Source organism: Streptomyces sp. NPDC007863, assembly GCF_040633895.1.
GTDB lineage: Bacteria > Actinomycetota > Actinomycetes > Streptomycetales > Streptomycetaceae > Streptomyces.
In genome coordinates this window covers 340,499-397,050 of record NZ_JBEYEI010000001.1, presented here as the reverse complement: position 1 = coordinate 397,050, position 56,552 = coordinate 340,499, and the positions used below count along the sequence as shown (strand labels likewise).

The following is a 56,552-nucleotide window of genomic DNA, read 5'->3' as shown; positions in this document are numbered from 1 at the left end:
CCTGCACCGGGCCGGACGGGCGTGCGGCGAGTGCGTGGGGCCGAAGGTCCCGCTGGCCGCCGTCCGGCACGGCTGCTACCGGGACTCGCGCCTGGCGACGGTGCCGCTCGCGGTCGGTCTGGCGGTCAACCGGCGCCGCTGGTGGTCCGGTGTGGAGCGCTTCCTGTGCATCTCGGCGGCGCAGCGCGAGCTGCTGGTGCGGTCCGGCATGCCGGCCGGCCGCCTGGTGGTGAAGCACAACTTCGTGCCGGACCCGGGCGCGGTCCGCACGGGTCCCGGCCGGCATCTGCTCTTCCTCGGCCGGCTCACGGAGGCCAAGGGGGTACGGCTCCTGATGGCCGCGTGGGAGGAGGTGGCGGCGGGCGGCGGGGTGGGCGTGCCGCTGGTGATCGCCGGGGCGGGGCCGCTGGACCGGGAGGTGGCGGCCTGGGCGGAGGGCCGGGAGGACGTGCGGTTCGCCGGCCTGTACGACCCGGCGCGGGTCCGGGAGGCGGTGGCCGGGGCGGTGGCGGTGGTGGCGCCGTCGGAGGCCCGGGAGACCTTCGGTCTGGTGGTGGCGGAGGCGATGGCGGCCGGGGTGCCGGTGGTGGCCGCCGGCCACGGCGGGTTCTCCGAGCTCGTCGAGGACGGGGTGACCGGGCTGCTGCACCGCCCGGGCGACGCCGTCTCGCTGGCGACCCTGATGCGCCGGATCGCCGCCGACCCGGGGCGCAACGAGGAGATGGGCCGGGCGGCCCGGCACCGCTACGACCGGTTCTTCAGTCCGGCGGTCGGCCTGGAGCGCCTGGTGGAGGAGTACCGCGCCGCGATCGCGGGGCGGACGGAATCGATGGGGGGCAGTTGATGACACGATGCCGACTCTGCGGCTCGGCGGCGCTGGTGAGCGTCGTCGACCTGGGGGCGACCCCGCCGTGCGAGAGTTTTCTCGCGGCGGACCGGCTGGACCTGCCGGAGCCCGCGTACCCGCTGCACCTGCGGCTGTGCGCCGAGTGCCGGCTCGCGCAGCTCCCGCCGCTGATCACGCCGGAGGAGACGTTCACGGAGTACGCGTACTTCTCCTCGTACTCGACGTCCTGGGTGGAGCACGCGCGGACGTTCGTGGCGGGCGCGGTGGAGCGGCTGGGGCTCGGCCCGGACGCGTTCGTCGTCGAGGTGGCGAGCAACGACGGGTACCTGCTGAAGCACGTGGTGGAGCGGGGGATCCGCTGCCTCGGCATCGAGCCGTCGGTGAACGTGGGCGCGGCGGCGCGGGAGGCGGGCGTGCCGACGCTCACGGAGTTCCTGTCGCCGGGGACCGGTGCGGCGGTGCGCGCCGAGCACGGCCCGGCGGACCTGGTCGTGGCGAACAACGTGTACGCGCACATCCCGGACGTCGTCGGTTTCACCGAGGGGCTGCGGGCGCTGGTCGCCGACGACGGCTGGGTGTCGATCGAGGTGCAGCACCTGCTGACCCTGATCGAGGAGAACCAGTACGACACGATCTACCACGAGCACTTCCAGTACTACACGGTGGAGTCGGCGGCGCGGGCGCTCGCGAGCGGCGGGCTGACGCTGGTGGACGTCGAGCTGCTGCCGACGCACGGCGGCTCGATCCGGCTGTGGGCGCGCCCGTCGGAGGCGGCCGGCGAGCCCGGCCGCCGGGTGGCGGAGGTCCTGGACCGGGAGAAGGCCGCCGGGCTCCACGAGCTGTCCGGGTACGCCCGGTTCTCCGAGCGGGTGGCGAAGGTGCGCAGGGACCTGCTGCGGTTCCTGATCGAGGCGGCCGAGCGGGGCGAGACGGTCGTCGGCTACGGCGCGCCGGGCAAGGGCAACACCCTGCTGAACCACTGCGGCATCCGGCCCGACCTGCTCGCGTACACGGTCGACCGCAACCCCTACAAGCACGGCAGGTTCACCCCGGGCACCCGGATCCCGGTGCTGCCGCCCGAGCGGATCGCCGCCGACCGGCCGGACTACGTGCTCGTCCTCCCGTGGAACCTGCGGGACGAGCTGGTCGAGCAGCTGTCCTACGTGCACGAGTGGGGCGGCCGGCTGGTCTTCCCCATCCCGGAACTGAGCATCGTCGAGGTGACGCGATGAAGGTCGTCCTGTTCTGCGGCGGTTACGGGCTGCGCATGCGCGCCGGGGCCTTCGACGACGTGCCCAAGCCGATGGCGATGGTCGGGCCCCGGCCGCTGATCTGGCACGTGATGCGCTACTACGCGTACTACGGGCACACCGAGTTCATCCTGTGCCTCGGCTACGGCGCCCACCACATCAAGGAGTTCTTCCTCAGCTACGAGGAGACGACCTCCAACGACTTCGTGCTGCGGGGCGGGCGGACCGAGCTGCTCACCACCGACATCGCCGACTGGACGATCACCTTCGCGCAGACGGGCATCGAGTCGCCGATCGGCGAGCGGCTGCGCCGGGTCCGCCACCACCTGGACGGCGACGAGATGTTCCTCGCCAACTACGCGGACGTGCTCACCGACGCCCCGCTGCCGGAGATGATCGACCGCTTCGCGCGGCGGGACGCCGGCGCGTCGATGATGGTGGTGCCGCCGCAGTCCTCCTTCCACTGCGTGGACCTGGGCGAGGACGGCCTGGTCGGGGGCATCACCCCGGTGAGCGAGCTGCCGCTGTGGGAGAACGGCGGCTACTTCGTCCTCCGCCAGGAGGTCTTCGACCACATACCGGAGGGCGGGGACCTGGTCGCCGACGGCTGCGCGGGACTGGCCAAGGAGGGCCGGCTCGTCGCCCACCGGCACCGCGGTTTCTGGAAGCCGACGGACACCGTGAAGGAGCGGGCCGCGCTCGACGAGGCCTATGCCCGGGGCGAGCGGCCGTGGGCCGTGTGGGAGCGGGACCGGGTCGGAGCGCGGGCGTGATCCGGCTGGGGGCCGGGCGGCCCGTGGAGCGGGTCGTCGCGGTCGGCGCGCACTGCGACGACCTCGCGATCGGCGCCGGCGGCACGCTGCTGACGGTCTGCCGCGCCCGGCCGGGCGTCCGCGTCGACGCGCTGGTGCTGACCGGCGGGGGCGGCGAGCGGGAGCGGGAGGAGCGGGCCGCGCTCGCCGCCTTCTGCCCGGACGCCGACCTGCGGCTGACGGTGCTGAAGCTGCCGGACGGCCGGCTGCCCGCGTACTGGGACGAGGCCAAGGCGGCGGTGGAGGAGCTGCGGGCGGGGTCGGAGCCGGACGTCGTCCTCGCCCCGCGCACCGCCGACGCGCACCAGGACCACCGGGGCCTGGCCCGGCTGATGCCCACCGCGTTCCGCGACCATCTCGTGCTCGGCTACGAGATCGTCAAGTGGGACGCCGATCTCGGCCGTCCGACGGCCTACCAGCCGCTGACGGCGGAGGTCGCCGAGGAGAAGGTACGGCTGCTGCAGGAGCACTACCCCTCGCAGCGGCACCGGCCCTGGTACGACCGGGAGGCCTTCCTGGGCCTGGCCCGGATCCGCGGCATCGAATGTCACGCGCGCTACGCCGAGGCCTTCGACGTCACCAAACTCACTCTCGATCTGGGGGAATGAATCGTGCGCGTACTGCTGACCGGACACCAGGGGTACCTGGGCACCGTGATGGCCCCGGTCCTGGCCGCCGCCGGGCACGAGGTCGTCGGCCTGGACGCCGGGCTCTTCGCCGACTGCGTCCTCGGACCGGCGCCCTCGGACCCGGCCGGGCACCGGGTGGACCTGCGCGACGTCACGGCCGAGCACGTGGCCGGGGTGGACGCGGTGATCCACCTGGCCGCGCTCTCCAACGACCCGCTGGGCTCGCTGGCGCCCGAACTCACCTACGCCATCAACCACCGGGCGTCGGTGCGGCTCGCCCGGCTGGCCCGCGACGCCGGGGTGCGGCGCTTCCTGTACGCGTCGACGTGCTCGGTGTACGGCGCCGCCGGCGGCGACGAGCTGGTCGGCGAGGACGCCCCGCTGCGCCCGGTGACGCCGTACGCGGAGTCCAAGGTGCGCGTCGAGGACGATCTGCACGCGCTCGCGGACGGCGACTTCAGCCCCGTGTACCTGCGCAACGCCACGGCCTTCGGCTTCTCGCCCCGGCTGCGCGCCGACATCGTCCTGAACAACCTGGTGGGACACGCGCTGCTGTCCGGCGAGGTCCTGGTGCTCTCCGACGGCACGCCGTGGCGTCCGCTGGTGCACGCCGCCGACATCGCCCACGCCTTCACGGCGGCGCTGACGGCTCCTCGGGAGGCCGTGCACGACCGGGCGTTCAACATCGGCAGCGAGGTCAACAACGTCACGGTCGCCGAGATCGCCGAGCAGGTCGCCGAGGCGGTGGAGGGGTCGAAGGTGGTGATCACCGGGGAGACCGGCGCCGACCCGCGCTCGTACCGGGTGGACTTCTCCCGCTTCCGGGCGGCGGTCCCCGGCTTCGACTGCGCGTGGACGGTGAAGCGCGGCGCGCTGGAGCTCGCCGACGCCTACCGCGAACACGGTCTGGGCCGCGAGGACTTCGAGCGGCGCTTCACCCGCCTCGCGGTGCTGCGCGCCGCCGCCGGGGCCGGGGCCGTCGACGACACCCTGCGGCGGCGCCGGTGACGACGCCGGGCGAGGAGATGCACGCCCTGGTGGAGCGGCTGTACCCGCTGTGCCGGAGCATCACCGGCGACGGGGTGCGGGCCACCCTGGACGTCGTCGGCGAGTACCTGCCGCTCGACGTGCACGAGGTGCCGACCGGGACGCGGGTGCTCGACTGGACGGTGCCGCAGGAGTGGAACATCCGGGACGCGTACGTCGCCGACGCCACCGGCCGGCGGGTCGTCGACTTCGCCGCGTCCAGCCTCCACGTGCTCGGCTACAGCGTGCCGGTCGCGGCCACGATGCCGCTGTCCGAGCTCCGCGGCCATCTGCACACGCTGCCGGACCAGCCCGACCTGATCCCGTACCGCACCAGCTACTACGCGCCGGAGTGGGGGTTCTGTCTGACCCAGAACACCCTCGACGCGTTGCCGGACGGCCCGTACGAGGTGCGGATCGACTCCACGCTCGCCGACGGGCACCTCACCTACGCCGAGCACGTCGTCCCCGGGCAGGTCGCCGACGAGGTGATCGTCTCCAGCCACGTCTGCCACCCGGCGCTCGCCAACGACAACCTCGCCGGGATCGCCGTCGCGGTCTTCCTCGCCCGGGCGCTCGCGGAGGGGACGCCGTACCACACGTACCGGTTCGTCTTCGCGCCCGGCACCATCGGCGCCATCACCTGGCTGGCCCGCAACGCGGAGCGGATCGAGCGGGTCAGGCACGGGCTCGTGCTGGCCTGCGCGGGCGACCGGGGCCGGCTCACGTACAAGCGGAGCAGGCGCGGCGACGCGGGGATCGACCGGGTCCTGCGGCACGTGCTCGAAACCTCCGGACGACCGCACGAGATCGTCGAGTTCACTCCGTACGGCTACGACGAGCGGCAGTACTGCTCCCCCGGCTTCGACCTCGGGGTCGGCTCGCTCAGCCGGACGCCGTACGGCGGCTATCCCGAGTACCACACGTCGGCGGACGACCCGGACTTCGTCTCCCCGGAGGCCATGGAGGACACCCTCGCGGTCTGCCGCGAGGCGTTCTCGGTGCTCGACCGCGACCGGCGGTACGTCAACCTCAGCCCGTACGGCGAACCGCAGCTCGGCCGGCGCGGACTGTACGACTCGCTCGGCGGGCGCAGCGACGCGAAGCAGGCGCAGCTCGCGATGTTGTGGGTGCTCAGCCTCTCCGACGGCGACCACGGGCTCCTTGACGTCGCCGAGCGGTCCGGGCTGCCGTTCGACGCCGTCGCCGCCGCGGCCGAGGCGCTGCGCGACGCCGGGCTGATCAAGGCGTGAGGCCGGTGACCACCGGGGAGGAGAAGGAGGCGGCCCCGGCGGGGGGTTCCGGCCGGCGCGCGCTCGCGGGCCGGCTGTCCTGGGGCCTCGCCGACCAGGCGGCCTCCAGCATGACCAACTTCGCGGTGGGCATCTACGTGGCCCGCTCCCTGGGCCTCGCCGCCTTCGGCGTGTTCAGCCTGGCGTGGGTGACGTACGGCGTGGTGCTCAACGTCTCCCGGGGCGTCGCCACCGATCCGCTGGTGGTGCGCTTCAGCGCGGTGCCGGCGGCGTCCTGGCGGGCCGCGGTGGCCCGCTCGTCGGGCGCCGCGCTCGCCGTGGGCGTCGCCGTCGGCACAGTCTGCCTCGCGGCCGGAGTCGCCCTGGGCGGCGGCGTCGGCGCGGCGTTCGCGTGCCTGGGTATCGTGCTGCCCGCGCTGCTGCTCCAGGACGCCTGGCGGTTCGCGTTCTTCGCCGCCGGAGACGGCCGCAAGGCCTTCGTCAACGACGTGGTGTGGGGCGTCGCACTCGTCCCCGCCCTGGTGGTGGCGGCCCGGGTGGGCGGGGTGGCCGCCTTCCTGCTGGCCTGGGGCGGGTCCGCCGCCGTGGCCGCGGCGTACGGCTGTCTCCAGTCCGGCATCCGGCCGCGGCCGGGCGCGGCGCGCGGCTGGCTGCGCGAGCAGAGCGACCTCGGCGGCCGGTACCTCGTCGAGAACGTCAGCCTCAGCGGCGCGGGCCAGCTGCGGGCGTACGGGCTCGGCGCGCTCGCCGGGGTCGGCGCGGTGGGCGCGGTCCGGGGAGCCGAGCTGCTCCTCGGGCCGTTCCTCGCCGTGCTCATGGGCCTGTCGCTCGTCACCGTCGCGGAGGCCGCGCGGGTCCTGAAGCGGGCGCCGCACCGGCTCGGCACGTTCTGCCTGCTGCTCGGCGGCGGGCAGGCGGCCGCCGCGCTGCTGTGGGGCGCGGCGCTCCTCCTGGTGCCGGACCGGGCGGGCGCCCTGGTGCTCGGCGACGTCTGGCACTCCGCCGCGCTCCTCGTCGTCCCCGCCACCCTCGGCGTCGCGGGCGCCGGTCTCGGCACCGGCGCCGCGGCCGGGCTCCGCGCGCTCGGCGCGGCCCGGCGCAGCCTGCGCGCCCAGCTCTTCGCCTCCGCCTGCTACGCCGCCGGCGGCCTCGGCGGCGCGGCGGCGGGCGGCGCCGTCGGCTCGGCCTGGGGCGTCGCCGCGGCGACCCTGGGCAGCTCGGCCGTGTGGTGGCTCCAGCTGCGGTCCGCCCTGCGTGAGCACGACCAGAAACCGATCCGTGAAGTGAGGACCTCATGACCGCCGTCCCCCGGCTGAGCATCGGCCTGCCCGTCCACAACGGCGAGGAGTACCTCGCCGAATCCTTCGACGCCCTCCTCGGCCAGACGTACGGGGACTTCGAGCTGGTCGTCTCCGACAACGCGTCGACCGACGGGACCGAGGAGATCTGCCGCGACTACGCCGCGCGCGACCCGCGCGTCCGCTACCTGCGGCTGGCCCGCAACATCGGGGCGGCGCCGAACCACAACCACGTCTTCACCCAGTGCCGCGGCGAACTGTTCAAGTGGGCCTCGCACGACGACCTGTACGCCAGGGACCTGCTGCGGCGCTGCGTGGAGGCCCTCGACGAGCGGCCCGAGGTGATCCTCGCCCACGCCGACCAGGCCGTCATCGACGGCGACGGCCAGGTGAAGGTCCCGTACGCGTACGGTCTGGCCACCGCCTCCCCGCACGCCCCCGAGCGGTTCCGCAGCATGCTGTTCGAGCCCGGCGGCGACGACTTCTACGGCGTGATGCGGGCCGACGTGCTGCGCCGGGTGCGGCCGCACGACAGCTACCACCACGCGGACCGCACCTTCGTCGCCGAGATCGGCCTCAACGGCCCCTTCCACCAGGTGCCGGAGCTGCTGTACTTCCGCCGCGACCACCCCACCCGCGCCGAGCGGGCGAACCCCTCGAAGCGGTCCCGCTGCGTCAACCTGGACCCGCGCCGGGCGGGCCCGCTGCACCCGACGCCGCGGCTGCTCGCCGAGTACGTGTGGGGGTTCGTCGCGGCGATCCGGCGGGCGCCGCTCTCCTCCGCCGACCGGCGCGCCTGCTACCGGCACCTGGCGGAGTGGGCGGCGAGCCGGGCCCGGCCGGGCGCCGGCGAGCGGGTCGAGGACCGCGCCCCCGTCGACCCGGCGCACCTGACCGTCTCCGTCGACGCGTTGGTCGCCGGCCGCGAGGGAAGGCGGCGGTGACCCCCGTACGCGTCGGCGTGTTCGGTCTCCTCGGCTCCGGCAACCTCGGCAACGACGGCTCCCTCGAAGCCGTCCTGCGGTATCTGCGCGCCGAACACCCGGCGGCGGTCGTCGACGCGCTGTGCGGCGGCCCCGAGGCCGTCACGGCCCGCTTCGGGATCCCGGCGACCCGGCTGCACTGGTACCGGGGCGAGTACCGGACCGCGTCGCGGGCGGGCGCGGTCGCCGGGAAGGCGCTCGGCAAGCTCGTCGACGCGGTCCGCACCGCCGCCTGGGTGCGCCGGCACGATCTGGTGATCGTGCCGGGCATGGGCGTCCTGGAGGCCACGCTGCCGCTGCGGCCCTGGGGCTTCCCGTACTCCCTGTTCCTGCTGTGCGCGAGCGGCCGGCTGCTGCGCACCCCGGTCGCGCTGGTCGGTGTGGGCGCGGACGCGATCGCCGAGCGGCCGACCCGCGCCCTGGTCCGCTGGTCGGCGCGGCTCGCCGCGTACCGCTCCTACCGGGACGGGCCGTCCCGGGACGCGATGCGGGCGATGGGCGTGGACACCACGGGCGACGCGGTCCACCCCGACCTCGCGTTCGCCCTGCCGGCGCCGCCGCCGGGCGCCCCGCCGGGCCCGGTGTGCGTCGGCGTCATGGACTTCCACGGCGGCAACGACGACCGGGCCAGGGCCGGGGAGATCCACCGCCGCTACGTCGCGGAGACGACCCGCTTCGTCCGTGCCCTGGCGGCGGAGGGCCGCCGGGTGCGGCTGCTCACCGGCGACGCCGCCGACGCGACGGTGGTCGCCGCGATCCTCGACGCGGTCGACTCGCCGCTGGTCACCGCCGCAGGCGCGGACTCGCTCGCGGAGCTGATGGCGGAGACGGCGGCGGCCGAGGCGGTGGTCGCGACCCGCTACCACAACCTGGTGTGCGCGCTGCGGACCGGAACGCCGACGCTCGCGCTCAGCTACGCCGCGAAGAGCGACGCCCTGATGGAGGACATGGGCCTCGGGGCGTACCGCCATCCGGCGCGCGAGGTCGACGCCGACCGGCTGCTCGACCGGTTCCGCGCACTGGAGAAGCACGCGGCCGAGGTGCGCCGGACGCTCGCCGAGCGGAACGGCGCCGCCGCCCGCCGGCTCGACGCCCACTTCGCCGCGCTGTCCTCGTCCCTGTTCCCCGACCGTCCCGTCCCCACCTCCCGAGAGGCACGATGAAAGCGACCCACGTCCCGGAGATCGCCGGCGCCCGTCTCTTCGAGCCGACACCGCACACCGACGAACGCGGCTCCTTCTGCCGCACCTTCGACGCCGAGGTCGTCCGCTCGGCGGGGATCGACCCGGACGCCTTCGTCCAGGACAGCCTGTCCCGTTCGGTCCGGGGCGTGGTGCGCGGGATGCACCTGCGTGCGGGCGCCGGAGAGGCGAAGCTGGTGCGGTGCTCGTACGGCCGGATCTTCGACGTCGTCGTCGACCTGCGGCCGGACTCGCCGACGTACCTCGGCCGGATCTGCGTCGAGCTGTCCGGCGAGACGCAGGCGACCCTGTACGTCCCCGCCGGGTGCGCGCACGGCTTCCAGGCGCTGACCGGGCCCGCCGACGTCTCGTACCGGATCGACCGCCCGCACGACCCCGCCGAGGACGTCACGATCGCCTTCGACGACCCGGAGCTCGGCATCCCCTGGCCGCTGCCCGTCACGTCGGTGTCCCGGCGCGACCGCGAGGCCCCGGGCCTCGCCGACGTCCTGAAGCGGCTGGGGGGTTGAGGCGGGAGATGGACACCGAAGCGCGGGACACCGAGGAGTTCGCGCTGCCCCGGTCGCGGGCGGCGAACGAGCGCCTGCACGCCCTGATCCCGGGCGGCGCGCACACCTACGCCAAGGGCGACGACCAGTACCCGGAGCACCTGGCCCCGGTCATCAGCCACGGCCGCGGCGCCCACGTCTGGGACGTCGACGGGAACCGGTACGTCGAGTACGGCTCGGGCCTGCGGTCGGTCAGCCTCGGCCACGCCCACCCGCGCGTGGTCGAGGCGGTGCGGCGGGAGCTGGAGCGGGGCGGGAACTTCGTCCGGCCGTCCGTCGTGGAGATCGAGGCGGCGGAACGCTTCCTGGCCACCGTGCCGACGGCGGACATGGTGAAGTTCGCGAAGAACGGCTCCGACGCCACGACGGCCGCGGTCCGCCTCGCCCGTGCCGCCACCGGTCGCGCGCGGGTGGCCGTCTGCGCCGACCACCCCTTCTTCTCGGTCGACGACTGGTTCATCGGCACCACGCCCATGGCGGCGGGCATCCCCGCCACCACCACCGACCTCACCATGCGCTTCCCCTACGGCGACCTGCCCGCCACGGAGGAGCTGCTCGGCCGGTACGAGGGCGAGATCGCCTGTCTGATCCTGGAACCCGCCACCCAGACCGAACCGCCGCCCGGCTACCTCGCCGGTCTGCGCGCCCTGGCCGACCGGCACGGGTGCGTGCTGGTCTTCGACGAGATGATCACCGGTTTCCGCTGGTCGGAGGCGGGCGCGCAGGGCCTGTACGGCGTCGTCCCCGACCTCTCCACCTTCGGCAAGGCGCTCGGCAACGGCTTCGCGGTCTCCGCGCTCGCCGGCCGCCGGGAGCTGATGGAGCGGGGCGGTCTGCGCCACTCCGGCGAGCGGGTCTTCCTGCTGTCCACGACGCACGGCGCGGAGACGCACGCGCTGGCCGCCGCGATGGCCGTGCAGCGCGTCTACACAGAGGAGGGCGTCACGGCCCGGCTGCACGCCCTGGGCGAGCGGCTCGCCACCGGGGTCCGCGAGGCCGCGGCTGCCATGGGCGTCGCCGACCACGTCGTCGTACGGGGCCGGGCCAGCAATCTGGTCTTCGCCACGCTCGACGCGGACGGCCGGCCGTCCCAGGAGTACCGGACCCTGTTCCTGCACCGGCTCCTGGCGGGCGGTGTGCTGGCCCCGTCCTTCGTGGTGAGCAGCGCCCTCGACGACGCCGACGTCGAGCACACCGTCGACGTGGTGGCGCAGGCGTGCGCCGTGTACCGGAAGGCGCTGGACGCGGGCGGCCCGGCGCCGTGGCTGACGGGCCGGCCGGTGAAGCCGGTCTTCCGCCGCTTGGCGTGACGACACGTCACTTTCTCTGCGGGGCCCGGGAGTCGGCGAGGTGGTCGATCGACAGGGCGACCGCCGGGACGACCGCGAAGGCGGTGCACCAGCCGCCGAGGACGTCAGTCGGGTAGTGCGCGTCCAGCACGATCTGGGCCCAGCCCATGACGGCGCCGCCGGTCACCCCGGCGGCGAGGACGAGCGACAGGCCGGCCGTCCGGCCGAGGCCGAGCCTGCCGCTCACCACCAGCGCCACGGCCAGCGCGAACGCGGTGAGGAAGGCGGTGTGCCCGCTCGGGAAGGCGAGGTAGCCGCCGTGGATGGTCCGGCCGACGACGGGCTTGAGCAGGGTGGTCGCGGCCACGGACATCCCGGCCCCGCCCACGAGGAGCACGGCCGCGCGGGGCCGCCGCGCCACCAGGCAGCCGAGCACGCCGACGGCGACGAGCCCCGCCGCCCCGGCGGGCTCGCCCAGGAAGTCCGCGGCCTCGGCGAGCTCCCGCCACGACGCCCCCGTGTCCCCCAGCAGGCCCCGGACCCGGACGTCGACCCTGCCGGGCCCGCCGGCGCCCCCGTACCGGGCCCCGAGCACGGCCACCGCCAGGGCCGCGAGCCCCGCGACCGCCCCCAGCCACCCGCGTAACGGCCCGGGCAGCACCGCCCGCCCCGGCCCCGCGTCCGCCCGTCCCATCGCGCTCCCCTCCCACGGCCCCGGCCCCCGTCCCGGCCACCCTAGCCACCGTGCGGCCCGGCGGTCGCCGGTTCTCCGCGCGACAGACGGCGCACGGGAGGTTACGGTCGATAAGCCGTATAGCGACCGGAGACGACCATGTACCTGGCCTATGACTATCCGCTGCTCAGCGTGTTCTGGAGCATGCTCTGGTTCTTTCTGTGGATCCTGTGGTTCATCCTGCTCTTCCGGATCATCATGGACATCTTCCGCGACGACGACATGAGCGGCTGGGGCAAGGCGGGCTGGATGGCCTTCGTCATCCTGCTGCCGTTCCTCGGCGTGCTGGTGTACGTGATCGCCCGCGGCAAGAACATGGGCCGCCGCGAGATCGCCCAGGCGCGGTCCCAGCAGCAGGAGTTCGACGCGTACATCCGCAAGACGGCCTCGGGCGGCGAGCGGCGCAGCAGCGTCGACGAGCTGGCCCGGCTCTCCGAACTGCGGTCGCGCGGCGACATCACGGACGAGGAGTTCGCCCGGGCGAAGGCCCTCGTCCTCACCGACGACCCGCCGGCGGGCGCGAAGGCCGCCTAGGGACGTCGTCGGGCGGGGCGGGATCCGGTGTGGCGGATCCCGCCCCGCCTTCGCGCGTGGGTTTCGCGCGTGGGTCAGGAGGCGGGGACCTCGTCGACGAAGGTGGTGCCGGCGGCGCGCAGGGCGGCGAGCTTCGTGGCGACCTGGGCCGGGGTGAGGACCTGGTCCTTGACGTGCAGGACGTAGTCGACCTGCTGGTCGTAGGCGCGCGGGGTGGTCGACGTCAGGCCGTTGAGGTCGATGAGCCACTGGTTGAAGTTGATGGACATGGGCCGCTCGGGGAGGTAGGCGGCGTCGTGGGTGCCGAGGACGGCGCCGTCGACGTAGTAGGTGATCTTGCTGTTGTCGATGGTGACGACGAGGTCGTGCCAGCCGGCGAAGCTGGTGCGGCTCTCGCTGTGCTGGTTGACGGCCTGCCAGGGGTCGGGGTTGTAGGTCTCCCAGGAGGTCGTGTAGAGGATGTTGGCGGGCTCGCCCCAGCCGCCGTTGGGCAGGTACTCGAAGTCGTACTCGGCGTAGTCGTCGGCCATCGGGGCCTTGAGGTCGTTGATGGTGAAGAAGGTCTGGACGACGCGGTCGCCGTCGGGGCCGTACTTCGGCGCGTCGGAGAACTTCACCCGGGCCGCGTAGGTGCCGTTCTTGAACTTGGTGGCCTTGGTGAGGACTTCGGTGTGGGTGGTGGTGGAGCCGGTGCCCGCGCTGGAGGTCTCCAGGTTCATCACCGTGTTGCCGCTCTGGTCGACGAAGGTGACCTTGGAGGGGTCCCAGGTGGCGCCGGGGACACCGGGGCCGCCGGAGTTGGAGCGGACGTTCCAGCCGTGGGAGGCGAGGGCCGGGTCGGTGTGGGAGGTGTAGGAGAAGTCGTCGAAGAGGACCTCGCCGCTGCCCGTCGGGGGCGTGGTGGGCGGGGTGGTGGGCGGGGTGGTCGGCTCGTTCCCCGCGGGGGCGGTGCCCCACACGGTCGTGCCGGCGAGCTGCGCGGTGACCTTGGACCAGTCGGCGTAGGAGGCCGGGGCGCCCTGGAAGGAGTAGTCGTCGCTCTGGTTCAGGGTCTGCCAGTCGGACCGGTGGAAGCGCAGCTGCATGTCGCCGGTGTCGGCGCCGGGGGCGAGCGAACCGGCGGCGGAGGTGAAGCCGATCTCCAGGTAGCGGTCGGCCGTCGCGGTGGGGTTCGCGAGCGTGCCGAAGGTGCCGGTGACGGCCGAGCAGCCCTTGACCGCCCACGAGCAGGCGAAGCGGTAGGCGGCGGTGGGCGAGTCGGCCTTGAAGTAGTAGCGGATCTTGACCTGGTTCAGCGCCACGGCGGTGGTGCCGGTGTTGCGCACCTTGAGCCAGGGCTCGCTCTGGTCGGCGGTGGCTCCGGAGGCGCTGGTGCGGTACTGGACGGCGAGGCCGTCGCCGGGGGCGGCGGAGGCGGTGGCGAGGGGCAGGGTGGCGAGGGCGGCGCTGCCGGCGATCGCGGTCAGCGCGAGGGCCGCCCGGGTGCTGCGGCTCGTGGCACGGGTGGTCATCAGACGGATCCTTCCGTTCGCTCCCGCCGTCGGCGGGAGGGTTCGTGGGGGTGGTGCGCGCACGCGTCACGCGGGGGCGGCTGCCGCCCGGTCCGGGAGGGTGTCGTGCGGGACGCCGAGCGCGGTGAGCCGCGCGCGGTGCCCGTCCATCCGGGTGCGGAAGCCGGGCCAGTCGCGGTCCGGGTTCCACACGCGGTCGGCGAGGGCGCACAGGCGGGGGTAGGTGAGGTACTCGATGTGGTCGGGCGTGGGGACGAACTCGGTCCACAGCTGGCCCTGCGCTCCGAGGACCTTCCCCGAGGGTTCCGGCGCGCCGTGGGGCGGCAGCAGGTCGAGGTCGTACACGGTCCGCAGGCCGAGGCTGTGGCCCGGCTGGGCGGGCGGTTCGCCGGGGCCGGGGCCGCGGGCGTAGTCGAAGTAGACGCGGCGGTGGTCGGCGAGGACGACGTCGTGTCCGCGGCGGGCCGCCGCCCAGGCGTGCTCCGGGGTGCGCCAGCTCATCACCGTGCAGTCCGGGGGCAGGGCGGCGCCGTCCTCGGCCCAGACGACGGGGCGCCGGCCGGCCCGCAGGACGTGGTCGGCGGTCCGCTCCAGGAACCAGCCGTGCAGGTGCCGGGGGCCGGGGAGTCCCTCCCGTGCGGCGCGGGCGATCGCCGCGGGGCTGGACTCCCATTCGGCGGTGGGGACTTCGTCGCCGCCGATGTGGACGTACGAGGAGGGGAAGAGGTCCATCGTCTCGTCGAGGACGGTGCGGAAGAAGTCGAGGACGTGGTCGCCGACGCCGAGCACGGTGGGGCAGACGCCCCAGTGGGTCCAGACGTCGAGGTGGCGTTCGGGGTGGTTGCCCAGCGCGGGGTAGGCGGCGAGCGCGGACCGGACGTGGCCGGGCACGCCGATCTCCGGTACGACCGTGACCCCCCGGTCGGCGGCGTACGCGACGAGGCCGGCGAGTTCGGCGCGGGTGTACGAGCCGCCGTGCGGGCGGCCGTCGAAGCGGTCGCTGCCGGCCGGGCCGACCATCGACTCCGCGCGCCGGCCGCCGACTTCGGTGAGCCGCGGATAGGCGGCCACCGGCATCCGCCAGCCCTGGTCGTCGGTGAGGTGGAGCTGGAGCACGTTCAGCTTGTGCAGGGCGAGGAGGTCGACGAAGCGGTGGAGGTAGGAGACGGGCTGGAAGTGCCGGGCGACGTCGAGGAGCATCCCGCGCCAGGGGTGCGCGGGGACGTCCGTGATCTCGACGCCGGGCAGTTCGGTCGTCGCCCTCGCGGGCGGGCCGGCGAGGGCCTCGTACGGCAGCAGCTGGCGCACGGTCTGCACTCCGCGGAGGAGGCCGGTGGGGCGGGCGGCGCGCAGCAGCACGCCGTGGTCGGCGACGGTGAGTCCGTACCCCTCCTCGCCGAGGCCGGTGAGCGCCGGGTCGAGGGCGAGGACGAAGGTGCCGTCGTCGGCGTGGTCCAGGCGCAGCCCGGTGGCCGGGGTCAGGTAGCCGCGCAGGAGGTCGGCGGCCGGCTCGGCGCCCGGGGCGACGCGCAGGCGGGTGGCGGTGTCGAGGCGGAAGCGGCCGGGGCGGTGCGAGAGCCGGCCGGGGCGGGGGACGAGGGCGAGGTCGGGGCGGGGGCGGGCGGGGTGGGGCAGGTCCACGGGGTTCGTCTCCGGTGTTCTGCGGGGCGGGCGGCCCGCGCGGCGCGGAAGCGGCGGGGTGGTCGCGTCGTCTCGTGTCGCGTCGTGTCGCGTCGGTCAGCCCTTGACGCCGCCCGCGGTGAGGCCCGAGGTCACATGGCGCTGGAGGGCGAGGAAGACGATCAGGGCGGGCAGGGCGAAGAGGGTGGAGGCGGCCATGGTGGCGCCCCAGTCGGTGCCGAAGGTGGTCTGGAAGGAGGAGAGCCAGACGGGCAGGGTGCGGCTGTCCTGCTGTTTGATGATGAGGAAGTTGGCGTAGGTGAACTCGTTCCAGGCGGTGATGAAGCCGAAGAGCGAGGTGGCCATCAGGCCCGGTGCGAGCAGCGGGAAGGCGATCCGGCGGAAGGCCTGCACCCGGGTGCAGCCGTCGACCTGGGCCGCCTCCTCCAGTTCGGGCGGGATGCCGGCGATGAAGCCGCGGAGCACGACCACCGTGAACGGCAGGGTGATCATGAAGTAGACGAGGGTGAGGGTGGGCAGCCGGTCGAGCATGTTCGTGTCGCGCGAGATGATGTAGACGGGGATGACGAGGGACTCCCACGGCGCCATCTGGGCGATGAACACGGCCAGCATGAACGCGCGGCGGCCCCGCCAGCGCAGCCGTGCGACGGCGTACGCGGCGCCGAGCGCGACGACCAGCGCGAGGAGCACGGCGCCGAGGGTCACCAGGGCGCTGTTGCGCCAGAAGAGGGCGAAGCCGTCGGCCCGCACGGCGGTGCGGAAGTGGTCGAGGGTCCACTCGGCGGGGATCAGTCCGGGCTCGTACGACTGGAGGTCGCGGGACGGCGTGAAGGCGGTCGTGACCATCCAGTAGACGGGGAAGAGGCAGACCGTCACGGTCAGCGTGGCCGCCGCGTACAGCGGGGCCCTGCGGAGGGCGCGCCCGGGGGCGGCCCTGCGGGTCGTGGTCACAGGTGCTCCCCCTCCTGGCGGAAGAGTCGGCGGAAGTAGAGGACGAGGACGCCGCTCATGAGCAGGAGCGTGACCATGGAGGCGGCGGAGCCGAGGTCGTAGCGCTGGTTGGCGAGCGCGGTCTGCACGGCGTAGACGGGCAGGATCGTCGTGGCGTCGCCCGGGCCGCCGCGGGTCATCACCCAGATCTGGACGAAGGCCTTGAAGGTCCAGATCACTTCGAGGGAGAGCACGAGCATGAAGATCGGCCGTACGAGGGGGAAGGTGACCGAGCGGAAGATCCGCAGGCCGCCGGCGCCGTCGAGCCGGGCCGACTCGTAGAGCTCCCCGGGGACGGTGGTGAGCGCCGAGTAGAGGGTGACGGCGGCGAACGGGACGGACTGCCAGACGACGAGGACGACGAGGATGGTGAAGGCGGCGGGGCCGTCGGCGAACCAGGTGTACCCCTCGAAGGAGCGGAAGCCGAGGTCGGTGAGGGTCTCGTTGACGATGCCGAACTCGGAGTGGAACAGCCACTGGAAGACGGTGGTGGCGGCCACGACGGGCACCGCCCACACCAGCACCAGCGAGCTGAGGACGACGGTCCTGCCGATCCGGCCGAGGCGCTCGGTCATCAGGGCGACCAGGGTCGACAGGATCATGATGGCGACGACGTTGACGGCCATGAAGAGGAAGGTGCGGCGGACGACGTCCCAGAAGACCGGGTCGGCCAGCAGGGTCCGGTAGTTCCGCAGTCCGACGAACTGGGCCTCGCCGCAGATCAGTTCGCGCAGTCCGAAGTCCTGGAAGGAGATGAGCAGGGCCCGGCCGAAGGGGTAGAGCAGGAGGTAGAGCATCCCCAGGACGGCGGGGGCGATCAGCAGGTAGGGGCCGGGGGCGAGGGGGCGACGGGTGCGCCCCGCTCGCCGGAGGGCGGGACTGGTCATCCGTCAGGAGCCGCTGTTCAGGGTGGTGGTGACGGCCTGGGCCGCCTTGGCGGCCGCGGCGGCGGCGTCGCGTCCGGTGAGGACGGCCGTCATGTAGTCCTTGATGGGGTTCTTGGCCTCGACGGCGGCCCACTGGGGTGTGTTGGGGGTGGCGTGTCCGTGGGCGGCGCCGACCGCCATGGCCGCCGCTCCGGGGTCGGAGGCCACGGCGGTGGCGAGCGTGGTCTTGTTGGGGACGTAGCTCATGGCGAGGGCGAGCTTGGTCTGCCAGGTGTCGCCGGTGAGCTCCTTGATGAAGGTGTACGCCTCGTCCTGGTGCCTGGCGACGGCGGGCACGACCAGGTCGGAGCCGCCGGTGAAGACCGCGCCGGGGCGGTCGGCGGTCTTGCCGGGTATGGGGAAGAACCCGAGCTTGCCCTTGAGCTCCGGGTTCTTCTGGGCGATGACGTTGGCGCCGCCGGGGGTGGCGATGACCTGGGCCGTCTGCCCCTTGGCGACGACGTCGGCCTGGAGGGGGCGGGACTCGTCGGAGTCCTTGGGGCCCTTGCCGAGCGCCTGGAGCCGCTTGTAGAACTCCATGGCCCGGATGGCCTCGGGGCTGTCCAGGCCGCCCTTCCATCTGCCGTCCTCGTGGATGGCGAGGTCGCCGCCCTCGTCCCAGACGAAGCCGGCGAGGGCGAACCAGTTCTGGCCGGGGAGGTAGATGCCCTGGACGCCGTCCGTGTCGAGCTTCTCGGTGGCGGCGAGCCACTGGTCGCGGGTCTTGATCGTGGTGGCGTCGATGCCGGCCTCCCGGAAGAGGTCGGTGCGGTAGATGACGACGCGGTTGGCGGCGTAGTACGGGATGCCGTACTGCTTGCCCTCCCAGGCGCCGGGCTCGGCGAGGCCGTCGAGCCAGAACTCGCCGCCGAGGTCGTCGACCTTGCCGGTGAAGTCGGTCAGTCCGCCGCTCTGGGCGTACTGGGCGACCTGGGTGTTGCCCACCTCGATGACGTCGGGGGCGTCGTTGCTGGCCAGGGCCGCGGTGACCTTCTCGCCGATGCCCTCCCACTCCTGGATCTGGATGCGGACGTCGATCTCCGGGTGCGCCTTCTCGAAGCCGGTCTCGAACTCCTTCTGGAAGGCCTCCGAGACGCTGTCGCGCATCAGCCAGACGTCGAGGACGGTGGGTCCGCCGGCATCCGCGTCGTCTCCGGACGAGGAGCAGGCGACGAGTCCGGAGCTGAGCAACAGGGCGCCGAGCAGGGCAAGGGGGCGGTGCTTCACGGTTCACCTCGGGGCGTGAGAACGGGGAGGAACAGGGCAGACCCCGAGTTGACCACTTGACCTGTCAGGGGTTTACCAGTTGACGCGAGATGAAGGTGGCATGGACCAATGTCGCCGTCAACCCCCGCAACACAGACCGCATTTCGCCGACTTCGGGGGAAGAGTGCGCACGGCGCTGGACCTTGTGGACACCGTTGAAAGCTGACCAGTAGACCAGTTATGGTTGACCAGCGAACACAACGTCCCGACGACGAACGAGAGCCCCATGGAGATCGACGCGGCAGCCTCCGGCGCGATGCTCAAGCGCGAGCGGGTCCGTGACGCGATCCGCGAGCTCATCGAGGCGAGGCGCCCCGGCGACGCCATCCCGTCCGAGCGCGCCCTCTGCGTCGAGCTGGGCGTGTCCCGCCCCACCCTGCGCGCGGCCGTGGACGAACTGGTCGTCGCGGGGCTGCTGGTCCGCGAGCACGGCCGGGGCATGTTCGTCGCGGCGGAGAAGATCACCCAGGAGCTGATCTCCGACCGCAACGCCTTCAGCCTCCCGCAGGCCGGCGGCGCCTGGACCAGCAGACTCCTCGAATTCCGCACCCTCCCGGCGGGCGCCCGCGTCAGCCGCAAGCTGCGGGTCTCCCCCGCCGCCGAGATCCTCTACGTGGCCCGCCTCCGGCTCGTGGACGGCTCCCCCATGGCCATCGAGCACCTCCACGTCCGCGCCGACCTCGCCCCCGGCCTGACCAGCGACGAGCTCGAACAGGGCGACCTGTACGAGCACCTCCGCGACCGCCACGGCATCCGGGTCAGCGAGGCCGTCCAGTCCATCGAGCCCACCGTCGTCACCCGGGCCGAGGCCGACCTCCTCGACGTCCCCGAGCTCTCCCCCGCCCTGCTCTTCGAGCGCCTCACCACGGACAGCCGGGGCCGCGCGGTGGAGTACGTCCACTCCCTCTACCGGGGCGACCGCTACCGCATCGTCTCCCGTCTCACCCTCAACCCCGCCGACGACCACCCCGACGCGGAACAGGGCCACCACCCGGGCATCCCGCCGGGCGACTTCACCACCGGCGACCCGGTCCCCTTCTCCACCCGGGGCGTCGTCCAGCACCACACCTGAACCGCCGACGACGGGGACGTCAAGGACGACCCCCTCCCGGCGGGTTCCGCTCAGCCTGGAGAGTGAAACCACCCGACTGAAGTGGATCTTGGGCGGGGCGGCCCGGTAGCTGTGGTGCCAGCCCGCGCCGATGCGGGATCTTCTGTGCCGAGGATGTCCCATGCGTACACGAGCAGTTCTGATCTCCCTGGTCGCCGCGAGCGCGGTGCTCGGTCTGGCCGGCTCCGCCCAGGCCGCCGCCACCGGCGACGTCGTCGTCTTCTCCACCGAGGTCCAGCCGCTGGACGTCTACCGGGACCCGTCCGGCTGTCAGCAGCTGCCCACGGCCGCGCACGTGCTGACCAACCAGACGGACGGACCGGTGCGGATCTACGGCAACCCGTTCTGCCTCGGCCCGTCGGTGGTCGCCCAGCCCGGTCACGGCGTCCATGTGCCCGGCGGCGCCGGATCGTTCTCCGCCTGACCGCGCTCCCCCGTCAGCGGCCGCGCCCGCCCTCACTCGTTCCGGTCATGAAGGCACGGAATGGGGCTTCCCGGGGCGAGCGCCCACTACGGTGGGAACCACGGAGCGAGGGGCCGACTGGTCGTTGGACTCCCGAACCTCCGGTGCCCCACACCCTTCAGGGTGTGGGGCACAACGCTTTCCGAGGTCAGAAGGCGAAGGTCGTCACCACGGCCGCGTGGTCGGACGGCCACTCGTTCGCGGCGACGTCCGGCCACGGCGCCGGGTCGCCGGTCACCAGGGTGCGGGAGTCGAGGACGCGCAGGCCCCGGGCGTTGTGCAGGACGTAGTCGATGCGGTCCTGCGGCTCGGGGCGGCCGGCGTGGCGGCCCTGTTCCGGGTGGACCGGGTGGACCGGCGACCAGGTGAGGCCCGGGGCGCGCACGGGATCCGGGTGGGCCGCCCGGTAGCTGTCGTGGAACCCGGCGTCCTCCGCGGCCCGCGTCACCGGCCAGGCCACGTCGGGCCGGTCCAGGTGCGAGGGCGCGTTGAAGTCGCCGACGAGGACGACCGGGCGCTCCTCCCCCGCCGTCTCGGCGATCCGGTCGAGCGTGTCCCGCATCTGGGCCACGCGGACGGACTCGTGGGCGATCAGCTCCTCGGCCGGCAGGCCGTCGAGGTCCGCCTCGTACGGGCCGTACGGCGTGTAGTGCAGGTGGGCCGTCCAGACGTCCGCCTCGTGACCGTCGGCGATCCGGAGCCGGACGCCGGCCGCGCCGTAGAAGCCGACGTCCGGGTCGCCGAGGCGGGCGGTGATCGGGTGGCGGCTGAGCACGCCCAGGTTGTCGCCGGCCCGGTGGTGGTGCCAGCCGAGCGCCTCGGCGAGTTCCTGCGCCGCGGTGCCCGCGGTCTCCTGGAGGCCCACGACGTCCGCGCCGGAGGCGCGGATCACCGCGAGCTGCTTCGCCCGGGCGTCCTCGACCCGGGCGCCGCCGAGCCACAGGTTCCAGGTCATGACGGTGAGGCGGCGGGCCGCCATCGCCCGCAGGCGCTCCGGGGTGACGTCCGTGAGTCCGTCCAGGACGGTACGGCCCGGTGCCGCCTCGATCGGGGTGACCGAGGGGACCGCGAGGACCGCGCAGCCCGCCGCCTCCGCCGAGGCGACGCCGGTGGGGGTGTCCTCGACGGCGACACAGTGCGCGGGCGTGACGCCGAGGGCGGCGCAGGCGGCGAGGTACGGAGCCGGCTCGGGCTTGGTGCGGGGGGTGTCGTCCGCGGTGACCGAGACCGTGAACTCCGGTGCGCCGAGCGCCCCGAGGGCGTCGACGACGAGGTCGGCGACCGCCCGGGGCGAGGCCGTGACCAGGGCGGTCGGCACTCCGTCGCGGGCGAGCGCGGCGAGCAGGGCGAGCGCGCCGGGGCGCGGCACGACCTCGGCCCTGACCCGGTCGGCGAACTCGCGGTGCAGGGCCGCCGCGAGCGCGTCGGCGGAGGCCGTCCGGTCCGCCGACGCGGCCAGCCAGGCCGCCGTGTGCTCGACCGGACGGCCGAGGACGTGGGGGCGGTCGGCCTCGGTCAGCGGGCGGCCCGCCACCTGTTCCACCGCCTCCCACCACAGGCCCTCGGTGTCGACGAGCGTGCCGTCCATGTCGAAGAGGACGGCTTGCAGGGGGAGTTCGGTGGTCACGCTGTTCGCTTTCTGTGGCGGACGGTACGGGTCGGGCGGGCCGTGGTGGTCAGGCGGCGGCGCGGGCCGCGACGAGGACCGGGCGTTCGCGCGGGGTCACCGTCACGGCGTCGCCGGCCGTGAGCGCGGCGGCCTCGTGCGTGGGCAGGTCTGCCTTGACCTCGGTGGCGTCGGCGAGCCGCACGGTGAGGCGGGTGGTGGCGCCGAGGAAGGCCGTCGCGACGATCCGCGCGGAGCACGCGCCGTCCGTGGTGACCCGCAGGTCCTCGGGGCGGACGAGCACGTCGACCTCGCGGGCCGCGGGGGCCTCGCCGTCGACGGGCAGCCGGCGGCCGAGCACCTCGACGGTGCTGCCGTCGAGGTGCCCGGGGATCCGGCTCATGGTGCCGACGAACTCGGCGACGAAGGCGGTCGCCGGGCGGCCGTACAGCTCGGCGGGCGGGGCGCACTGTTCGAGGCGGCCGGCGCGCATCACGGCGACCCGGTCGGCCATGGACAGCGCCTCTTCCTGATCGTGCGTCACGAAGAGGGTGGTGATGCCGAGTTCGCGCTGGATGCGGCGGATCTCGTCGCGCAGGGTGAGGCGGACCTTGGCGTCGAGCGCCGACAGCGGCTCGTCGAGGAGGAGGACGCGGGGGCGGAGCGCGAGGGCGCGGGCGAGGGCGACGCGCTGCTGCTGGCCGCCGGACAGCTGGTGGGGGTAGCTGCCGCCCTTGTCGCCGAGGCCGACGAGTTCGAGGAGTTCCCGCGCCTGCCTGCGGCGGTCCGCCTTGCCGGTCTTGCGCATGCGGGGGCCGAAGGCGACGTTGTCGACGCAGTCGAGGTGGGGGAAGAGGCTGTACGACTGGAAGACCATGCCGGCGTCGCGGCGGTGGGCCGGTACGTGGGTGATGTCGCGGCCGTCGACGAGCACCGCGCCGGAGTCGGGGGTCTCGAAGCCGGCGAGCATGCGCAGGGCGGTCGTCTTGCCGCAGCCGGAGGGGCCGAGGAGCGCCAGGAGTTCGCCGGGGGCGACGGTCAGGTCGAGCCCGTCGAGGGCGGTCGTGGTCCCGAACGTCCGGCGCAGGGCGCGGAATTCGACGGTCGCGGCCTCGGTGGCGGCGGCGCGGTCGGTGGCGGCGGTGAGGGTCGCGGTCATGGTGTTCCCTTGGCGGTGCGGGTCCGGGTGCGGCGGGTGCCGGGTGTGCGGCCGCCCGCCCCGGCGAGGGCCAGGAGCAGCACCCAGGTGACGAGGAGGCTGAGGACGGAGACGGCCACGGACATCTGGGCCTGGGAGCCGGAGATGTTGACGATCCAGACGGCGAAGGGCCGGAAGCCGAGCAGCTGGGCGACGGTGTACTCGCCGAGGACCAGGGCCAGGGTGAGGAAGGCCGCGTTCATGAGCGCGCCACGAAGGTTCGGCAGCACGGCGGTGACGAGGGCGCGCGCGGGTCCCGCGCCACAGCTGCGGGCGGCCTCGACGAGGGTGCGGACGTCGACGGCCCGCAGGCCCGCGTCGAGGGCCCGGTAGGTGAAGGGCAGCGCCATCACGACGTACGCGAGGACCAGGACGAGGGGGAAGTCCGGGTTCTGCAGAGCCACGAAGGTCTGGAAGAGGGGGGTGCGGGACAGGTGCTCGGGGCCCCACTTCAGGACGGTGCCGATGCCGGCGACGAAGGCGATGGGCGGGACGACCAGGGGCAGGGAGCAGACCGCCTCGACGAGCGGGCGCAGCCGGGGCGCGCCGAGCCGCAGGGCCACCATGGCGGGGACGACGAGCAGGAGGACGACGGCGATGGTGACGGCGGCGAGGCCGAGCGAGAGGAGCAGGCTGGTGAGGAAGCCCTCGGTGCCGATGATCTGCGTGTAGGCGTCGAGGGTGAGGCCGTGTTCCGGCACGTCGACGGTGAAGATCACGGAGGCGGCGAGCGGCACCAGGAAGTAGAGCCCGGCGAGGCCGAGGACCAGCGGGCGCCAGGCGGCGGTGGGGCGGTTCAGGTGAGCCATCGCGAGCTCCGGCGTTGCAGGGGCAGGTAGACGGCCATGACGAGTCCGGCGACGACGACCATGTCGAGGCTGAGGGCGAGGGCGACGTTCTCCTGGCCGACGAGGACGTTCCCGGAGAGGGCGTCGGAGATCTGGAGGGTGACGAGCGGGACGGCGCTGCCGACCATCGCGGCGGCGGTGGCGTACGCGGCGAAGGCGCTGCCGAAGAGCAGCACGAACCCGCCGAGGAGGCTCGGGGTCAGGACGGGCAGGGCGACGTGCCGCCAGTACTGGAGGGTGGTGGCGCCGTTGTTGCGGGCGGCCTCGCGCCACTGGGTGCGCAGGCCGTCGAGGGCCGGGGTGATGGTGAGGACCATGAGCGGGACGAGGAAGTACAGGTAGACGAGGACCAGGCCCCAGAAGCTGTACAGGCTCCAGCCCTTCTCGGTGAGGCCCCACTGCCGGGTGAGGACGCCGGAGTTGCCGAGGGTGGCGACGAAGGCGAAGGCGAGCGGGACGCCGCCGAAGTTGGCGAGGACGCCGGAGGCGGTGAGCACGGCCTCGCGCAGGGCGCGGGAGCGGGAGGTGACGACGGCCTGCGCCAGCGGCAGTCCGAGGACGGCGGCGAGGACGGCGGCGGTCGCCGAGAGCTCGACGCTGCCGAGGAGGGCGGTGAGGTAGGCGCCCTGGAGGGAGGCGGTCAGGTTCCCGGTGCCGTACGCGCTCGCGCCGGTGGCCGGGTCGTCGACGGTGAGGGCGCCGCCGAGCATGGCGACGGCGGGGACGCCGAAGGCGACCGCGGTGAAGGCGAGCAGGGGGACGGCGGCGAGCCAGGCGGGGGCGCGGCGGCCGCGCCGCCGGGCGGGGGTCCGCCCGGCGGCGACGGCGACGGTGGCGGTGGCCGTCATCCGGCGACGGCCTTGCCCCAGCCCTCGGCGAGGACCGTCTTGGCCTTGGCCTGCTGGGCCTCGGCCGGGAAGGCCGGGACGCCGGAGACGGCGGGCAGCTTCAGGGCGGCGGCCTGGTCGAGGGTGCCGGCCTTGTCCATGGCGGGCATCAGGACCGGGCGGGCGAAGCCCTTGAGCCAGAGGTTCTGGGCCTCGGCGCTGTAGAGGTACTCCTGCCACAGGCGGGCGGCCGCCGGGTGCGGGGCGTCCTTGTTGATCGCCTGGGAGTAGTACTGGGCGTAGCGGCCGTCGGTGGGGACGGCGACCTTCCAGTCGAGGCCCTTGGAGGTGAACTCCTGGGCGTAGCCGGCGTTCAGGTAGTCCCAGTCGATGCTGATGGGCGTCTCGCCCTTCTCGACGGTGGCCGGGGTGGACTCGACGGGCGTGAAGTTGCCGTTCTTCTTCAGCTGGGCGAAGAAGTCGATGCCGGGCCGGATGTCGTCGAAGGAGCCGCCCTGGGCGAGGGAGGCGGCGAAGACGCCGGCGAAGGCGGAGCCGGACTTGGTGGGGTTGCCGTTGAGGGCGACCTGGCCCTTGTACTCGGGCTTGAGGAGGTCCTTGAAGGTGGTGGGGCAGTTCTTGACGCGCTTGGCGTCGCAGCCGATGGAGACGTAGCCGCCGTAGTCGTTGTACCAGCGGCCCTCCGGGTCCTTCTGCCCCTCGGGGATGTCGCTCCAGGCGGTCACCTTGTACGGGGCGAGGAGGCCCTGCTGGGCGGCGCTGAGGGCGAAGGAGCTGCCCAGGTCGAGGACGTCGGGGGCGCGGTCCTGGCCCTTGCGGGAGGTGACGGCGTTGATCTCGTCCTGGCTGGAGGCGTCCGGGTTCTCCACCTCGACCTTGATGCCGTACTTCTGCTGGAAGCCGTCGATGAGGGCGCCGTAGTTGGCCCAGTCGCGGGGCAGCGCGATGGCGTGGAGCGTGCCTTCCTTCTTGGCCGCGGCGACGAGCGCGTCCATGCCGCCGAAGTCGGCGGCGGAGGTGGCGGAGGCGGCGTTCCTGCCGTCGGCGGTGGTGCCGGCGGGCTCGGGGGCGGCGCCGCAGGCGGTGAGCGCGAGGGCGGCGACGAGGGCGAGAGAACCGCCGAGGACGGCGTTTCTCGGAAGGTGCGCGGGGACGGGCACGGCATCTCCATGGAGGGTCGAGGGTTCAACTTGTCTGAACAAGTTGGCCTCAGTACGCCCGGTGTCGGTGACGCGAAGGTGAACGAGACGGGAATGGATTCCCGCGATTCCCTGCACATTGGCGTCGCTTTCCAGCCACTGACACGTTCAACTAGGCTGTTGCTCCTGTGCACACGGGCTTCGCCGCGCACACGACACACGGAGAAGGGGGAGCAGCGATGAGCGCGCGCCACGAGCAGATCGCCGCGGAGCTGCGGGGGGCGATCCAGCGCGAAGAGTACCCGGTCGGGGCCCGGCTCCCCGCCGAGACCGACCTCGCCGCCCGGTACGGCGTCTCGCGCGGCACCGTCCGCCAGGCCGTCGCCGCGCTGACCGCCGAGGGGCTGATCGGCTCCCGGCAGGGCGCCCGGCGGGTGGTCCTGGCCGGCCGCCGCAGCCAGAGCTTCGCCGAGCTGCGCAGCTTCGCCCAGTGGGCGCAGTCGATGGGCCGCGAGGCCACCGGCCGGGTCGTCGCGCAGGAGTACCGCCCGGCCACCCCGGAGGACGCCGCCCGGCTCCACCTCGCCGAGGGCGTCCCGCTGCTCAACGTGCTGCGCCTGCGCGGTCTCGACGGCGAGCCGGTCCTCGTCGAGCGCACCGTCTACGCCGACTGGATCTCCCCCGCGGTCGAACTCCTCGACCCCGACTGCGCGTCGGTCACCCAGCGCCTGTACGACGAGACCGGCCTGGTCTTCGCCCACGGCGAGCACGTCATCGACGCGGTCTCCGCCGGCGCCCGGGACGCCGTGCTCCTCGCCGTCCGCCGCACCAGCCCGCTGCTGCGCGTCCGCCGCGTCACGACCACCCACGACGGCCGGCCGGTGGAGTGGTCCGACGACCGCTACCGCCCGGACGCCGTCAGCTTCTCCGTCCACAACGCGATCGGCCACAACCCGCTGGTCCGCACGACGGCCGTGTGACGCCCCCGCGGGCACACCCCACCCGGGCGGTGTCCGCGGGTGCGTCGGGGCACTGCGCGAAGGGGCAGCGGTTCCTGCCCCCGGCGGCCGGGGACCGGCCTGGACGGGGCACGGGAGGGTGGGGAGGCTGGGGGTCCGGGGCCGGGCCGCGGCCCCGGGAGGGACGTCTTCGGGGACCGTTCGGGGAGCTGCCGATGAGTGCGTACGAGCACGAGCACGACCAGGAGCACGGACACGACCACCGCCAGGAGCACGACCCCGGGCACGCCGGGGACGAGCGGCTCCGGGACGACCGGGCTCAGGACGGCGGCCCCGGTGCGGCGCGGCTCTTCGAGGCCGCCGCCGCCGGGCGCACCGACGTCGTGGGGGCGTCCGGGCTCGGCGCGCTCCAGCGGGCCGTGGGCAACGGGGCCGTCGGGGCGATGGTCCAGCGCCGCCGGGGCGCGGAGCCCGAGGGCGGGGCGGCGGCCGAGGAGGGCGCGCGCTCACCGGTGCACGACGTGCTGGCCTCGGGCGGCGGGCAGCCGCTCGACGCCGCGACCCGCGGCGACATGGAGGCCCGGATGGGCGCCGACTTCTCCGACGTGCGCGTCCACACCGACGCCGCCGCGGACGCCTCCGCGAAGGGCATCGGCGCGCACGCGTACACGGTCGGGAACGACGTCGTGTTCCAGCGCGAGGCGTACGACCCGGCGTCGCCGCAGGGGCGGACGACGCTGGCGCACGAGCTGACCCATGTGATCCAGCAGCGCAGCGGACCGGTGGAGGGCACCGAGGCGCCGGGCGGGATCCGGGTGAGCGACCCCTCCGACCGTTTCGAGCGGGAGGCCGTCGCGAACGCGGAACGGGTGCTGGCGGAACCGGCCCCGGCCTCCGCCCCCGCGGCGCCTGCCGCCGCTTCCCCCGCTTCCGCCGCGCCCGCCGTACAGCGGGCCGCGACGGAGGACGAGGACGAGCAACCGGCCGACGTGCAGGGCTCGTTCGTACAGCGGGCGGCGGAGGCGGGCGCCGAGGAGGAGGAAGAGGCCCCGCCGGCGGCGTGAGCCGGTTCAGGGCGCGGCCTACTGCAGGGTGCCGCCGAGGAAGAGGGACTCGGCGCACCGGCTGGGAGCGGGGGCGTTGACGGGGCGGCCGACCTTGCGGCAGTCGACGGTCATCGTCACCTCGCCGCCGGCGGGCACCATGATCGGGGTGACGAAGTGGTAGTCGGAGTCGCGGAAGTTCTCCAGGGCCAGGGTCAGGACGCGGGCCCCCCGGTCCACCGTGACGACGACCGTGCCGGCGTCGCCCTGCGGGTTCTGGACCACGATGTCGGTGAGCCGGAAGGTCTTCCCGGCCGGCACGGTCAGCGCCGTACCGCTCCTCGATCCGCCGCCCACACCGTCTCTGACCTGTACCTGGGCGCTGGTCGGCACGGGCGCGGGCAGCGGCTTGGCGGTGGCCTTGGCGCTCGGCTTCGCGCTCGGCTTGGCGCTCGCGGTCGGGGTGGGGGTGGGTGTCGGAGTGGGGGCGAGGGGCGGCGCGGTCGTGGCGCCGCCTCCGGAGCCGCCGCCCGTCGTGCCGTCGGTCTGCCCGCCGCCCTGGTCGGGGCCGGAGGTCGCGGAGGCGATGACCTCGGGCGTGATCGCCTCGCGGGCCGCCGACTTCACGGCCGGCCGGAGCATCCCGTACCAGAAGCCGGTGAGGATCAGGGCGAGGACGCAGGCGAGGACGAGGGCCCGCGGCAGCCAGCGCGGCAGGATCGCTTCCTGCTGGTAGGAGCCGTCGAGGACGACCGGCGCGGCCGGTTCCTCGCCTTCGGGCGCGGGCGGTGCGACGACGGCCTGGAAGGTGTGGACGACCGGGGTGCCGCGCCACAGGCGCTTGGCGGGCTTGACGCGCAGTTCGGCGAAGGCGGCGCGGCCCGGTTCGACGGTCAGCTCGGGCCGGGTGAAGGTGATCCCGGTGCGTTCGGTGCCGGAGCGGGCGGAGAGCGCGACGGTGAGCGGGGCGTTGCCCCGGTTGTCGACCGCGATCTTGTGGCGGCCGCGCAGCACGCCGTGCGAACCCCGGGGCACCAGTTCGGCGGTGACCTCGGTGAACGGCGCGACCGCCACCAGGCCTTCGGGGACGACGGGTTCGGTGTGGCCGCTGGTGGGGACCACACGGATCCCGAAGGGCGTCTCGCCCGCCGGGACGGACGGGTCCCGGGGCGGCCGGAAGGTGACGGAGACGGTCTCCGTGCTGCCGGGGTAGAGCGAGAGGGTCGCCGGTTCCACCGTCGTCCAGGCGGCACAGGCTCCGGCCACCTCGAAGCGGTACTCCTCCACGGTGGTACCGGAGTTGCGCACCTGAAGAGGGAGGCTCGTCTCTTCGCCCGGTACGGCGGTGACGTGCGATGCGTCGAGGCTTGCCGTAAGACTCATGGGCGCACCGTAGGTTCCGGTCCTCTCCACAGCATCGTCAGAGGAGGAACACTTTCGGGCAGATTCCGTGCCCGAATCAACGATTCTGTTTCATGACGAACAGTCAGGGAATCTCCCGTTGGCCGAACTACCAGTGGGGCGTGGGTTGTTGGCGCTTCACGATGGGAACCAGGGGGCCCGTGCGACACCCGCGTCGGCCTCCGCTCGCCCGGGGGGAGCTTGACCATGGAACGGACGGCTGTGGCACTGCGCGCGCAGGACCCGATCTCGCAGGCCGGGGTGACGAGTCAGTTACGCGCACGGCCCGAGATCAGCGTGACGGAATGGAGCGAATCCGCCGACCCGGCACCCGAGGTCGTGGTCCTCGTGGTGGACACGGTCGACGAGGACGTGCTGCGCCTGCTGCGGCACATCCGGCGCACCAGCACCTCGCGCCCGGTCCTGGTGACGACGGACATCGACGAACAGAAGCTGGTGAGCGCGGCCGAGTGCGGGGTCGCCGGGGTGATCCGCCGGGCGGAGGCCACGCCGGAACACCTGGTGCACGTCATCGGCACGGTCGCCAAGGGCGCCGGCCATCTGCCGTCCGACCTGGTCGGACGGCTCCTGGAGGAGGTGGGCCGGCTCCAGGGCCAGGTCCTCGGCCCGCGCGGCCTGCACTTCACGGGCCTCGCGGCGCGCGAGGTGGACGTGCTGCGGCTGGTGGCGGAGGGGTACGACACGGCGGACATCGCGGCGAAGCTCTCGTACTCGGAGCGCACCATCAAGAACGTGCTGCACGCGGTCATCACCCGGCTGCAGCTGCGCAACCGCTCGCACGCGGTGGCGTACGCGATGCGGCAGGGGCTGATCTGAGGGTTCTCCGGTGACCGTCTGCCCGTAGGGGCAGAACTCCCTTCCCCTGAGCGTGACTTACGGAGCCGCGACAGGGGCGGACGGGTGCGGCATCCTCGGGCCGTCGAGCGACGCGAGGCCGAGGGGGTTGTGCCGTGCGCTGGTTCCAGTCGTCCGGGCGTACGGAGCCGTCGGCGCCGCGCGGCCCCGCCCGCCGCCGGCCCGCCCGGGCCGCGCTCGCCCTGCTGCTGCTCGCGGCCGGAGCCGTACCCGCGTCGACGACGGCCTCCGCGGTGCCCGTCCCGGAGGAGCCGGTCACGCCGGCGAGCGTGGCGCAGGCACTGGACCCCGGCGCGTCGCTCCAGGTCGACAAGCGGGTCCGGACGCCGGTGGTGCCGCCGCGGCCGGAGGTGGTGCTGCTGGTGGACGGGACGTACAGCATGGTCGACGTCATCGGCGACGTCCGCGGAGGCCTGACCAGCATCATCGAGAAGGTGCGGGCCGGCCAGTCCGACGCACGGTTCGCGGTGGCGACCTTCGGTGACCAGCAGGTCGACCCGGGCGCGGGCTTCGACGTGACCGCCGAACTCACCCAGGACGACACCACGGTGCGGAGGGGGGTCGAGCAGCTCGGCACCGGCCGGGGCCGAGGGAGCATGGGACCGTCCGAGGACTGGATCAACGGCCTGTGGCAGATCGCGAACGGCGCGGGCGGCCGGACCGTCTTCCGGGAGAACTCCAGCCCCGTGATCGTCCTCGTCAGCGACGCCTCCAGTCACAACCCGAGCAACGGCCACACCATCGAGGAGACGATCTTCGCCCTCCAGGACAAGAACGCCCGCGTCCTCGGCATCGACGTGGCCACCAGTGTGGGGGACGGTCTGGACGGCGACGGCGACGCCGGGATCCCGGGCCAGGTGGAGAACCCGCCCACCACCCCCGGGCAGGCCACCCGCATCATCGAGGCCACCGGCGGCCGGAAGCTCAGCGGCATCGACCCGGACCGGGTCGCCGAGGCGATCGTCGAGGGCCTCACCAATCTGCCCACCCGCGTCGGCCACCGCCTGAACGCCTGCGATCCCGGCCTCACCGTCGCCCTCGACCCGCCGACGCGCGACGTCGTCAGCGGCGAGACCGCCGCCTTCGCCGAGACGATCACCGTCTCGCCCGACGCCCCGCAGGGCACGACCCTCACGTGCACGGTCGAGTTCCTCCTCGGCACCCAGGCACCGGACACCTCGGCGATCGGGGCGGCCGCCGCCGACCCCCGGTACGAACAGCGCGTCGCGATCACCGTCAACGACGTGACGGCACCCGTCGTCACCGTCGACGACCGGCTCGCCCGCGCGGGCGGCGACGAGGGCACCGCCATCGACTACACGGCGACCGCCGTGGACGCCAACGACGGCACTCTGACGACGAGTTGCACCCCAGCCTCGGGTTCCGTCTTCCCCGTGGGCACCACGACCGTGACCTGCACGGCCACCGACACCGCCGGCAACACGGGGACGGACACGGCCGCCTTCCGCGTCCTGCCGCCGCTCGCGCCGCCGCCGGACACGGACCCGCCGCTCCCCGTCCCGCCGTCGGCGGACGTGGCCGTCTCCGTGTCCCTCTCCCCCACCCGTACGCACACCGGCCGGGAGGTCGTCGCCCGCTACACGCTCAGCAACGCCGGCCCCGACGCCGCGGCAGGCGTCACCGTCGACGCGGCCTGGCCGTCCGGCGCGGGCCGCGCCCTCTCCCGTACCGACCGCTGCACCACCGCCGCGCCCTGCTCCATCCCGCCCGGCGGACGGGTCGTGGTCACCCAGACGGCCACCTACCAGGAGGCGCTGACGGGCACGGTACGGGCGACGGTCCAGGCCGTCTTCCCCGACCCGGGCCCCCGGGACAACACGGCGACGGCGCCGCTGCGGGTGGTCCAGCCGCGCCTGGACGTCACTCCGCGGGTGGTCAGGCCGGGCGAGCCCGTCACCGTCCGGGGCACGGACTTCCCGCCCGGCGAGCGGCTCCGGCTCGTCTGGTCCACCGGCCTGACCGCCGACACCGCCCCGCTGGTGACGGACCGCGACGGCCGCTTCGAGACCCAGGTCCTCGTGCTGCGCAAGGACCGGATCGGCCCGCGCCTCCTGCGCGCGGAGGCGGCACGCCTGGAACGCCTGGAGGAACCGGTCCTGGTCGTCCAGCACGCGCTCCAGCCGCCGGACTTCGCGGGCCGGGGGTGAGGAAGCCGTGATCCACGAGGTCGACGACGTCCTGCGCGCCCTGATCCGGGCGGAGGTCCTGGAGGGCGGACAGGTGGCGGTGGTCTTCGACGCGCCCACCCGCGAGTGGGCGGCGAAGGTCAACGCGCCGATGGTGAACCTCTACCTGTACGACATCCGCGAGGACATGCGCCGCCGCGAGCGCGGCCTGCACAACGAGTACGACGAGCGCGGCGTGGTCGTCGCCCGCCGCCGCCCGCCGCGCTACTTCAAGCTGTCGTACCTGATCACCGCCTGGACGAAACGGCCCGAGGACGAACACCGCCTGCTCTCCTCGCTCCTGTCCTGTCTGCTGACGTACGAGGCCCTGCCGCCGGCGCGCCTCGCGGGCACGCTCGCGGAGCTCGGCGCGGCGGTGCCGATGTCGATCGCGCTGCCGCCCCCGGAGGACCGGTCGTTCGCCGACGTCTGGAGTGCCCTCGGCGGTGAACTGAAGCCCTCGCTCGACCTCGTGGTGAGCGTGCCGGTCACGGCGTCGCCGAGGTACGCGGCGGGTCCGCCGGTCGGCGAGGAGGGCCTGGAGGTCCGCCTCGGCGAAGGGCCCACGACGTGACGGCCGAACTCCTCGCGCGGGCCCGGGACATGGAGCTGCGGGTCCGGCGCGCGGTGGAGGCGCGGCGGGAGACCGACCCGGATCCGGACGACGCGTTCCGGGGCCTGTACCTGACGGAGGAGGCGGTGGAGCGCCTCCTGGACGCGCCGCGCACCTTCCCGCCCCCCGCACGGCCCCTGCCACCGGCACCCGCCACCTCCCGACTGGGCACTCTGGCCCAGGACTTCGGCCTGTCCGCCCTGGACGTGGACATCCTGCTGATCGCACTGCTCCCGGACCTGGACGACCGCTTCGAGGCCTTCTACGGCTACCTCAACGACGACGTGACGCGGCGCAGGCCCTCGGTGGGCCTGGCCCTCGGCCTGTGCGGCATGCCGCACGCGGCCCGGGAGGCGAGGGCCCGCCTGGCCGAGCGGGCGCCGCTGCGGGAGGGCGGCCTCCTGCTGGTCGAGGACCGGGACCGCCCCTTCCTCGGCCGGTCGCTGCGCGTCCCGGACCGGGTGACCGCCTACCTCCTGGGCGACGACACCCCGGACCCGCGCCTCGCGGACGTCCGGGCGCCCTGGCAGGCCGTACGGGGCGTGGGCGACCCGGCCCCGCTGGCCCGCTTCCTCGGGGAGCCGGCGGCGCTGGTCTACCTCCAGGAGGACCAGGGCGGCGCGGGTACGGCCCTGGCGGCCTCGGCGCTGGAGGCGGCGGGCCGGGGAGTCCTGGGCGTCGACCTCTCCCGCCTGGCGGAGGACCCGGCACCGGCGGAGGCGGTCCGCTGCCTGCTGCGCGAGGCCCGCCTGACGGGCGCGGGCCTGGTGTGCGCGCCGGTCGACGCGGTGGCCCGCGAGCGCCCCGGCCTCCTGCGCGCCCTGACGGACCTCCCGCTCCCGGTGACCCTGGTGGGCCGCCTGCCGTGGGACGCGGCCTGGTCGGCGTCCCCGCCGCTGCTGCTGAGGGCGCCGCGGCCGAGCCCGGAGTCGAGGGCGGCCCTGTGGCGCGAGAGCGCGTCCGAGGACACCCCCCTCCCGGTGGAGGACCTCCTGGCCCCCTTCCTCCTCACCCCGGAGCAGACCGTGCGCGCGGCGCGGGCGGCCTCCCAGAGGGCCCGCATGGAGGCGACCCCGCTCACCGCCGAGCACCTCCGCCAGGGGGCCAGGGCCCAGAACGCGGCCGGCCTGGACCGCCTGGCCCGCCGCATCGAACCCACCGTCACCTGGCGGGACCTCGTCCTCCCCCCGGACACGGAGACCCAGCTCCGCGAACTCACCTCCCGGGCCCGCCACCGCGACCACGTCCTCGGCACCTGGTCGATGCGCCCGGGCGGCGGCCGGGGCAGAGGCGTGGCGGCCCTGTTCGCCGGCGACTCGGGAACGGGCAAGACGATGTCGGCGGAGGTGATCGCCGCGGATCTCGGCCTGGACCTCTACACGGTCGACCTGGCGACGGTGATCGACAAGTACGTCGGCGAGACGGAGAAGAACCTCGAACGCATCTTCACGGAGGCGGCGGGCGTCAACGGCGTCCTCCTCTTCGACGAGGCGGACGCCGTCTTCGGCAAACGCTCGGACGTGAAGGACGCCCACGACCGCTACGCGAACGTGGAGTCCGCGTACTTGCTGCAGCGCATGGAGTCCTTCGACGGCCTCGCCATCCTGGCCACCAACCTCCGCGCCAACCTCGACGACGCCTTCACCCGCCGCCTCGACCTGATCGTCGACTTCCCGGTCCCCGACGCCCCCCAACGCCTCTTGCTGTGGGACCGCGCCCTGGGCCCGAACCTCCCCCGCGCCACCGACCTGGACCTGACCTTCTGCGCCGAAGCCTTCGAACTCTCCGGCGGCAACATCCGCTCGATCGCGGTGACGGCGGCGTACCTGGCAGCGGAGGCGGGCAGCCCGCTGACGATGCCGATGCTGATCCACGCGGTACAACGGGAGTACCAGAAACTGGGGCGGCTGACCTTGGCGTCGGAGTTCGGGCGGTACGGCGGTCTCCTGCTCTGAGCAGTTCAAGCAGCAGACACGGGGGAGCTGCCCGCCTGTCTCGTTCGAGCGGACGGCAACGGTGCCGCCGGCGGCATGGGTGTAGCCGGTTCCGTACGGCGCCGAAGCGCAAAGGCCGCTCGCCCGCCGCCATCCACCCAAGGAGGCTCGCTCGGCGGATACCACACGGCGAGAACGCTGCCTGAAGGAGGCGGTCGCCCCCACTGACACTGGTCGATGCGCCCGGGCGGGAAGCAGCAGGGCCCCTGAAGGTCACACCCACCTGGACCGACCGGGCGACGACACGTTCACCTCCAGCCTCGGCCTGGCCCCGGGAGTGCCAACGGTCCGCGGCACTCCCGCCCTGACGTCACGCCCTCCTATCGAACAGTGCCGTGACGCCCTCCGGGTCCGAATCCATCATCCGCCTCAAGGCATCAAGGTCGACCTCGGGATGGTTGGCCTCCGGCCTGTCCGTGAACATGAGGCCGGGCCGGCAGATGCGGTAGCCGCTTCCGAACCGATAGCAGTTCATCTTCAGCCCACGCCCTCGGAGTCTTGCCGTGACCTCCCGCTCGATCGCGTCCGGTGGCGTGACATCGCAGCCGGCGGCCTCAAGGCCGGAGATCACGCTGCGGTAGGAGTCCTCCGAGATCGCCGACCCGCTCAGCGCCACATCCACCAGCCCCGAGCATGCGAGAAGAGGCGAGAGGTCGAGGATCTCCGTCCGTTCCGCGTGAACGGTATGGAGGTTCAGTCCCGCAAGGTGATCAATGGTCTTGATCACTGAGTCGGAGACCACCACCATCCCGAGCGACGGCAGCTCCGAAGCTCGTTCGAGCGTGTCCAATTCGCATCCCACGAGGACAAGGATCCGAAGCCCCTCGCACGCTTCGACCCCATCGAGGGAGCGAGCATGAGTGACCGTCAGAACATCGATCACCCGCAGCGCTTCACGGTCGGTCTCCGAACGGCCACGGAGCTTCTTCCCGATTGCCGTACGGACGGCAGGATCCCACACGATGCCTCTCCTTCTCCGCTTTATCGCAACGCCTGCTCCGCCAGGGCGAAGTTCTCCAGAACTCGGAGGTAGTTCTCCCGCTGAATCTCCGCCAACTCCCTGACCGTCAGCCCCTTCATCTCTTCGACCTCGATGTCCGTCGTAGTGTTGAGGTCACCCACGACGACGGTCTTCTTCTTATAGTTCCCACTGATCGGGAGATCAAGCTCATCCTGCGAGAGATTGGCATCGAGCTTGCCGTCCCACATGACCTTCCCTCCCTTCAGGAGGGCACGAAGATGGGTCAGGAAACCTCTCGGCGTCGCCCCCTCGACCCCTTCGCTCTCCAAGTACGTCTCGAATATTCCCCGCAGTCCCCCAGGTGCGATCCTCAGGTTAGGATCCGGCTGATCGTTTCTGCGATCCGGATCCCCGTGATACACCGGGTCGGCGTGCGAGTTGTACGTATTTTCGGCGAAACCACCCGCATGGGTGTGCAGGATGTCGGCGGTCACCGCGGGCGTGCCGGGCCGGACCTTGAGGTCCCATATGACGTCACAGGTGAAAGACCTCAGCGAGCTCTGCAACGTAATCCAGTCCTTGGCCACATCCACCCCATGCTTGCTGCGAGCCGCGATCGCGACCTCCAGCACGCGACCGATGTAGTTGGACGGAATCCATTCGTGGCGCCCCGGCGCCACCTCCCTGAACTGGTCCTTCACCCATTCCGCGTTGACCCCCACAGACCACTTCTCGAAGAAGTCCGCCGCCGTGAAGCCATCGACCTCCCCTCCGTCCTCCACCATGATCTTGAGGAAGTTCACGATGGGCCGGTCGCTTCCACGACTGCCAGCCTTCTTGACGGCCTCCTTCAGAGACACATCCGCCTTCGGATGCGTTCCGGGAAGGTCCTGGAAGCCACCGAACTTATCGAATTCCGGCAGGAATTCAACCTTCGGCAGCTGGTTGACGAGCGCTTCTTGGTCATCATCCTGGGACAGTGATCTGATTCTCTCCGCGCTCTTCGGGCTCTTGATCTGCTCAAGAACAGCGGATCCCAGCAACGCGTGGAACACTTTCCGCACGTCGTGATCAGGGTCGGGCTTCTTGTTGATGAGTGCGTACTTCTTGAACTCTTCGGACTCGGCGAGCTTGTCCCGTCGCTGGTCGAAGTATCCGAAGAGGGCCCTTCTCGTCATGGCCTTGTCCAGCGCCTCCAGGCCCTCCCGCTCGGTACCCTTCAGGTCCTGTGCGGTCCAGATCGAGACTCCCTCGATCTTGGCCCTCTCCAACTGCTCGGCCCAGTTCCTGTGCACCACCTCGACGCGCTCGGGTCCGAACTGGGCGAGGGCGACCTTCATGCTCTTCACGATCGCCCTGAGAGTGGCAACCCTGGTACCGCTGATGCCCGTCGGATTGACGGCTCCCTCCACCTTCCACGTCAGGCCGTCTCCCACGGCCTTCAGCTCGGTAAGGGAATACCTCCTCTTGATCCGCGCCAGCTTCGCGCGGACCTCCACCTCCGGAAGCAGCCTCCCTTCGTACGAGTCGAGGACCCTGACCGCCTCTCTGATTCCCTGGTCGAGACGCTTCTGCTTGGCGGCAGGGCTGTCCTTGCGCCGATCGGCGCCTCTCCCGTCGGACGCCTCCTTCCGCTTTCCCGGCTTCTCCCTGCCGTCCTTGCCCTTCAGCTTCTGCCAAAGGGCTTTGCCCTTCTTGGCTATGAAGTCGACGATCTTGTCGATGGCGCGGTTGACGGGCTTCGAGACCGCCTGGAAGACGGATTTGACCTTGTTGGCGAGGCCGCCGATGCCGAGGAGGGAGGCCAGGAAGCCGATGAGGAGGGGGATGCTGGCCGCCAGGGCGGTCTCGACCATTTTGGGGACGCCGGCCGCGCCGCCGTTGGCTATCTGGATGACCGCGTCCAGGACGGCGTTGACGAAGTCGGCTATCTGGGCGCCCTGGTTCACGATGAACGTGACGATGTCGATGATGCCCTTGACGGCGCGGACGAAGGCCGAGGCGGGGTTGAGGAGGGAGACGATCCAGGTGATGCCCGCGATGATGACCGTGGGGATCAGGTATTCCGTGAGTTTCGAGAGGATCGTGGACTTCAGGTCGCCCGCTTCCGCCTGGATCTGCTCGACCGCGCCCGCCGGGCCCTCCTTGGCCAGGGACTGGGCCACCGGGACCGACGCCTCGACCGCCGTCATCGCTTCGTCGGGGACGCCCTGGCGGGTGATGCGGGTGCGGATGTTGTCCCAGGTGAGGCCCAGGAGGGAGGCGATGAGCTGGATGATGCCCTTGAGGTCGAACTTCTGGGGAAGGTCCAGGCCCGCTTTGACGGCCGTGCCCAGGAGCCAGGAGACCAGGCCCTTCTTCAGGTGCTCGCCGATGTTGGCGACGAAGAGGTTGAGGCCGGCGCCGACCGCCTTGACCAGGTTGCCCAGGAAGCCGATCGGGTCCTTGATGATCTTCATGATGGCCGAGGCGGCCTTGGCCAGGATGCCCAGGAGCAGGTTCTTCAGCTCGTTGATGGTCTTGATGACGCCGACGATCGCGTCCTTCGCCTTGTCGATGAGGCCTTTGTTGGCCTCCTGGAGCTTCTTGATCTCCTCGTCGACGGCGTTGAGCGCGGCCGTGTACTTGGTCGCGAGGTCCTGGACCAGCTGTTCCGACTTCTCGTCGACCGTGGTCTCCAGGTCCTCGAACTTGCCCTCGAAGTCCTGCCGCGCCTCCTCGCCGAAGGACTTGAGGTCAGCGGGCAGTCTGTCGACCTCCGCCTTCAGGTCCGCCCTGCCCTGGGCGATCCTCGCCTTGGCGCGGCCCAGTTCCCCGCCGATCAGGTCCGCGACCTGCGAGATGACCGTGCGCATGCGGGCGACGTACAGCTTGCGCGACTCCTGGTAGAGGTCGTTCGCCTCCCGCGGCAGGCCGGCGAACTTGTCCTTCAGCCAGCGGCCCTTGCCGAGGAAACCCGAGTAGCGCTTGTCCTTGTACTTCTTCATGCGGGCCTTGTGGTCGGCCGTGAAGGCGTCCCGGGCCGCCTTCTCCCCTGCCGTGAAGGCGGCGTCGACCTTCTGGTCGAGGCCCGTCAGGGTCGCTTCGACGTCCTTCTTCGTCGCGTCGAAGACCTTCTGCAGCTTCGCGGTGACCTCGGCCCGCTTCCGCTCGTCCTTCGACTTCGTCTCGCCCTTGCCGCCGTCGACCGCCTTGCCCGCGCCGTCCCGGGTGGCGGTCAGGGTGTTCATCGCCTGCGCGCCGGCCGCTGCCGCGCCCGCCTTCGCCGTCGCCAGCTCCCGGTCCTCGGCCGTGTGGGCCTTGCCCGGGGCCTTCGCCGAGTCCGTCTCGGCCGTCTTCTTCGCCGTCAGGGCCTCGTCGAACGCCGGCTCGTTGCCCTTCGCGAGCTGTTCCTCGGTGACCTCGGCGTCCGCCAGCGCCTTGTCGTTCTCCGCGGGGCCCTGGGAGAAGTCCGTCACCGCCGCCGGCTGCTTCTCCGGGATCGCGTCGGCGGCGTTCGGCGCGCCCGGGTTGGCCGGCGGGCGGTCGGGGGCCAGCGGGGTGACGGGCTTGTCCTTGGCCGCCGACGTGTCCGGCGGGGCCTTCGTCGCCGTCTCGATGTCCTCGGCCGAGGCGTCCTTGCCGTCGGTGACCTTGCCGTCGACCTCTTCCTTCACCTTGTCGGCCTTGCCGGACTTCGAGAACTTGTCCGCCTCGTCGAGGTTCTTCGGCGCCTGCGACTCGATCGCCTTGTCGACGGCGGCGATGAACGCCGCCTTGTCGAACTCCCCCGGCTTCGCCGCGTCCATCTTCTCCGCGTTGGCGGCCTTGCCCTGCGCCTCCTTGTCGTCGGGGGGCGCGACGGCCGCGTCCTGCGCGGACTTCGACTCGGCGGCCGCCGGAGCGTGGGCGGACATCGTGCGCTTCTTCGCCGCCACGTCCGCGCCGACCCTGCGGAAGCCCGGGGCCGCGGCGGGCGGCGTCTTCACCGGGGCCGTGTACCGCTGGGCCACAAGGCGTGCCACCGCCGCGTTGCCGACCGCGCCCTGGAGGCGCTGCACGCTGTGGGGGGAGAGAGCCGGGGACGGGGCCGGTGCCGGGGCCGGGTCGACGGCCTGCGGGCCGGCGGGGGGCTTCTTCTCCGGGACCTCCTTCATCCGTCCCCTCCCGGTCGCCGTCGCCGTGCCCGCACGGCCAGGCTGCCCGCGGGCCCGGAGTCGCACGGAGGGCGCGGGGGGACCCGTACGGCCCCGACTCCCTTGCACCTTCGGGCAGTTCACGGTGCCCAGGCGGGCGGCCGATCATCCGTTCCGGGTGATCGGCGCGGTGGTGAGAATGGCCCGGTTCAGCGGGAGCGGTTCCCCGGTCGAGGAGTGACGTAGAGGAGAGCGAGCACCGTATGCCGTCGTATCTGTCACCGGGCGTCTACGTCGAAGAGGTCCAGTCCGGCTCCCGCCCGATCGAGGGAGTGGGCACCTCCGTCGCCGCCTTCGTCGGCTTCGCCCGCAAGGGGCCCTTCAACGAGCCGACGCTGATCACGAACTGGAGCCAGTTCGTGAGCCGCTTCGGCGACTTCGTCGAGGGTACGTACCTCGCCGCCTCGGTGTACGGCTTCTTCGCCAACGGCGGCGGCACCTGCTACGTCGTCCGGGTCGACGACGGCACCTCCACCGCGCCCGGGACCACCGACGCCACCGGACCCACGGGCCCCACGGGTCCCACCGCTCTCGGCGCGTACTCCGTCGTCGCCCGGCCCGGCGTCACCGGCACGGTCACCGTCGAGGTCGCGGACGTCGAGGGCGACGATCCGCCGTCCGACGCGTTCCGGCTGATCGTCACGCGGAACGGCGAGACGGTCGAGACCTACCCCTCCGTCACCACCAAGCGCAGCAAGGAGAACGTCGCCACCCGCGTCAACGCCGCCTCCGCGCTCATCGAGATCACCGAGCCCGGCACCGGCGCCGCCCCGGTCCGCCCGGAGCCGCAGACCGTCACGCTCGCCCCGGCGCTGCCCGCCCCTGCGGGGAGCGGCGCGCCCTTCACCCCCGAGGTGTACGTCGGCGACGCCGACCGCCGCTCGGGCATCGGCGGCCTGGAGGCCGTCGAGGACGTCACCACCGTCGCCGTGCCGGACCTGATGAGCGCGTACCAGCGCCGGCTCATCGACCTCGACGGGGTCCTCGCCGTCCAGCAGGCGCTCATCACCCACTGCGAGCTGATGGGCGACCGCGTCGCCGTCCTCGACCCGCCGCCCGGCCTCAGCCCGCAAGAGGTCGCCGGCTGGCGCTCGGAGCGCGCCGGGTACGACTCCCGGTACGCGGCGCTGTACTACCCCTGGATCGACGTCGCCGACCCGTCGACCGGCCGGGTCTCCGCGGTTCCGCCGAGCGGGCACGTCGCCGGCGTCTGGGCGCGCAACGACGACCAGCGCGGGGTGCACAAGGCGCCCGCCAACGAGGTCGTCCGCGGCGCCGTCGCCCTCCGGACGCAGCTCACCAAGGGCGAGCACGACCGGCTCAACCCGATCGGCGTCAACTGCATCCGCGCCTTCCCCGGCCGGGGCATCCGCATCTGGGGGGCGCGCACCCTCTCCTCCGACCCGGCCTGGCGCTACCTCAACGTGCGCCGCCTCTTCAACTACCTGGAGGAGTCGATCCTCGCGGGCACCCAGTGGGTGGTGTTCGAGCCGAACGACGACGCCCTGTGGGCCCGGATCCGCCGCACCGTCAGCGCGTTCCTGGTGAACGAGTGGCGCAAGGGGGCGCTGTTCGGGCTGACGCCCGACGAGGCGTTCTACGTGAAGTGCGACCGCGAGACCAACCCTCCGGAGAGCGTCGACTCGGGCCACGTGGTCTGCGAGATCGGTGTCGCACCGGTCCGGCCGGCCGAGTTCGTGGTCTTCCGCCTGTCCCAGCTGACCAGCGGCACCGGTGCCGTCGACGAGTGAGGAGTCCCTCGTGCCCCTTCCCGACCTCGACAGTTCCGTCGGACACTCCTTCGGTCTGGAGTTCGACAGCGTCATCATCAGGCAGATCACCGAGGTCAGCGGCCTGAAGATGGAGCAGGACGTCATCGAGCTGAAGCAGAACACCGCCGACGGAAAGTACGCCATCAAGAAGCTGCCCGGCCGTCCCAAGGCGGGCGAGGTCACGGTCTCCCGCGGCCTCACCGAGGACGCGAGCTTCGAGCGGTGGATCAAGGACTCGCGGTTCGGCCGCATGAGCGACGCGCGCCGCAACGGCGCGATCATCGTCTACGACTACGAGGGCCTCCCCATCAAGCGCTACAAGCTGATCAACGCCTGGCCCAAGTCCCTGGAGATCGGCGCGCTCAAGGCCGGCGACACCTCCGTCCTGACGGAGAAGCTGGTGATCACGTACGAGAGCATGGAAGTCGACTGATGCGGCGCACGACGGCGGCCGCGTCCCCGAACCCGCACCCGCACCCGTCCACGTCCGCGTCCGCGTCCGCGTCCCCCGCCGGCCAGGACACCGGGGCGGGGCTGCGGACCGAGTTCCCGTTCCGGCTGCCCCGCGGGTACGTGGACGAGCACGGGACGGTCCACCGCGACGGCGTCATGCGGCTGGCGACCGCCCGCGACGAGCTGGTGCCGCTGCGGGACGACCGGGTCCGGGAGAACTCCGCGTACCTGTCCGTCGTCCTCATCTCCCGCGTCGTCACCCGGATCGGCACCGTCGACGACATCCACCCGGGGGTCATCGAGGACCTGTTCGCCTCCGACCTCGCCTTCCTCCAGGACTTCTACCGGCGCGTCAACGCCGAGGGGCACACGCGGGCCGCGGTCACCTGCCCGTCGTGCCGGGAGGAGTTCGCGGTGGACCTCGCGGGTGGTGGCCGCCTGGGGGAATAGCGACGTACGCGGCCGACCGGCTGTACGAGGAGGTCGCGTACCTCGCCTACCACTTCCACTGGCCACTGGATCAGCTCCTCGACCTGGAGCACGCGGAACGTCGGAGGTTCGTCGCCCAGGCGGCCCGCCTCGGCGGGGGATGACGGAGTCTACGGGGAGGGGGCACGACGATGGGACTGCTGTCCTGGCTGCGCGGCGGTGGCGGCGGCGGGCGGAGGGCTGACCGCCCGGCGGAGCCGGCGCCCACGGAGCACGCCGACCGCTTCGATCTCGCCGAACTCCCTCCGATCCAGCGTACGTTGACGCCTCCGCGTCTCGTCACCGATCACTCCGCCTTCGAGCGCGGGCTGTCCACCCGGCAGCCGACCGCCCTCTCCTCGCCCCTCGGCCACCTGGTCAGCGCCGACGCGCCGAGCGGGCTCGTCGAGGGCGTGACGACGCCCGTCCAGCGGTCGGCGGTGACCTTTCCCGCGCGACCCGGGCCCCCGGCCGTGGGACCCGTCCCGCAGGGGCCCGACGCTCCGGTGCCCGTCCCGTCGGCGCCTGTTCCGTCCGGGTCCGTTCAGCGGGCGACCACCGCGCCCGTTCCCGGGCCTCACCCGGAACCTCCGCCGCCGGTCCCTGAAGCAGCGGTCCCGGAGACCCTGGAGACGCCGGAGAGCCCCGGGGAGGTGGAACCGCCGGCTCCGGCAGTCGACGCACCCGATGCCGTCACGTCGGCCGTCGAGCCTCCCGTACGCCCCCTGGTCGGCGAGCAGCCGCTCGTCGAAACGCCGGCACCACCGTCCGAACCCGCGTCCTCACCCGCCTCCGCCTCCGCCTCCGAGGCGGGCCACGGGCCCCTCCCGCCGCTACAGCGCTCCCTGCCGCCCTCCACGGCGGCACCCCGGCGCTCCCCAGGCCTCGGGGCCCCGCTTCCCGGTCTGCCGCCGACGGCCCAGCGCACGGCGCAGACGACCGGCGTGCCGCCGACCGGGCCGGAGCCCGCTCGCGTCGACGCGTCCCGAGCGTTCCTTCCCCCCACGGCCCAGCGCGAGGCGCCCACGAGCGCGCCGCCGCCCGCCCCCGTACCCGTACCCGAACCCTTCGAGTCCGTGCCGCCGGCCCCGGTCCCGGCACCCGTCGCCGGGCCGGAGCCCGCACCCGTGGCTCCGCTGCTCGCCGACCGGCCCCTGGTCCTGCGTACGGTGACACCGGACACCGCCCCGAGCGCCACCGCGCCTGCTCCCGTTCCCCCGGCCGCCGTCCCCGTGCGATGGGAACAACCGACCGCATCCGTCCAACGGGCGACCGGCCGTCCGGCCTCCGTCACCGCCTCGCGGGCCTCGTCTCCGGCGGCTCCGGCTCCGGCACCGGCACCTCTCCCAGCGCTCCCGCCCCCGCTCCCGTCCCGCGACGCCGGTGACGTGGCCGTCGCCGCCGGGATCGCGCAGCGCATGGCCGACGGCAGCGTCGTCTTCGCGCCCCGGCAGCCGGCCCCGGCCCCGCCCCGGACCCCCTTCGTCCAGCGCGAGGTGGCGAACGAGGAGCCGCCGCCCCCGCCACCCCCGGACGAGCCACCGGCCCCCGCACCCGCCGCCGACCTCGACCCCGAGCCCGGATCCGGACCCGTCGGCGACCCGGGCCCGGAGCCGTCCCCCGGAACGCCCCCGGGAGCCTCCGGTCCCGGCTCCACTCCCCCCGTCACCGACGAGTTCGTCCGTGCCCTCTATCCCTCGCTCGCCCGGCTCCTCAAGGCGGAGCTGCGGCTGGAGCGTGAGCGGGCCGGGCGGCTCATCGACACCCGGTTCTGACCGAAGGAGCGAACTCCATGGCCACCGCCGCCCAGGGCGACGAGCCCGCCGTCAGCGTCTGCTTCGTCGTCACCATCGACGACATCGAGCTGGGGTCCTTCAACACCTGCGAGGGCCTCGGCTGCGAGGTCGTCCTGGAGACCCGCGAGGAAGGCGGCAACAACGGGCACGTCTGGCAGCTGCCGACCCGGCTCAAGTACTCCAACGTGAAGCTGTCACGGCCGCTCACCCGGGAGACGGAGAAGGTGGCGCGCTGGTTCGCGAGCATGACGACCGGCTTCACGCGCAAGACCGCGCACATCGAGGCGCGGACGGGGGACGGGCGCACGGTGGCGCAGTGGGGGCTGCTCGAAGTCGTTCCCGTGCGGTGGACCGGGCCGTCCTTCACGCCCGAGTCGCCGAAGGTGGCGATCGAGACGATCGAGATCGCCCATCACGGCTACGTCATGGAGGGCTGACCGGCATGAGCTCCCCCATCGCCTTCAGCGCGGCCGGCGCCTCCGGCGTGGCCTCGGCCGGCAAGGGCCGCTCCGCGCGCCCGAAGCTGGAGCACGCCTATCTGGAGCTGCGGACGCCGCCGTCCGGCGGCGGCCTGACGCCCGGGGCGCCGTGCGGGCGAATCGACTTCCAGTTCAACCCCAAGGAGTTGAGCCTGACGAAGGCGGCGGCGTGGAAGCGGACGCCCGCCAAGGGTGCGAAGAGCGCGGGGCCGCCGGAGTACCAGGGGCCGCAGCCGTCCAGGCTGACGGTGGAGATGTTCTTCGACGCGGGCGACACGCAGGACACCCGGGTGGTGACCTCGGTGGAGCAGTTGTTCGCGTGCTGTGTGCCGACGAGCGAGACGCGGCAGCAGCAGCGGGCGTCGCCGCCGTGGGTGGTGTTCCACTGGGGCGGGCTGACCGGATTCCCCGGGTACGTGAGCCAAGTCCAGGCGAAGTACACGCTGTTCACGACCTCCGGGGTGCCGATCCGGGCGGTCTGCCTGGTGACGATGGAGGAGATCAGCGGGGACACGCCGGGGCAGAACCCGACGTCGGGGGCGCTCGCCGCGCGCCGTACGCACCGGGTGGCGGCCGGGGACTCGCTGCCGTCGCTCGCGCAGCGCGAGTACGGCGATCCGGCGGCGTGGCGGGTGATCGCCGAGGCGAACGGCATCGACGATCCGCTCCGACTCGCCCCCGGCACGAGGCTGTTGCTGCCCGCGCCGGACGAACTCGGGCGGCTGCGCGGGGAGTCGGCCCCGGCGAACCGTCGGGGGTTGTGATGGCGGCGCCCGGGGTCGCGTCCGCGCTCGTCGTCGAGGTCGGGGGGCGGCCGCTGCCGCCGCGGCTGATGAACACCCTCGTGGAGGGGTACGTCGACGACAGCCGTAAGCTGCCGGACCTGTTCCTGCTGCGGTTCCGCGACCCGGACCGGACGCTGCTCGCGCAGGGCGGGCTCGCCGTCGGCACGGAGATCGCGCTGCTCGCCCGCGGCGGTGGCGGGACGGAACCCCGGCCGCTGCTCACCGGGGTGGTGACGGCGCTCGAACTGGAGCTGGACGATTCGGGGACGTACACGGTGGTGCGCGGGCTCGACGAGACGTACAAGCTGCTGCGCGGGGCGCGGGTGGCGGCGTACCAGAACATGACGCTCGCCGACGTCGTCGCCCGGGTCGCCCAGCGGGCCGGGCTGAAGCCGGGGACGGTGGACGTGGCCGGGCCGGTGCTCGACCACGTGGCCCAGGCCAACGTCAGCGACTGGGAGTTCGTGCGCGGGCTCGCCGAGGAGGCGGGCGCCCAGGCGTACGTACGGGACGGGATGCTGCACGTGGCGAGGCCCGCGGAGGCGGGCGGGGCGCCGGACGCGTCGGCGCGCGCGGACCGGGATCCGCTGGTCCTGGAGCGGGGGGCGAACCTGCTGCGCTGCCGGGCGTCGGTGTCGGCGGCCGAGCAGGTCTCCGAGGTGGAGGTGCGGGGCTGGGACGTGCGGGGCAAGCGGGCGCTGGTGGGCAGGGCGCCGGCCGGTGAGTCGTCGACGCTGGCGCTCGGGGTGACGGCGGCGGAGGTGACGGCGCCGCTGGGCGAGGCCCGGCACGTGGTGACGGACGGCGGGTACGGCACGCAGGAGCGGGTCGACCGGGCGGCGAAGGCGCTGGCCGAGCGGATCGCGGGCTCGTTCGCGGAGCTGGAGGCGGTCGTCCGGGGGAACCCGGAGGTGCGGGCGGGCACGGCGGTGGCGCTGAACGCGGTCGGCGCGCCCTTCGAGGGCCGGTACACGGTGACGTCGTCGCGGCACGTCTTCGACGCGCTGCGCGGGTACGAGACCTGGATCACCGTGTCGGGGCAGCAGGAGCGCTCGCTGTACGGGCTCACCGGCGGTGGCCCGGTGGCCGGGCGGGGCGCGGGCGGGCTGGTCAACGCGACGGTGACGGACACGCAGGACCCGGAGGGTTCGGGGCGGGTGAAGGTGACGTTCCCGTGGCTGTCGGACGAGTACGCGAGCGACTGGGCGCGGACCGCGCAGGCGGCCGGCACCGGCGGCGGGGAGCCGTACATCCCGGAGGTCGGGGACGAGGTGGTGGTCGGCTTCGAGCTGGGGCGCCTCGACCGGCCGTATGTGCTCGGCGGGCTCTACAACGGCCAGGACCGGCCGTCCGGGGGCGGCGCGGTGGACCCGACGTCCGGGGCGGTGGACCGGCGGGCCTTCGCCTCCAAGGGCGGGCACAGACTGGAGCTGCTGGACGCGGCGGGCGGGGCTCAGGGAGTGCGGCTGCGGACCGGCGACGGGAAGCTGACGATCGACCTCGACCAGTCGGGGACGGCCGTCACCATCGGCAGCGACGGATCGGTGCGGATCACCGCGAAGGAGAAGGTGTCGATCACGGCCTCGGGCGGGGTGAGCGTCGCCGCCGAACGCGGCGCGCTCGAACTCAGCGGCGACAGCGTGTCGGTGACGGCTCGTCAAGGAGTGAAGGTGGACGGCGGCCAGGGCGCGGTGCGGCTCGCGACCGGCGGCGCGCTCGACGTGCGGGGGTCGACGGTCACGGTGGACGGGACGCAGCGCACGGAGCTGAAGGGCGGCACGACGCTCTCCGTCAGCGCGCCCCTGGTGAAGATCAACTGATCGGGACGGAGGGAGAGCCATGGCACAGGCAGCGGCGGCCGCACGGGTCGGGGACCCGACCGCGCACCCGGGGGTGATCGGCCCTCCGGGGGTGTCGTCCGTCCTGATCGGAGGGCAGCCGGCCGCCACCGTCGGCACCGCGCACCAGTGCTCCTCCCCGGCGGCCCATCCGCCGTCGGCGCTCGCGCCTCCCGGCTCCACCACGGTGCTGATCGGGGGCCGTCCGGCGGCCCGGGTCGGCGACCTGTCCGCGTGCGGCTCGGCGGTCGTGTCGGGCTGCCCGTCCGTGCTGATCGGAGGCTGAGGGGAACCATGGGCCAGGAGTTCATCGGCGCGGGCTGGGCCTTCCCGCCGCGCACGGACGCGACCGGGTCGATCGCGCTCGTCCGGGGCGAGCGCGAGCTGGAGGAGTCGATCCGGCTGATCCTCGCGACCTCGCCCGGGGAGCGGCCGATGCGTCCCGAGTTCGGCTGCGCGATCAACGACTACGTCTTCGCGCCCGCCGACGCCGGGACGGCCGGGCAGCTCGCGTACGAGGTGCGGCTCGCGCTGGAGCGGTGGGAGCCTCGGATCGAGGTGACGGAGGTCGCGGTCCGCTTCGACGAGGTCGACAGCGGCGTGCTGTACATCGACATCGGCTACACCGTGCGCGGCGCCAACGACCCCCGGAACCTGGTGTTCCCGTTCTATGTGATCCCGGAGGAGGACCGCGCATGACGCTGCCGAGCCCGCATCTGGACGACCGGCACTTCCAGAGCCTGGTGGACGAGGCGAAACGGCTGGTGCAGCGGCGCTGCCCGGAGTGGACCGACCACAACGTGTCCGACCCGGGCGTCACCCTCATCGAGGCCTTCGCCACCATGGTCGACCAGCTCGTGTACCGGGTGAACCGGGTGCCGGAGAAGAGCTACCTCACCTTCCTCGACCTGATCGGGGTGCGGCTCCACCCGCCGACCGCCGCCGTCACCGACGTCACGTTCCGGCTGTCGGCGCCGCAGCCCGAGCCGGTGTTCGTGCGCGCCGGTACGGAGGTGGCGACGGTCCGCACCGAGACCGAGCCGGCCGTGGTCTTCGGCACCACCCGGGACCTGACGATCGTGCCGTGCGCGTACGCGGCGCTCGCGACGCTCCCGGCCGCCGGGACCGGACCGGGCACGGGTGCGCGGGCGGCAGCGGGAGCCGGGGCGGACGCGGCCGCCGTCGACCGCACCGAGGAGCTGGCGCTCCGCCGGGACGTGCCCTGCTTCTCCCCCACGCCCGCCCCCGGCGACGCCCTCTACGTCGGCCTGTCGGCGGCCGTGCCCGCCGGGGTCGTGGTGCTCCGCCTGGACTGCGACGTCCAGGGCGTGGGCGTCGACCCGCTGCGGCCGCCGCTGCTGTGGGAGGCGTGGGACGGGCGCCGCTGGACGGCCTGCGAGGTGGAGAAGGACGACACCGGCGGCTTCAACCGCTCCGGCGAGCTGATCCTGCACCTGCCGGCCGGCCACACCCCGCTGAGCATCGTGCGGCGCACCGGGGGCTGGCTGCGGTGCCGTCTCGTGGAGGCGGCACCGGACCAGCCGACGTACGTGGCGCCGCCGGTGGTGCGCGGGATCACGGCCTTCACGATCGGGGCGACCGTGGCCGCCGAGCACGCGGAGCGGATCACCGGCGAGGTGCTGGGGACGGCGGAGGGGGTGGCGGGCCAGTCCTTCGCGGTCGCCCGACCGCCCGTCGTCCCCGGGGAGTTCGCCCTGGAGGTCACCGACCCGGCCCCGGACGGGTCCGCCGACCCGTCCGAGGTGCCGTGGACGCGGGTCGACGACTTCGCCCACTCCGGCCCCGCCGACCGGCACTTCACCCTCGACGAGGGCACCGGACGCGTCGAGTTCGGTCCCGCTGTCCGCGAACAGGACGGCACCATAAGGAACTTCGGCGCCGTGCCGGGCAAGGGCGCGACCGTCCGGGTCCGCGCCTACCGCACCGGCGGCGGCGTGCGCGGCAACGTCGCCCGGGGCACCCTCCGCGTCTTGCGCGGCACCGTGCCGTACGTCGCGCGCGTGGAGAACCGCCGGCGGGCGCTCGGCGGCGTCGACGGCGAGACCGTCGACAGCGCCCGGATCCGCGGACCGCTCACCCTGCGGACGCTCCGCCGGGCCGTCGTCCCGCGCGACTACGAGCTCCTCGCCCGCGAGCAGGCGCCGGACGCGGCCCGCGTCCACTGCGTCCCCGAGGACGCCGAGGGCGGGGTACGGCTCCTGATCGTGCCGGCCGGGCGCGGCGACGACCGCGGCCGGATCGCCTTCGACGAGCTGATCCCCCCGCCGCGGACCCTCGCGCGGATCGCCGCCTACCTGGACGAGCGCCGTCCCGTCGGCGCGCGGGTCGTCGTCGAGCCGCCGTTCTACCAGGGCGTCACCTTCGTCGCGACCGTGCAGGCGAGCCGCGGCGCCGCCGCCGAGCGGGTGCGGGAGGACGCCCTCGCCGCCCTCGACGGCTACTTCAACGCGCTCACCGGCGGCCCCGAGGGCACCGGCTGGCCCTTCGGCCGCCCGGTGCAGACCGGCGAGGCGTACGCGGTCCTCCAGCGGGTGCCGGGCGTCGACCTCGTCGACGACGTGCGGCTCTACCGCGCCGACCCGGTCACCGGGCAGCGGACCGAGGTGCCCGACGGGCGGATCCCCCTCGACCGGCACGCCCTCGTCTTCTCGTACGAGCACCAGCTGCGCGTCAGGGAGGGCTGACCGCCGTGCGCACCGACGTCCCCGGGCTGCCGAGCCCGCACCCGCTGATCGAACTGCTGCCCGCCGTCTATCTGGAGCACGACTTCCTCGCCCGCTTCCTCGCCGCCCTCGACGAGGTCCTGGCGCCCGTGCTGCTCAGCCTCGACAACCTGCCCGCGCACTTCGACCCGCGCACGGCGCCCGAGGACTTCCTCGACATGCTGGCCGGCTGGGTGGCCGTGGAGCCGCGGGACGACACCCCGCGGGACCGCCGGCGCGCCGCCGTCCTCGGCGCGGTCGAACGGCACCGGACGCGCGGCACCCTCGACGGACTCGCGGAGGCGCTGCGCCTGGAGACGGACGGGGCGCCGGCCGAGATCACCGAGAGCGGCGGAACGGTCTGGTCGGCCACCCCCGGCACCCCGCTGCCCGGCACCCGACGTTCCTGGGTGACGATCCGGCTCGCGCCGCCCGACCCGGGGCGGGTCAACCGGGCGCGCCTGGAGGAGCTCATCGCGGCCGAGATCCCGGCCCACGTGGGCTTCACGCTCGACATCCTGCCGGGGGGTGCGCGGTGACCTGCCCGACCTGCGGACAGCGCAACACGCCGGGCACGCCGTTCTGCGCGTCCTGCGGGGCGTTCCTGGACTGGGACGGGGGCGACGACGGCGACACGGAGACGGGTGCGCGGCGGGGCGCGGGCACGGGGGCGGCCGCCGATGCGGCGGAGGCGCCGGCGCCCGCCGCACCTGCACCCGCCACGCCCCCGCCGGCCGCGCCCGCCCCCGCACCCGTACCCGCCCCCGTACCCCTTCCCGTACGGGCGCCCGCACCGCCACCGCCACCGCCACCCTCGGCCGAGCCGCCGGCCGTCCCGGGGCTGCGGCGGCCGGGGGCGGAGACCGGGCCGCCGGTGCCCGGGCCGCCGGCCGACGGACCGTCACCCGCGCCCGTCGAGCCGCCCTCGCCGCCACCGACGGTGGTCCGCTGCCGGGGGTGCGGCAGCGAGAACGGCGCCGGCCGCACCCTCTGCCTCCGGTGCGCGCTGCCGCTCGCCCCGGGGCCCGCGCCCCAGGCGCCGCCGCCCTGGTGGCGCCGGCTGACGCGCCGCGGCGGGCGGCCCGCGCCGCTCGCCGGGACGCGGCCGCGCCGGGCCTGGCGCAGGCCGCGGATCGTGCTGCCGCTCGTCCTGGCGCTGCTCGCCTGCGGCGTCTGGTTCGGCCTGCCGCACGCGGGGCGGCTGCTGGGGCTCGCCCGGGAGGAGACGAGTCCGCCCGAGTCGCTGCCGCCGTCCGCCGTACGGGCTTCCGCCGCGCTGAAGGACCATCCCGCGACGGCCGCCTTCGACGGGTTCACCAACCGCTACTGGGGCGTCGCCGCGCCCGGTGCCACGGTGGAGGCGGAGTTCGGGGCGCCGGGGGTGCGGGTGACGAAGCTCGTGGTGTTCGCGGGGGTGTCGGCGAAGAAGGACGAGTTCCTGACGCAGGCGCGCCCGGCGCGGATCGTGGTGGAGGTGGTGTCGGCGGACGGCGACGTCTCGACCCGCCGGATCACCCTCAAGGACCAGCCGGGCCAGCAGACCTTCGACCTGCGGGGCTCCGGGGTGACCCGGATCCGGGTGACGCCCGAGACGGCGTACGGCGCCGGGCGCGGCCGCCATCTGGCGGTGGCCGAGGTCGAGTTCTTCGGTCACCGGGGCTGACGGGCCCGGCCGTCAGCCCCGCGCGCCCCGCCGGTCGGGGGTGCTGCCCCGGACGATCCGCTCCGCCGGGAGCAGCAGCCCCTCGGACGGGGTGGCCTCGCGGTCCTCGACGACGGTGATCAGGCGGTCGACGAGGGCGTGGGCGATGGCGGGCAGCGGCAGCCGGACGCTGGTGAGGGTGGGCTGGAGGAAGGTGCACAGGGGCAGGTCGTTGAAGCCGGTGACGGCGACGTCGGTGCCGACGGCGAGGCCCGCGGCGCGGACGGCCTGGTAGGCGGTGAGGGCGAGCCAGTCGCTGGCGCAGACCAGGGCGGTCGGCCGGTCGGGCCCGGCGAGCAGCCGCTGGAGCGTACGGGAGAGGGCGGCGGGGTCGTCGTCGGGGACGCCGACCTCGAAGGCTCCGTCGGGCGCGGCGGCGCCGGCCGCCAGGAGGCCGGCGCGGCGGTCGGCCATCCAGGGCAGGGTGGCGGCGGAGTTGACGTAGCAGACGCGGCGGTGGCCCTGGGCGAGCAGGTGGCCGACGAGGTCGGCGGTGGCGGCGGCGGAGTCGATGTCGACCCAGTTCTGCGGGCGGCCGGGGGCGGTGCGGCCGAAGGCGGCGAAGGGGAAGCCGGCCTCGGCGAGGACGTCGACGCGGGGGTCGTCGTGGACGACGTCGGAGAGGACGAAGCCGTCGACCTGGCGGGCCGCGATGAGGCCGTGGAAGGACTTGGCGACGGCGCCGGCGCCCTGCTGGGGGTCGCAGCGGAAGAGCAGGACGCGGTGGCCGACGGTGTCGGCGGCGCTCACCAGGGCCTGGAGGAAGCCGCCCATGAGCGGGTTGGGGTCGGCGGGGTTGTCGGCGGGGGCGGGGTAGCCGATGACCTTGCGGGTGCCGGTGCGCAGGCTGCGGGCGGACTGGTCGGGCTGGTAGCCGAGGGCCTCGATGGCGGCGGTGACCCGGTCGAGGGTGGCGGCGCGCAGCCGGTGGGGGGCGTTGAGCGCGTTCGAGACGGTCTGGCGGGAGACTCCCGCCGTGCGGGCGACGTCTTCGATGGTCACCTGTCGAGGGGTCATCGTTCCTCTGGGGTCGGCGGGCCGCGGGCGGTGGCCGTCCGCCCGCGGCGCGCGCTCGGTCAGCCCTCGCGCGTGAGGGTGAGCAGGCCGCCGGTCGGCACGGTCACCGGGTTGGTTCCGGGGACGAGGTCGAGTTCGGTCTCGGACAGGATCTCACCCCGGCAGTCCTGGACGAGGGCGAGGGCCCGTTCCGGGCGGACGGCGGTGAGGAGGACGGTGGGGTCGGGGTCCGCGTTGGCGACGAGCAGGGTGCGCGGCCCGGGTGCCGCGCTCGGGGCGTCGTCCCGTTCGGGGAGGGCGACGGGCAGCGGCGCGTAGCGGGCGACGACGGTGGTGTGCGGGCCCGCGGCGCGGACGAGGGGGTAGCCGAGGTCGGGGCGGGCGGGTTCCAGGGCGCCGTGCTGGAGGACGTCGGCGTGGCGGCGGAAGACGTCGAGCCAGAAGCGGAGGGCGGCGAGCTGGCCCGGGGTCTGGGCGGCGAGGTCGACGGAGATCTGGGGCACCGAGAAGAGCGCGTTGACGAGGTGGACGGCGACGGCCTCGGGGGTCTCGGCGGGGTGCCACATGATCATGTCGGCGTGGACGGCGAGCGGTCCCGCGGTGAGCCGGCAGTCGACGACCCGCTGGCGGTTCTCGGCGGGGCTGAGCGGGCAGTCGACGGCGCGGACCATGGTGGCGTACGGCCAGAGGCCGGGGCCGACGTACGGCTGGCGGTGTTCGACGATGACGTCGGGCCGGGTGCGGCGCAGCCGGGCGTCGAGGTCGGCGAGGAGCCGGCGCACGGCTCCGTGGACGGTGGTGTGGTCGGCGCCGGCGGGCGGGGGCGGCGGGTCGGCGACGGCGAAGCGGTCGAGGAAGTCGAGCTTCACGCCGTCCATGCCCCACTCCTCGACGGCGCGGGCGACCGTGTCGACGAGGTGGGCGCGGACCTCGGGGTGGCGGGGGTCGAGGACGGCGGCTTCGAGGTGGGGTTCCTCGCGCAGGATCATGTCCTGGAAGCGGTCGCGGGCGGGATTGTGCCGGCCGATGAACGGCACCGCGTACCAGAGGAGGTAGGCGAGGCCGAGCCGGTGGACCTCGGCGACGTGGGCGGCGAGGTCGGGGAAGGCGGCGGTGTTGGGTTCCCAGTCGCCGCAGTGGCCGTAGCCGCGGGCGCGGTCGGTGGTCTGCCAGCCGTCGTCGACGATGACGCTCTCGCAGCCGAGGTCGGCGGCGAGGGCGGCCTGGCGTTCGACGGCGGCGGTGTCGACGTTCTGGTGCAGGCTGTACCAGGTGGAGTAGGCGGGCATCCGGGCGGCGGGCGCGACGCCGGGGTGGTGGAGGCCTTCGGCCCACCAGTCGGTGACGCCGCGGAGGGTGGCGGCGAAGTGCCGGCCGCTGAGGTCGACGCGGAGGCGGAGCGGCGGGCCGTCGGGGGTGAGGTCCTGCTCGAAGGTGAAGGCGAACTCGCCGCTCTCCTCGACCACGCCTGCCCCGATGCGCACGGGCGCGGTCGTCTCTCCGGCGGCGGCGGTGCACAGGGCCCGGTCGTGGGTGCCGACGAGGCTGGTGACGGGGGCGCCGTGGGCGAGGGAGGCGGTGCGGGGCGCGATCCAGGACGGGGGGAGCCAGCGGGAGGCGCTGGTGTCGGGGGTCCAGTGGGCGGTGGCGCCGGCGCAGGCGACGCGCCATTCGGCGCGGACGGTGACCGGCTCCGCCGCGGTGACCTCGACGAGGGCGACGGCGTCGGCGACGCGGGTGACGGTGGTCTCCCACCGCTCGCCGCCGATGCCGGTGAGGTGGAGGGTGAGCGGCTCTCCGGTGGTGGTGTCGGCGAGTCCGGTGACGAGCGGCCGGTGGACGGTGGCGCGGGCGCCGCCGTTCCCTCCTTCCCCGGTGGGCGAGTTGGGCCGCCAGGCCGGTACGGGCGGCTGCGGCGCGGCGTCCGGTGCGGTGGTCACGTCCGGTGTGGTGGTCACGGCGGTCACTCCTTGGTGGCCCCGGCCAGCAGGCCGGAGATGAACTGGCGTTGCAAGACGAGGAAGAGGGCCATCACGGGGACGGCGGAGAGGGCACTGGCGAGCAGCACCTGGGCGTAGTTGGTCGTCGACAGGCCCTGGAGGGTGGCGGTGGCCACGGGCAGCGTGTACATCTCGGGGCTGCGCAGCGCGATCAGCGGCCAGACGAACTGGTTCCAGCCGCCGAGGAAGACGAAGAGCGCGAGGGCGGCGATGACGGGCCGGTTGACGGGGATGACGATCCGCCACAGCACCCGCAGTTCGCCGGCTCCGTCGACGCGGGCCGCGTCGAGGAGCTCGTCGGGCATGGAGCGGAGGGCCTGGCGCATCAGGAAGATGCCGAAGGGGGTGACGAGGCCGGGCAGGACGACCGACTGGTAGGTGTCGATGAGGCCCATGCTCATCATCATCTGGAAGATGGGGATCAGCATGACCGTGTCGGGGATGACGAGGGTGCTGAGCAGCAGCACGAAGAAGAGGTTGCGGCCGCGGAAGTCGAACTTCGCGAAGGCGTAGCCGGCGAGCACGGACACGGTGACGGCGCCGACGGTCTGGATCCCGGCGACGACCAGGGAGTTGACGAGGACCCTGTCGAGTCCGATGGACTCCTGGAGTCCCCGGAGGTTCTCCATGAGGTGACCGCCGGGCAGCAGCTTGGGCGGCCAGGAGAAGACGTCCTTGTCGGCCTGGGTGGCGGCCATGGCGAGCCACCAGAACGGTCCCACGCAGAGGCCGAAGGCGCCGGCGAGCAGCAGGGTGAGGAGGGGGCCGCGGGCCTTCATCGGCGCTCTCCCATCAGCCGCACCTGGACGATGCCGAGGACGGAGACGATCAGCGCGAGCGCGTAGGCGAGGGCCGAGGCGTAGCCGAAGTCGAAGTAGGTGAAGCCGTTTTCGTACAGGTACATGGTGACCGTCAGGGTGGCGTTGTCGGGACCGCCGCCGGTGAGGACGTACGGCTCGTCGAAGAGCTGGAGGGTGCCGATGGTCGAGAGGACGACGGTGAGGAGGAGGATCGGCCGCAGCTGGGGAAGGGTGATGGAGAGGAAGCGGCGGACCGGTCCGGCGCCGTCGACCATCGCCGCCTCGTGGAGCTCCTTGGGGATGCCCTGGAGTCCGGCGAGGTACATGACCGCGTTGTAGCCGGTGTAGTGCCAGGTGAGGACGAGGACGATGCCGACGCGGGCCCAGAAGGGGCTGCCGAGCCAGTCGACCGGGTCGATGCCCACGAGGGAGAGGAACCAGTTCAGGAGTCCGGCGTCGCGGTTGAGGATCACCGAGAACATCACGCCGGCGGCGACCAGCCCGGTGAGCGACGGGACGAAGACGCCGAGCCGCCACAACGGACGCAGCCACACCTTGGA

Annotated in this window: 50 protein-coding genes and 1 pseudogene (2 of these 51 running past the window's edge); 33 read left to right on the top strand and 18 right to left on the bottom strand. The window is 73.5% G+C overall.

Annotated elements, in window-relative coordinates; genetic code table 11:
• The 11 genes in view from ABZ621_RS01700 to ABZ621_RS01650 are tightly spaced (at most 17 nt apart) and all read left to right on the top strand, a layout consistent with a single transcriptional unit that may run on beyond the window.
• On the top strand, window positions 1-844 hold the 3' portion of the coding sequence (locus ABZ621_RS01700) for a glycosyltransferase (RefSeq protein WP_360599564.1). The gene continues 365 nt to the left of window position 1, outside the view; only the last 844 of its 1,209 coding nucleotides appear in the window; its start codon lies off the left edge, out of view; the stop codon is at window positions 842-844.
• Complete coding sequence (locus ABZ621_RS01695) at window positions 844-2,079, top strand: class I SAM-dependent methyltransferase (protein ID WP_360599562.1); 1,236 nt, start codon at window positions 844-846, stop codon at window positions 2,077-2,079. Before ABZ621_RS01700 ends, ABZ621_RS01695 begins: the two co-directional genes overlap by 1 nt.
• Window positions 2,076-2,870 (top strand): glucose-1-phosphate cytidylyltransferase, encoded by a 795-nt coding sequence (locus ABZ621_RS01690; protein ID WP_360599560.1) that lies wholly within the window; start codon window positions 2,076-2,078, stop codon window positions 2,868-2,870. Before ABZ621_RS01695 ends, ABZ621_RS01690 begins: the two co-directional genes overlap by 4 nt.
• Window positions 2,867-3,517: a PIG-L family deacetylase gene (locus ABZ621_RS01685; RefSeq protein ID WP_360599558.1), complete on the top strand. Its 651-nt coding sequence runs from the start codon at window positions 2,867-2,869 to the stop codon at window positions 3,515-3,517. Before ABZ621_RS01690 ends, ABZ621_RS01685 begins: the two co-directional genes overlap by 4 nt.
• A gap of 3 nt (window positions 3,518-3,520) precedes the next feature.
• Entirely contained in the window at window positions 3,521-4,546 is a 1,026-nt protein-coding gene (locus ABZ621_RS01680) for an NAD-dependent epimerase/dehydratase family protein (protein ID WP_360599556.1), read from the top strand.
• Window positions 4,547-4,563: 17 nt separating this feature from the next.
• The gene (locus ABZ621_RS01675) at window positions 4,564-5,817 is read left to right on the top strand and encodes a DUF4910 domain-containing protein (RefSeq protein ID WP_360599901.1); all 1,254 of its coding nucleotides are present in this window, start codon (window positions 4,564-4,566) and stop codon (window positions 5,815-5,817) included.
• Window positions 5,818-5,822: 5 nt separating this feature from the next.
• A complete protein-coding gene (locus ABZ621_RS01670) occupies window positions 5,823-7,115 on the top strand; it encodes a hypothetical protein (RefSeq protein ID WP_360599554.1) in 1,293 nt (430 codons plus the stop codon).
• Window positions 7,112-8,059: a glycosyltransferase family 2 protein gene (locus ABZ621_RS01665; RefSeq protein WP_360599552.1), complete on the top strand. Its 948-nt coding sequence runs from the start codon at window positions 7,112-7,114 to the stop codon at window positions 8,057-8,059. The genes ABZ621_RS01670 and ABZ621_RS01665 overlap by 4 nt, the downstream gene beginning before the upstream one ends.
• Window positions 8,056-9,261, top strand: a complete 1,206-nt coding sequence (locus tag ABZ621_RS01660) for a polysaccharide pyruvyl transferase family protein (protein ID WP_360599550.1) — start codon at window positions 8,056-8,058, stop codon at window positions 9,259-9,261. The genes ABZ621_RS01665 and ABZ621_RS01660 overlap by 4 nt, the downstream gene beginning before the upstream one ends.
• A complete protein-coding gene (rfbC, locus tag ABZ621_RS01655; protein ID WP_360599548.1) occupies window positions 9,258-9,809 on the top strand; it encodes a dTDP-4-dehydrorhamnose 3,5-epimerase in 552 nt (183 codons plus the stop codon). The genes ABZ621_RS01660 and rfbC overlap by 4 nt, the downstream gene beginning before the upstream one ends.
• Window positions 9,810-9,817: 8 nt before the next feature.
• On the top strand, window positions 9,818-11,158 hold the full coding sequence (locus ABZ621_RS01650; protein WP_360599546.1) for a glutamate-1-semialdehyde 2,1-aminomutase: 1,341 nt from the start codon (window positions 9,818-9,820) through the stop codon (window positions 11,156-11,158).
• A gap of 7 nt (window positions 11,159-11,165) precedes the next feature.
• On the opposite strand, the gene ABZ621_RS01645 is transcribed toward ABZ621_RS01650, so the two are convergent.
• Complete coding sequence (locus ABZ621_RS01645) at window positions 11,166-11,831, bottom strand: phosphatase PAP2 family protein (protein WP_360599544.1); 666 nt, start codon at window positions 11,829-11,831, stop codon at window positions 11,166-11,168.
• A gap of 138 nt (window positions 11,832-11,969) precedes the next feature.
• On the opposite strand from ABZ621_RS01645, the gene ABZ621_RS01640 reads away from it, so the two are divergent.
• Window positions 11,970-12,404 carry an SHOCT domain-containing protein gene (locus ABZ621_RS01640; protein WP_360599542.1) on the top strand — a complete coding sequence of 145 codons (435 nt, stop codon included), beginning with the start codon at window positions 11,970-11,972 and terminating at the stop codon, window positions 12,402-12,404.
• Between the two features lie 74 nt (window positions 12,405-12,478).
• Here ABZ621_RS01640 and ABZ621_RS01635 read toward each other — a convergent pair whose 3' ends face one another.
• From ABZ621_RS01635 to ABZ621_RS01615, 5 genes are all read right to left on the bottom strand, one after another.
• Window positions 12,479-13,915, bottom strand: coding sequence for a cellulose binding domain-containing protein (locus tag ABZ621_RS01635; RefSeq protein ID WP_360599540.1), 1,437 nt, complete (start codon window positions 13,913-13,915; stop codon window positions 12,479-12,481).
• Window positions 13,916-13,981: 66 nt separating this feature from the next.
• Window positions 13,982-15,556: a beta-N-acetylhexosaminidase gene (locus ABZ621_RS01630; RefSeq protein ID WP_360599538.1), complete on the bottom strand. Its 1,575-nt coding sequence runs from the start codon at window positions 15,554-15,556 to the stop codon at window positions 13,982-13,984.
• Between the two features lie 96 nt (window positions 15,557-15,652).
• Window positions 15,653-16,507 (bottom strand): carbohydrate ABC transporter permease, encoded by an 855-nt coding sequence (locus ABZ621_RS01625; protein ID WP_360599536.1) that lies wholly within the window; start codon window positions 16,505-16,507, stop codon window positions 15,653-15,655.
• A complete protein-coding gene (locus ABZ621_RS01620) occupies window positions 16,504-17,433 on the bottom strand; it encodes a sugar ABC transporter permease (protein ID WP_360599534.1) in 930 nt (309 codons plus the stop codon). The genes ABZ621_RS01625 and ABZ621_RS01620 overlap by 4 nt, the downstream gene beginning before the upstream one ends.
• Before the next feature lie 3 nt (window positions 17,434-17,436).
• Window positions 17,437-18,699 (bottom strand): extracellular solute-binding protein, encoded by a 1,263-nt coding sequence (locus tag ABZ621_RS01615; RefSeq protein WP_360599532.1) that lies wholly within the window; start codon window positions 18,697-18,699, stop codon window positions 17,437-17,439.
• A gap of 265 nt (window positions 18,700-18,964) precedes the next feature.
• On the opposite strand from ABZ621_RS01615, the gene ABZ621_RS01610 reads away from it, so the two are divergent.
• Window positions 18,965-19,810, top strand: coding sequence for a GntR family transcriptional regulator (locus ABZ621_RS01610; protein ID WP_360599899.1), 846 nt, complete (start codon window positions 18,965-18,967; stop codon window positions 19,808-19,810).
• A gap of 160 nt (window positions 19,811-19,970) precedes the next feature.
• Window positions 19,971-20,273 (top strand): hypothetical protein, encoded by a 303-nt coding sequence (locus tag ABZ621_RS01605; RefSeq protein ID WP_360599530.1) that lies wholly within the window; start codon window positions 19,971-19,973, stop codon window positions 20,271-20,273.
• 187 nt (window positions 20,274-20,460) lie between these two features.
• On the opposite strand, the gene ABZ621_RS01600 is transcribed toward ABZ621_RS01605, so the two are convergent.
• The 5 genes from ABZ621_RS01600 to ABZ621_RS01580 are packed head-to-tail and all read right to left on the bottom strand — an operon-like array spanning window position 20,461 to window position 25,972.
• A complete protein-coding gene (locus ABZ621_RS01600; protein ID WP_360599528.1) occupies window positions 20,461-21,939 on the bottom strand; it encodes an HAD-IA family hydrolase in 1,479 nt (492 codons plus the stop codon).
• A gap of 49 nt (window positions 21,940-21,988) precedes the next feature.
• Window positions 21,989-23,077 carry an ABC transporter ATP-binding protein gene (locus ABZ621_RS01595; protein WP_360599526.1) on the bottom strand — a complete coding sequence of 363 codons (1,089 nt, stop codon included), beginning with the start codon at window positions 23,075-23,077 and terminating at the stop codon, window positions 21,989-21,991.
• Window positions 23,074-23,925: an ABC transporter permease subunit gene (locus ABZ621_RS01590; RefSeq protein ID WP_360599524.1), complete on the bottom strand. Its 852-nt coding sequence runs from the start codon at window positions 23,923-23,925 to the stop codon at window positions 23,074-23,076. The genes ABZ621_RS01595 and ABZ621_RS01590 overlap by 4 nt, the downstream gene beginning before the upstream one ends.
• Complete coding sequence (locus ABZ621_RS01585) at window positions 23,913-24,812, bottom strand: ABC transporter permease subunit (RefSeq protein WP_360599522.1); 900 nt, start codon at window positions 24,810-24,812, stop codon at window positions 23,913-23,915. Before ABZ621_RS01585 ends, ABZ621_RS01590 begins: the two co-directional genes overlap by 13 nt.
• Complete coding sequence (locus ABZ621_RS01580; RefSeq protein ID WP_360599520.1) at window positions 24,809-25,972, bottom strand: extracellular solute-binding protein; 1,164 nt, start codon at window positions 25,970-25,972, stop codon at window positions 24,809-24,811. The genes ABZ621_RS01585 and ABZ621_RS01580 overlap by 4 nt, the downstream gene beginning before the upstream one ends.
• A 218-nt stretch (window positions 25,973-26,190) precedes the next feature.
• On the opposite strand from ABZ621_RS01580, the gene ABZ621_RS01575 reads away from it, so the two are divergent.
• Window positions 26,191-26,931, top strand: coding sequence for a GntR family transcriptional regulator (locus ABZ621_RS01575; protein ID WP_360599518.1), 741 nt, complete (start codon window positions 26,191-26,193; stop codon window positions 26,929-26,931).
• A gap of 194 nt (window positions 26,932-27,125) precedes the next feature.
• Window positions 27,126-27,974 (top strand): DUF4157 domain-containing protein, encoded by an 849-nt coding sequence (locus ABZ621_RS01570; RefSeq protein ID WP_360599516.1) that lies wholly within the window; start codon window positions 27,126-27,128, stop codon window positions 27,972-27,974.
• 18 nt (window positions 27,975-27,992) lie between these two features.
• Here ABZ621_RS01570 and ABZ621_RS01565 read toward each other — a convergent pair whose 3' ends face one another.
• Window positions 27,993-29,336, bottom strand: a complete 1,344-nt coding sequence (locus ABZ621_RS01565; protein WP_360599514.1) for a hypothetical protein — start codon at window positions 29,334-29,336, stop codon at window positions 27,993-27,995.
• 225 nt (window positions 29,337-29,561) lie between these two features.
• Here ABZ621_RS01565 and ABZ621_RS01560 point away from each other — a divergent pair, with 225 nt between their 5' ends.
• The 4 genes and pseudogenes from ABZ621_RS01560 (at window position 29,562) to ABZ621_RS01545 (ending at window position 34,984) form a co-directional block, all read left to right on the top strand.
• The gene (locus ABZ621_RS01560; RefSeq protein WP_360599512.1) at window positions 29,562-30,191 is read left to right on the top strand and encodes a response regulator transcription factor; all 630 of its coding nucleotides are present in this window, start codon (window positions 29,562-29,564) and stop codon (window positions 30,189-30,191) included.
• Window positions 30,192-30,325: 134 nt separating this feature from the next.
• Complete coding sequence (locus tag ABZ621_RS01555) at window positions 30,326-32,398, top strand: HYR domain-containing protein (protein WP_360599510.1); 2,073 nt, start codon at window positions 30,326-30,328, stop codon at window positions 32,396-32,398.
• 7 nt (window positions 32,399-32,405) lie between these two features.
• Window positions 32,406-32,957: pseudogene (locus tag ABZ621_RS01550) on the top strand (DUF4255 domain-containing protein); the annotation flags it as partial.
• Window positions 32,958-33,019: 62 nt separating this feature from the next.
• Window positions 33,020-34,984, top strand: coding sequence for an AAA family ATPase (locus tag ABZ621_RS01545; protein ID WP_360599897.1), 1,965 nt, complete (start codon window positions 33,020-33,022; stop codon window positions 34,982-34,984).
• Between the two features lie 349 nt (window positions 34,985-35,333).
• On the opposite strand, the gene ABZ621_RS01540 is transcribed toward ABZ621_RS01545, so the two are convergent.
• Both ABZ621_RS01540 and ABZ621_RS01535 read right to left on the bottom strand, forming a co-directional pair.
• Entirely contained in the window at window positions 35,334-35,984 is a 651-nt protein-coding gene (locus ABZ621_RS01540) for a hypothetical protein (protein WP_360599508.1), read from the bottom strand.
• 20 nt (window positions 35,985-36,004) lie between these two features.
• The gene (locus ABZ621_RS01535; RefSeq protein ID WP_360599506.1) at window positions 36,005-40,120 is read right to left on the bottom strand and encodes a hypothetical protein; all 4,116 of its coding nucleotides are present in this window, start codon (window positions 40,118-40,120) and stop codon (window positions 36,005-36,007) included.
• A gap of 242 nt (window positions 40,121-40,362) precedes the next feature.
• Between ABZ621_RS01535 and ABZ621_RS01530 the strand changes: the two genes are divergently transcribed.
• The 13 genes from ABZ621_RS01530 to ABZ621_RS01470 all read left to right on the top strand — a co-directional run bounded on the left by ABZ621_RS01530 (window position 40,363) and on the right by ABZ621_RS01470 (window position 52,136).
• Window positions 40,363-41,910 (top strand): phage tail sheath subtilisin-like domain-containing protein, encoded by a 1,548-nt coding sequence (locus ABZ621_RS01530; protein ID WP_360599504.1) that lies wholly within the window; start codon window positions 40,363-40,365, stop codon window positions 41,908-41,910.
• A gap of 10 nt (window positions 41,911-41,920) precedes the next feature.
• Window positions 41,921-42,364, top strand: a complete 444-nt coding sequence (locus ABZ621_RS01525; RefSeq protein WP_360599502.1) for a phage tail protein — start codon at window positions 41,921-41,923, stop codon at window positions 42,362-42,364.
• Complete coding sequence (locus ABZ621_RS01520; protein WP_360599500.1) at window positions 42,364-42,834, top strand: hypothetical protein; 471 nt, start codon at window positions 42,364-42,366, stop codon at window positions 42,832-42,834. Before ABZ621_RS01525 ends, ABZ621_RS01520 begins: the two co-directional genes overlap by 1 nt.
• On the top strand, window positions 42,831-42,977 hold the full coding sequence (locus tag ABZ621_RS01515; protein ID WP_360599895.1) for a DUF6760 family protein: 147 nt from the start codon (window positions 42,831-42,833) through the stop codon (window positions 42,975-42,977). The genes ABZ621_RS01520 and ABZ621_RS01515 overlap by 4 nt, the downstream gene beginning before the upstream one ends.
• Window positions 42,978-44,240: 1,263 nt before the next feature.
• Window positions 44,241-44,627 (top strand): hypothetical protein, encoded by a 387-nt coding sequence (locus ABZ621_RS01510; RefSeq protein WP_360599498.1) that lies wholly within the window; start codon window positions 44,241-44,243, stop codon window positions 44,625-44,627.
• A gap of 17 nt (window positions 44,628-44,644) precedes the next feature.
• Window positions 44,645-45,085 (top strand): phage tail protein, encoded by a 441-nt coding sequence (locus ABZ621_RS01505; protein WP_360599496.1) that lies wholly within the window; start codon window positions 44,645-44,647, stop codon window positions 45,083-45,085.
• Window positions 45,086-45,090: 5 nt separating this feature from the next.
• A complete protein-coding gene (locus ABZ621_RS01500; protein ID WP_360599494.1) occupies window positions 45,091-45,891 on the top strand; it encodes a LysM peptidoglycan-binding domain-containing protein in 801 nt (266 codons plus the stop codon).
• Window positions 45,891-47,732: a VgrG-related protein gene (locus ABZ621_RS01495; RefSeq protein ID WP_360599492.1), complete on the top strand. Its 1,842-nt coding sequence runs from the start codon at window positions 45,891-45,893 to the stop codon at window positions 47,730-47,732. Before ABZ621_RS01500 ends, ABZ621_RS01495 begins: the two co-directional genes overlap by 1 nt.
• A gap of 19 nt (window positions 47,733-47,751) precedes the next feature.
• Entirely contained in the window at window positions 47,752-48,036 is a 285-nt protein-coding gene (locus ABZ621_RS01490) for a PAAR domain-containing protein (RefSeq protein ID WP_360599490.1), read from the top strand.
• Window positions 48,037-48,044: 8 nt separating this feature from the next.
• Window positions 48,045-48,449: a GPW/gp25 family protein gene (locus ABZ621_RS01485; protein WP_360599488.1), complete on the top strand. Its 405-nt coding sequence runs from the start codon at window positions 48,045-48,047 to the stop codon at window positions 48,447-48,449.
• Window positions 48,446-50,455 carry a putative baseplate assembly protein gene (locus tag ABZ621_RS01480; RefSeq protein WP_360599486.1) on the top strand — a complete coding sequence of 670 codons (2,010 nt, stop codon included), beginning with the start codon at window positions 48,446-48,448 and terminating at the stop codon, window positions 50,453-50,455. Before ABZ621_RS01485 ends, ABZ621_RS01480 begins: the two co-directional genes overlap by 4 nt.
• A 5-nt stretch (window positions 50,456-50,460) precedes the next feature.
• On the top strand, window positions 50,461-51,012 hold the full coding sequence (locus ABZ621_RS01475) for a phage tail protein (protein ID WP_360599484.1): 552 nt from the start codon (window positions 50,461-50,463) through the stop codon (window positions 51,010-51,012).
• Complete coding sequence (locus ABZ621_RS01470) at window positions 51,009-52,136, top strand: hypothetical protein (RefSeq protein ID WP_360599482.1); 1,128 nt, start codon at window positions 51,009-51,011, stop codon at window positions 52,134-52,136. Before ABZ621_RS01475 ends, ABZ621_RS01470 begins: the two co-directional genes overlap by 4 nt.
• Before the next feature lie 12 nt (window positions 52,137-52,148).
• On the opposite strand, the gene ABZ621_RS01465 is transcribed toward ABZ621_RS01470, so the two are convergent.
• The 4 genes in view from ABZ621_RS01465 to ABZ621_RS01450 are tightly spaced (at most 59 nt apart) and all read right to left on the bottom strand, a layout consistent with a single transcriptional unit that may run on beyond the window.
• Window positions 52,149-53,192, bottom strand: coding sequence for a LacI family DNA-binding transcriptional regulator (locus ABZ621_RS01465; RefSeq protein ID WP_360599481.1), 1,044 nt, complete (start codon window positions 53,190-53,192; stop codon window positions 52,149-52,151).
• A 59-nt stretch (window positions 53,193-53,251) separates the two neighbouring features.
• On the bottom strand, window positions 53,252-55,150 hold the full coding sequence (locus ABZ621_RS01460) for a glycoside hydrolase family 36 protein (protein WP_360599479.1): 1,899 nt from the start codon (window positions 55,148-55,150) through the stop codon (window positions 53,252-53,254).
• 5 nt (window positions 55,151-55,155) lie between these two features.
• On the bottom strand, window positions 55,156-55,971 hold the full coding sequence (locus tag ABZ621_RS01455) for a carbohydrate ABC transporter permease (protein WP_360599477.1): 816 nt from the start codon (window positions 55,969-55,971) through the stop codon (window positions 55,156-55,158).
• Window positions 55,968-56,552: the 3' portion of a sugar ABC transporter permease gene (locus ABZ621_RS01450; protein WP_360599475.1), read on the bottom strand. The gene runs 363 nt beyond the window's last position; only the last 585 of its 948 coding nucleotides appear in the window; its start codon lies beyond the right edge, outside the window; it ends in the stop codon at window positions 55,968-55,970. Before ABZ621_RS01450 ends, ABZ621_RS01455 begins: the two co-directional genes overlap by 4 nt.

What these genes read in the sequence shown, in the direction of transcription:
- ABZ621_RS01695 (WP_360599562.1), top strand. Translation starts at nt 844, where the DNA reads ATGACACGATGCCGACTCTGCGGCTCGGCGGCGCTGGTGAGCGTCGTC.
- ABZ621_RS01690 (WP_360599560.1), top strand. Translation starts at nt 2,076, where the DNA reads ATGAAGGTCGTCCTGTTCTGCGGCGGTTACGGGCTGCGCATGCGCGCC.
- ABZ621_RS01675 (WP_360599901.1), top strand. Translation starts at nt 4,564, where the DNA reads ATGCACGCCCTGGTGGAGCGGCTGTACCCGCTGTGCCGGAGCATCACC.
- ABZ621_RS01665 (WP_360599552.1), top strand. Translation starts at nt 7,112, where the DNA reads ATGACCGCCGTCCCCCGGCTGAGCATCGGCCTGCCCGTCCACAACGGC.
- rfbC (WP_360599548.1), top strand. Translation starts at nt 9,258, where the DNA reads ATGAAAGCGACCCACGTCCCGGAGATCGCCGGCGCCCGTCTCTTCGAG.
- ABZ621_RS01650 (WP_360599546.1), top strand. Translation starts at nt 9,818, where the DNA reads ATGGACACCGAAGCGCGGGACACCGAGGAGTTCGCGCTGCCCCGGTCG.
- ABZ621_RS01645 (WP_360599544.1), bottom strand. Translation starts at nt 11,831, where the DNA reads ATGGGACGGGCGGACGCGGGGCCGGGGCGGGCGGTGCTGCCCGGGCCG.
- ABZ621_RS01640 (WP_360599542.1), top strand. Translation starts at nt 11,970, where the DNA reads ATGTACCTGGCCTATGACTATCCGCTGCTCAGCGTGTTCTGGAGCATG.
- ABZ621_RS01635 (WP_360599540.1), bottom strand. Translation starts at nt 13,915, where the DNA reads ATGACCACCCGTGCCACGAGCCGCAGCACCCGGGCGGCCCTCGCGCTG.
- ABZ621_RS01620 (WP_360599534.1), bottom strand. Translation starts at nt 17,433, where the DNA reads ATGACCAGTCCCGCCCTCCGGCGAGCGGGGCGCACCCGTCGCCCCCTC.
- ABZ621_RS01610 (WP_360599899.1), top strand. Translation starts at nt 18,965, where the DNA reads ATGGAGATCGACGCGGCAGCCTCCGGCGCGATGCTCAAGCGCGAGCGG.
- ABZ621_RS01605 (WP_360599530.1), top strand. Translation starts at nt 19,971, where the DNA reads ATGCGTACACGAGCAGTTCTGATCTCCCTGGTCGCCGCGAGCGCGGTG.
- ABZ621_RS01595 (WP_360599526.1), bottom strand. Translation starts at nt 23,077, where the DNA reads ATGACCGCGACCCTCACCGCCGCCACCGACCGCGCCGCCGCCACCGAG.
- ABZ621_RS01590 (WP_360599524.1), bottom strand. Translation starts at nt 23,925, where the DNA reads ATGGCTCACCTGAACCGCCCCACCGCCGCCTGGCGCCCGCTGGTCCTC.
- ABZ621_RS01585 (WP_360599522.1), bottom strand. Translation starts at nt 24,812, where the DNA reads ATGACGGCCACCGCCACCGTCGCCGTCGCCGCCGGGCGGACCCCCGCC.
- ABZ621_RS01575 (WP_360599518.1), top strand. Translation starts at nt 26,191, where the DNA reads ATGAGCGCGCGCCACGAGCAGATCGCCGCGGAGCTGCGGGGGGCGATC.
- ABZ621_RS01570 (WP_360599516.1), top strand. Translation starts at nt 27,126, where the DNA reads ATGAGTGCGTACGAGCACGAGCACGACCAGGAGCACGGACACGACCAC.
- ABZ621_RS01565 (WP_360599514.1), bottom strand. Translation starts at nt 29,336, where the DNA reads ATGAGTCTTACGGCAAGCCTCGACGCATCGCACGTCACCGCCGTACCG.
- ABZ621_RS01560 (WP_360599512.1), top strand. Translation starts at nt 29,562, where the DNA reads ATGGAACGGACGGCTGTGGCACTGCGCGCGCAGGACCCGATCTCGCAG.
- ABZ621_RS01545 (WP_360599897.1), top strand. Translation starts at nt 33,020, where the DNA reads ATGGAGCTGCGGGTCCGGCGCGCGGTGGAGGCGCGGCGGGAGACCGAC.
- ABZ621_RS01535 (WP_360599506.1), bottom strand. Translation starts at nt 40,120, where the DNA reads ATGAAGGAGGTCCCGGAGAAGAAGCCCCCCGCCGGCCCGCAGGCCGTC.
- ABZ621_RS01530 (WP_360599504.1), top strand. Translation starts at nt 40,363, where the DNA reads ATGCCGTCGTATCTGTCACCGGGCGTCTACGTCGAAGAGGTCCAGTCC.
- ABZ621_RS01520 (WP_360599500.1), top strand. Translation starts at nt 42,364, where the DNA reads ATGCGGCGCACGACGGCGGCCGCGTCCCCGAACCCGCACCCGCACCCG.
- ABZ621_RS01505 (WP_360599496.1), top strand. Translation starts at nt 44,645, where the DNA reads ATGGCCACCGCCGCCCAGGGCGACGAGCCCGCCGTCAGCGTCTGCTTC.
- ABZ621_RS01500 (WP_360599494.1), top strand. Translation starts at nt 45,091, where the DNA reads ATGAGCTCCCCCATCGCCTTCAGCGCGGCCGGCGCCTCCGGCGTGGCC.
- ABZ621_RS01495 (WP_360599492.1), top strand. Translation starts at nt 45,891, where the DNA reads ATGGCGGCGCCCGGGGTCGCGTCCGCGCTCGTCGTCGAGGTCGGGGGG.
- ABZ621_RS01490 (WP_360599490.1), top strand. Translation starts at nt 47,752, where the DNA reads ATGGCACAGGCAGCGGCGGCCGCACGGGTCGGGGACCCGACCGCGCAC.
- ABZ621_RS01485 (WP_360599488.1), top strand. Translation starts at nt 48,045, where the DNA reads ATGGGCCAGGAGTTCATCGGCGCGGGCTGGGCCTTCCCGCCGCGCACG.
- ABZ621_RS01480 (WP_360599486.1), top strand. Translation starts at nt 48,446, where the DNA reads ATGACGCTGCCGAGCCCGCATCTGGACGACCGGCACTTCCAGAGCCTG.
- ABZ621_RS01465 (WP_360599481.1), bottom strand. Translation starts at nt 53,192, where the DNA reads ATGACCCCTCGACAGGTGACCATCGAAGACGTCGCCCGCACGGCGGGA.
- ABZ621_RS01455 (WP_360599477.1), bottom strand. Translation starts at nt 55,971, where the DNA reads ATGAAGGCCCGCGGCCCCCTCCTCACCCTGCTGCTCGCCGGCGCCTTC.